A 57671-nucleotide genomic window follows, 5' to 3' on the forward strand; every position below is an offset into this window, starting at 1 on the left:
ACTCTGTTCTAGCCTGATTCCTCCTTCTACATAGGATGGTCTGCCACTTGAAAATACGGATCAGAAATCTCGAACTGGCCATCGAAGCGTGGATTGTGTTTGTGTTGTCGGATTCATCCTGCGGCTAAAGCCGCAGGTATTCTCCTTGCTTTGTATAATTAGTATCCTGTGTGACGAACAACAAGAGCAGCAGCTGTCACCGAATCACTCCATTCGTTCTTCGCAGACGTCTCTTCAGTGAAAGACTCGATAAACCCGGAGAACGACTGCAACGGAGGCACTACCCATGTCACAATACGATTCCGTGGATACACCTGATTCGCATCACGTCCACGAAGAGCAAACACGGGATAAAAAGCCGACCGACCGTGATTGCCCGTGCTGTCGAGTCTGTGGGCTAACCGCTGAGAGAGCCGAACGTTCTGAAGAGCCATCGGTTCGACACGAACCTCGGGAGGAAGAACACACGGAACACGCTCACGAGCCGCCAGACCACACACATGAAGATCACGCCGACCAAGATCATGGGACGCACGTCGATCACGCCGGTCACGAGGAGATGTTCAAGCAGCGCTTTTTCGTTTGCCTCGTGCTCTCGTTTCCGGTGCTGTACTACAGCCCGATGCTCCAGGAGTGGTTCGGCTACGCTGCCATAACGTTCCCCGGAAGCGAGTTCGTCGGGCCGGTTCTTGGTACTATCGTCTTCCTCTACGGTGGGATTCCGTTCCTGCGGATGGGAGCAGTCGAAGCCCAGAACCGTGAACCGGGAATGATGCTGTTGATCTCGCTCGCTATCACCGTCGCGTTCGTCTACAGCGTCGCCGCGGTCGCGTTCGGGATCGGTGAGCCGTTCTTCTGGGAACTCGTGACGCTGGTCGTCATCTTCTTACTCGGCCACTGGATCGAGATGCGTAGCGTCCGGCGTGCCTCGGGTGCGCTCGACGAGTTAGCCGAGTTGATGCCGGACACAGCCGAACGCATCGTTGAGGACGTTGAGGTCGAAGAAGTTCGCGTTGACGAACTCACGGAAGACGACCTCGTGCTCGTACGACCCGGGGCTAACGTTCCCGCCGATGGCGTCGTCGAGGAGGGCGAGTCGAACGTCGTCGAAGCGATGATCACCGGCGAGTCCCGACCGACCAAGAAGGAACCGGGCGACGAGGTGATCGGCGGGACGACCAACCGCGACGGGGAGTCTCCGCGTTCGCGTCACGGCGACGGGCGAGGAGACGACGCTGTCGGGCATCATGCGGCTGGTCGAGGAGGCCCAGCAGAGCCGCTCCCGGACACAAGTGCTCGCCGATCGGGCCGCGGGCTGGCTGTTCTACGCCGCGATTGCCGTCGCGGCTGTCACTGCCGTCGTGTGGACTGTCGCTGCCGAATTTGGGTTGACAGTCGTGGAACGGGTCGTCACTGTACTCGTGATCGCGTGCCCACATGCCCTGGGACTCGCCGTCCCGCTGGTTGTCGCCATCAACACGACGATGGCCGCGCAAAACGGCATGCTGATCCGCGATCGGATCGCCATGGAGGAGGCGCGCAACCTCGATACGATCGTCTTCGACAAGACGGGTACCCTCACGAAAGGTGAGCAGGGAGTCGTCGATGTCACCACGACCGACGACTGGAATGAGGACGAGTTATTGGCAGTGATGGCTGCTGCCGAAGGCGATTCCGAACACATGATTGCGGAGGCGATCCGTGAGGAGGCCGATGAGCGAGGGCTTTCCGTTCCAGGTGTGCGCGAATTCGAGGCGCTCGAAGGCCGCGGGGTCCGCGCGACCGTTGAAGTCGAAGCAGCGGCGACTCCCGGCGTGGACGGGAATAGCGTGCAAGACGGCGAGACGGTTCACGTCGGTGGACCCAACTTGCTACGCTACCTTGATATTGAACCGGACGCCAACCTCAAAGCGTTCGCGGACGAGGCCGGCGAACCCGGCCAGGGAGTCGTCTACCTGCTTCGAAACGGCGAAGCCGTGGGCGCAGTCGCACTCGCGGACGTGATCCAGGATGAAAGTTTCGAGGCGATCGACGCGCTCCACGAGATGGGTGTCGAGGTCGCAATGCTCACCGGCGATACGGAAGACATCGCCCGCGCCGTCTCCGAGGAGCTCGACAGTGACACGTACTTCGCCGAAGTCCTTCCGGAAGACAAGGACAAGAAAATCGTCGAACTCCAAGACCAGGGTAAGCGGCGAAGCTGACCTCCGTAGTGAACGTAGTGTTTTGCAGAAGTCGTCCTTGTTAACCTTCATCCAGACGCCCTGCCGGGAGTATTCCTCGACCACTCAAGCTTCAAGCGTCGCTTTGAGGTCTGAGAGCCGATTTGACCAGCCCGGTATCTCTACTGACTCAATACCACCGTGTGATTCGAACGCTGCCAGTACTGGTTCGGGCTCTGACTCAGCGACTGCCTCCAACGCCATGAACGTGTATCTGACGTAGTCCCTGATCTCATGTCTGGTCACAAAGTGAGAGCCATCTGGCACACCGTCGAACGCAACCAGAAGCGCCACAAGATCGGGAACCGCGTCGCGAACCGTCTGTGGATCTTCCTCAGCCGCGGCCTCGAGGGCTATCGCAGCCTGTCGACACGCCCAGAGATAGACGTTCGGGAGGGCAGCGCCGAGCGATCCGGCCACGGTGTCAGCGCGTTCAGGACGTTCCTCGAGCAATTTACCGAGTGTGCCAGCTGCGATCGAACTGGGGGCGACGTCGCCGTCGGCAGCGAGGTCTGACAGCCGGCCGAGATTCTCCTCGATAGTATCGGGTGTCTCCTCACCTAACTCACAGAGCATGTATCCAACGAGATCGGCCTGCTGACGATCATCCGCAGCCTCGGCAGCGTCGAGCAGCCTCTGCACGTGGGGTTCGAATACCACGGGATGACCGGATCCGATCGTTCTCGCGATATCGAGGTGGAGATCCATCGCCGACGGTTGCGGCGATAGTAATGACTCGATGACCGTGTCGACGAACGTTGCGAGCTTCGGTTCGATCGTCTCCGGTGTCAAGCTCGTTTCGGTGTCGATCAGGTCGACAATGTCCTCGGGATCGAAGCGACCAGGGATCTCGGCACCCCCCGAGACCTCGTCGGTAATTTTGCCGACCGTCGATCCATGCTCGACGATCGGGACGAGCGCCTCGAGAAACCGTTCGAAGAACTCCGGACCGTTCGGTGGCTCTTTTGAAATGTAGAACTTGACGAGGTCGAAGAGCTGGTCATCGGATAGGTTCTCGATCCGCTCGTCCGCCGGCTTGTCGGACAACGTCACTGCAACCAGGTCGTCGAGAACCGACCTGGCAGCGGCCAGTTCGGCATCGGCGACGGCCGCGAGGGTTCTCGTTGGGCCTCGATCCTCGTCAATTTCCGCCCAGTGACCGAAGATATCGTACAGCACTTCCGAAACGAATGCCGGATCCGCCGCCGCGACGGGTGGCAGGGCATACTTCCCGCCTTTCGACGAGCCATCGAGGGCTCCCTCGCGGTACGGATCGACGAAAATCTCGTAGTCGTCGGTCACGGCGTCGTGTCCTGCCTCGTAGAGCGCGGCCAGTGCTCGAGCAGCGCCCAGGTTCCCCTCGATCGACCGGAGCGTCTCCTCGAGCGCGGCTACGGTTTCGTCGGTGACGGAGGGTCCGATGTCGGCCACCGCTTCCACCAGGCCAGAAACCTGGTCATCCAGAGGGGCCGACCGTCCGCGTGCTGCCAACAGGTCCGACACGGCATCCACAATCACTTCCGGTCGGCGCTTTGCCAGGGCGTTCAGCGTCTGCACCGATGGACTGACGTGGTGGCGGTTCGACCGCTCGTGATCGAACTCCGGGCTAGCCGTCTCGACGGCGTAGGGGAGGAACTCCTCGATCGCCGTCGGGCTCCGGTCACAAATCCCGACCAGCAAGTCGTCGTCGATCGTTCTGTAGGCGGAACCGTCGAAGACCGATTCGTGCCAGTCGATCAGACAGTCCGCCACGAACTCCGGATAGTTCGCAGCCAGCGTGACGAGCGGATCCTCGCTGCGCTCAGTAAACGGCTGTGTTTCGGAGTATTCGGCTATCGCTTCGAAGTGTGGCTCAAAGGATCGATCGCTCTGGCGAACGTACCGAGCCAGCGTGTCGGCGCCCGTGCTTCGGTGGTCTGGACTTTGGACCTGGAGTAGTGTTGTGAGAACCGCTTCAGGCTTACCAGACCCTTCGCCGGCGGCCAGTGCAGCCGACACGAGCAGATCTGCGTCGTCGCGTAAGGAACGGCCCTGGGAAGCGAGCCGATCGACCACGCGCTCGGCGACGTCCGTTCGATCGAGGTGATCAGCGTGTATCAGCCACCCGAGCGTTCTCGCCACCCCGATTCGAATCTCGTCGTCATCGGCGTCGAGGTACCCGTCGAGGCGGTCGACGTGATCGACCAGCAGGTCCGGAGAATCCGCGGCCACGTCACAGAGGATACGGACCGCCGCGTATCGAGGCGCCGCCGCATCACGATTCGGCGCAAGTGCGTCGAGATCGTCTTCGAAGGTGTCGATGACCGTGTCGATTGCAGCGCTGGCATCCGGATGCTCCGTGATCAGTTCGACGGCGTGTGATTCGAGATGGAAGGCGACTCGTTTGCGGACGATTGGTGATGGATCGTGCAGGTGTTCGACCAGGGCCATCGCTATCCACGAGATGGGTTTCGGGGGGATACGTTCGTCGTCGGTCGAGGATGGCGGAAACGAGTCATCGTCGAGTACCTGGCCGACGATGCCATCGAGGAGTCCGGTCGAGACGATCACCTGGCGCACCCGAGGACTGTCGTCGTCGATCAGGTCGAGCAACTGGGCACTCACGGCCGATTTGTCCACGATGTCTTCTGGATCCGGTTTGATTGCCCCCGCAAGAATCGTACTGAGCACGAAGGCGACCCCGCTCCGGAGTTCGGGATCGTCGTGGTCGAGATACGACTGTAGGATTTCCACGCTCTGAGCGGTCGGGTCCATCATGGGCCACTCCGCCGGGTTGTCGAGAACCAACCGCGATATGTGGCCCATCATGGCGGGCTCGGCATCTGGGTCAGCCTCCGCGAGGCGGCCACACAGCTCGTCGATCGTTGGGTCCGAGTCAGATTGCACCATCGATACCGTAGTGAATTGCGTAGTAGTCGAAGTGTGACTCGACGAACCACCGAGAGATAGTCGACAGTTCGTCGACTGGCTCTCCGAGCTGATCGTTCTCAACTTCGTAGTAACTGCTCCTCGTCTGCCCCTCTCCACCTTCGATCGATTCGACGATAACGACTCGGTCGAGGTGGCCACAGATCGATTCTAACACCTTCTCAACAGGGATCGACGTCGTTACGTTGTCGTCGTAGATTACGACCGACGATCCCTGGTGTTGGCTCGTGAACCGATCCGGATAGCGTTCGTCGACCATGTTCTCCATCACAGCATCTGGATCGCCGTCATCGGCGATTTCAGCGACGATCCACCCCTGATCCTCGGCCATGCACGGCGATTGTTTCACGAATTACAAAAGTGTACGTATAGAGTACTCAGTGGTCATCTTGGATGAGCCGCGGATAGTCCTTCGAACCTCGTCTCCTTTGATAACCCTCGAGGAGAGGTCTTCTCGAAGCATCACTACGATGCTCGAGTTGGATGGCATACCGAGACACTCGGTCGGGAAGAACTTCGAACAGAGCTCGTGAACAGATTGTCACGATCTCGTCCAGAGCATCAGATCCGGATCTCGATGCAACGTGTCGACGAGACCCCGAAGTTCCGTGCGACGGTTGAGATGGAGATCCAGGCAAAGGTGGATTCGAACCACCCAGACGGGGTCGTCGACACGAGCGGCGATCGGATCTACGGCGTGACGCTGGCCCAGGAAGAGCGCATTCAGGCGAGAGAGGAAGAACTCGAGCGAATCAGTACACAGGCGGCATTCGGTCGACAAGAGGGACGGGCAGAGCGAACGAGAGCGGTGGTTGAACAGGAGCGGCGGAGTCAGCGGCCGGTCAAGGAAGTCGATCCTCGAGAGGAACTTGAGCGGGCGGAGTTGGGGCAGATCAACCGGCAGGCACAGCGGTTGGCAGAGGACGTCAACGGTGGGTACACACGATCGGTCATCGCGAATCGGATCGCGAGTCGGGTTCTCGAGGGTGAAGCGATGTTCGAGGCGGTGACAGATACGGAAGAAGAGATGCAGCATGAGGCAGGAACGATTGTGCCGATTGGGAGACTCGAGTCGATTAGGAGAGGCGAGGTCAGTGTGGAAGGGCGCGTGATCGAACTGTGGGAGCCCTCGTGTACGAGTATGCAACAGGTAGGGTTACTCGAAGATGAGACTGGGCGGACGAAGTTCACGATTTGGGCGGCAAGCAGACAAACGAAGGCAAAAGAAGGTGAGTTGGTGCGGTTCAGGGCGGCTGCGAAGAACTGGTACAATGGCCGATGTTCGATCGCGCTGACTCGATGGTCGGGGATCGTGTTCCCAGAGCGCGGTCAGTGGTGGGTGTAACTGAAAGAGGTCTCTTTTTTGTTGATACCCGATCACCCACTACCCGCCTCCCCACCCACCTCCACGTTCCGGGCTGCTCACGGCCGAGAGCCGATTCGCTGCCGGGCTTTCGCTGAATCTGCGAATTCTGGACGGTCAGTTTGCGTCGCCGTGGAGCAGTCGGGGTAACTCCATTTGCACGAACAGTGACGCAACGACCATCAAAAGCGGTCCAAGAAAGATACCATACCAGCCGAAAACGACCGGCCCGAGGATGTACGCGAAGATGACGAGGCCTGTCGGAAACATTCGGCCTGAGAGCGATGGTCGGATGTAGGTTCGGATGACACCGTCGAAGAGGACACCCATAACGACGTAAAACGCGACAGGAAACCACAATGAGATCAGATTGGTCTGAATGGCCAGTACCGCGAGATAGACAACGATAGCTGCATACACAATGTTCCGACCAATGAGTGGAATAACTGATGCAAGGCCGGTGATTATGGCTAGCAATAGTACTTGTGGGATTGCAACTCCAGCTGGCGCAATCGCGTTGAGAAGCGTGTAGATGATCGCAGCGAGTACCATGATTGCAAGAATTGTCAGCGTATAGCCAAAAAAGACAGAACTGAGTCCCTTGTCAATCGCTCGGGCGAACTCGTCAACACGGGCTCTCTCACCGATAATCTCGACCCGAAACCACTCCGCGAGTCGCTGCTCATCACGAACGAGGAAGAACACAAAAAGAAGCGTGATGAATATGTTGTATGCTGCTGTGACGAACGCACTCAGTACGTCACCACCCCACTCGATTACCGATCCGAAAGTTGGGTCGGTGGCAAGACCTTCCACAAAGGGGTAAACCTCCTCCTCAGTTGTTGGCACCGTGTCTGGGATTCCGTCAGGAAACAACGTTTCGGCGATTAGCTCGAAATCAGTTGCCTCGAGGGTTGCAAGTTGTACAATAGCGATGGACGCGAGGACGATGAGGATACCGACAAACGGCAGAATAACGAGTCCAAGAGTGATGACTGCAGCCGTGCTCTCTGAAAACCCGCGTTGGCGGAGGTGTCGTGCCACTGGCCGGGCCACAAAATAGAGAAACACACCGAAGACGATCCAGCCGAGATATCCACGAAGTGCGTACACCAGGATGAGTGCAAGAACGAGCCCGAAAACCCACCAGCTAAGTTGTGAGCGAAGTTGTTTATGACCAAAACCGTTGTCTGAATCCATGACTACGGAACGAACACCCCTTGAGAACAAGCCTCTTGGGGGAGACGGACACCCAGACTAAGGAGTACAACACTGGGAGGACCAGTCCATCGAAGACAGGCTATGCTTTTGATGGAGACCGTATTATAAAACACCTTGTTAACCGTCAGACTCGGTCAGAACTTCGACACCGACCGCACACCGGTTTTTTTGGGACCCGCTGGTGGGCAGCGGTCTTCTCGAGTTTGACTCGAGGGATCTGAAATGAACATGGCTACGAGCAGCACCAGTCGGGAAACGTTCCACGGTTCGGATACCCGGCACGACGAGATGTTCAGTATGATCGACACGTGGCTCGAGGACCTCGTCTGTAAGGTCGACGACGCCGTCTCGAGTAAGCAATTCAAAGAGTGACTCGACGTCCAGAGCGAGTTCCACGACTACTCTCCTCGAAATACCCTGTTGATCCAACGCCAGTGCCCACACGCGACTCGAGTTGCTGGCTACAGAACGTGGCAGAACGAGTTCGATCGATGCGTGAGCAAAGGCGAGAAGGCGATCTGGATCTGGGCACCGATCATCGCGAAGAAGTGCCCCAAGTGTGGGAACTCGTCGTCGTACCACGAACGGAGTGACTGCGAATACGACGAAACAGAACCCGACGAGTGGAACAAGGGGCTTGTCGGCTTTCGGCCAGCACCAGTCTTCGATATATCACAGACTAAGGGAGAGTCACTCCCGGAACTCGAGACCGTTCTTTCGCTGCCGCCTCTTCGAGAACTCGAGCAACGCGTCGATCGTCACTCTCTGGGAGTCGGAAGTAGCGCTGGCCGTCGTCTTTGCGGATGCGCTCGAGGCGGCCATCTACGACGTCGACCTCGCCTTCGTCGACGTGATCCTCGAGGAGGTGCGCCCCCTTCTCGAGTTCGCGTGCCTAGAGTTCGCCGACGCGGTCTTTGTTCGCGTTGAGTTTCTTCTCGTGAGCGTCCAGGCGTGCCTCGATGGGCGTTTGGGTTTCTTCGAGGGTCTCGACGCGTTCGCGAAGCGCCTCGAGTTCGTCGGCGAGTGTTTGGATCGTCTGTGCAGTCGGTGCGGGAGAGTCTAGGTTCGTGCTCATTGACATCTTCCTGCATATTCAGATGCAGGCGAATGTCAACTACTACGGTATTCCGTGTTCTCAACCAGAGGCGGTGGACGACCAGTAGGCCACTCTGGCAGGCACCGATAAAGCGCGAGTCGCTGGCCGCCAGTTCCGGAACAGTACGAAGCACGGCTGAGTTCGATCACTTCGCTCATCCGCTGGTATCTAGTTCCAAATCGCTGAAACGCCGTTATAGGCGAAGAGGGAAGCTACCGACTTCGCTGACTCAATCTCTTCGGCCCAGCAACGGGTTTCGTCGACAGTTTTCGAGTGGAATTGCAACCGCCTTATTCAATTCTGACGGTCGAAAAACGTCACGCCCCGGTGAGATAATAGGTACAATAGGTACACTATTTGCAATAGGTAGATGGATTCTGGGCCTAATCAGCGTCAATAGGTAGAATAGATGGAATAGATATAATAGGTACACTATTCAAAATAGGGAAAATAGCTAAACGAGGTAGAGTATCTCCAAAACCCCCAATAGACGACGATACTGCCACCAATGGCTTACCTAGAGCAGGCAAGATAGGCGGAGTAGAGTTAATCGGTTGGGCAGGCACAGCAGCACCAATAGGTACAATAGGTCCAACACCTACAATAGGTACTTGACCTATTACAGGCATTTCACCTATTGCAACTACCCCACCTATTGGGCCCTCAGTAGGTAACACTAAGAAGATAGAATTAGATGAGGTCAGTAATGGCTGAAATAGAAGGTGCCGGAACAATAGGCACCTACCGTACCGCACAAACGGGTGATTCTATCAATGCAAACAACAACTGAACCACGCGCCGTGAGCGTGGTCATCCTGAAAGGTGGTGTCGGCAAATCAACGACTTCGATGAACCTCGCGCGCCAGCTCGCAGAGCACGGCAAAACGCTCTACGCCGACCTCGATCCGAACGGGCACGCGACGAACGGCCTCGGCTTCGGAGACGCCTATCAAGGCGACATCAATCTCGGCGATGTCATCCTCGAGGGCGACGCGACGCCCCAGGATCTCATCCGATCGACCGAGCACGGGTTCGATCTGCTTCCGTCCTCGGATACGCTCGAGGACGTCGAAAAGGACCTCGCGGGCGCGATGCAGGGTTCGGCACGAATCAAATCGAAGATCGTCGATCCGCTGCTCGGGACCGAGTACGAGTACGTGGTCTTCGACTGTCCGGCGTATCCGGGGATGCTCAACAACAACGCACTGGTCGCGACAGGGAACGTCGTCATCCCGATCGAACCGGGCTCGAGTGCGATCGGCGGCTACAAGCGAACTATGGAGCGGCTGATCGAGCCGGCCCGGGAGTACATCGACGTCGACGTCCTCGCGGTCGTACCAAACAAGCTCTCGGATCGGATCGATCAACAGACCGAGGACCGAGAGTTGCTCGAGAACCTGAACAAGGCCACCTACGAAGTAAACTCCGGACAACCGCTGCAGGAAGCGGTGCCGAACTTCGCTCGGATCACGGCCGAGGAGTTCGACGCGATCGACGCCGGTGAGATGACGCCACCGAAACCGGGGATTCGCCACCGGTCTGCGCTTTCGCGGTCGCTCCAGCACAACCAACCGCTGCAGGATTACGATCCCGAAAGCGATCAGATCCCATACTACGAGGAACTCGCCGAGATCGTCGCGGCCGGAGGGATCGAGCGATGAGCAATCCGTTCGACGATCTCAAAGCGGACGACGGGGAGCCGGTAGAGTCAGAAGATAAGACTAACTCCAAAACCGAACCGGAATCGGGGTCGGAACCGGAACAGTCTGACGACGAACCGTCGGCGGAAGAGTCGGCCACCGAAAGTACGGACGGCGAATCGGGCACGAATTCTGCAGCGGATCGAGACGAGGCGGACGACCGATCCGAGACACCGCTGACGCCCGCAGAAGTCGGGCCAGCATTCGAGTACAGCGAAGTACAGCAGAAACCGTTCTACGCGCGCACCGAGACGGTAAACGAGTTCGAAAATCAGATTCGAACGACGATCGTCCCGACGCTCGCCGGAGCGGAGATTCTCGATGAAGAAACTCGAGAGATACACGACGCAGTGCTTCGACTCGCGAACGAGAATCCGGAACGGGTTGCCGAACTCGTGCTCGAGGAACGGCGACAGGCGGGAAATCAATAGATAGAGGCGTCGATCACTCGTTCCTATTGGAGCAACGCGACCGCTACTAGCCTATTTTGACCAGTTGGTGCCCCCCATGATGACAGTCGAATTGACAGAGAGCGCTCACAGCGTTTAACCTTCTCTGGCAATTCTGTATGAATGACTGATGGAACGCCTAACTCGCGAAGACGAGCGCGATGAACAGACGGCCGACGAGACAACTGAGCAAGAAGGCGTTCAGACCTGTCCCGAGTGTGACTCGAGTTCGCTGGTCAGAAGCGCCGACGAGAGCGAAGTGAGCTGTGAAGACTGTGGGTTGATCCTCGAGGAAGAGACCATCGACCGCGGGCCGGAATGGCGTGCGTTCGACCAGTCGGAACGAGACAGCAAATCTCGCGTGGGGGCCCCGACAACCCAGACGATGCACGACAAGGGGTTGACCACCACGATCGACTGGAAGAACAAAGACGCCTACGGCCGGTCTCTCTCCTCGGACAAACGGAGCCAGATGAACCGGCTGCGGAAGTGGCAGGAACGAATTCGAACGAAAGACGCCGGCGAGCGGAACCTCCAGTTCGCGCTCTCCGAAACCGATCGGATGGCGTCCGCGCTGGGCGTTCCGCGATCGGTCCGGGAAGTCGCGAGCGTCCTCTACCGGCGCGCGCTCGACGAGGACCTCATTCGCGGGCGCTCGATCGAGGGCGTCGCCACGAGTACCCTGTACGCCGCCTGCCGAATGGAGGGGATCCCGCGGTCGCTGGACGAAGTGGCCGCGGTCTCGCGGGTCGAACGGATGGAGATCGGGCGCACGTATCGGTATATCTCGCAAGAACTCAGCCTCGAGATGGAGCCGGTCGACCCGAAAAAGTACGTGCCCCGCTTCTGTTCCGAGCTGAGCCTCTCCGAAGAGGTACAGGCGAAGGCCAACGAGATCATCGATACCACCGCCGAGAAAGGAATGCTCTCCGGTAAGTCGCCGACCGGCTACGCCGCGGCGGCGATTTACGCAAGTGCGCTCCTGTGCAACGAGAAGAAGACCCAGCGAGAGGTCGCCGACGTCGCGCAGGTGACCGAAGTGACGATCCGGAACCGATACCAGGAACAGATCTCCGCGATGGGACTTCACAACTAGCCTTCACGCTAGTTCCATCGGCTCGTATCGCTGGACACGGTCTCGTTCGACCGGCTCGAGTACGTCCAGCGGACTGAACCCACTGATCCTGTTGGAGGACGGACCTACATCCGCGTTCTTTCGACTGAATTATCGAGCATTCGGTTACTGAAACGCCTCGACGCACGGCCCAAAACACGGAAAGCTCGACAGCACACCAAAATGGTATGTGGACAGGGTAATTCTTCGTTTTGTATTTTTGTGAGTGTATCTCGTTACGTTCTCCACCCCGTATTTTTTGACGTAGAAGAACTCGCAAACAGGTGATCACCGTCCGGTGAATCACAGTATTTGTCGTTGTTAGAGGTGCTATAACACGCTCAATTCCGGGTATTCCACATAACAGTTTCCGCGAATACATCCAGTTTTCTTAAATGAGATTTTCTATCGACATCGGAAGGCACAAACACCCAATATTCGAGAATAGGCGGGCATAAGTGACACTATATCTCGTTATTAACGTAATGTTTGAACTGCTGATGGCGAGATTTGATTTGCGGCGCTAGTTCCAGTTATTGACTGAGTGTTGGAGCTCGTTCGGCATAAACATCACTTAGAAAAATAGTATTCAGATGCGGTAGGTCGTCGGTATCGAGGAGATTCGAACCCCTTCGACTACGATCGTATTCCTGGTCGTTCGACACGTTCCACAGTGACCGAGTCGGTATCAGCGGTCGTGTTTAGTTTGGAGCCAATACCTCGCTAGTTCGCATACTGTCCCGTGTTTGCCGATGCGACCGGCGCGACAGTGGCGATCGACTCCTCCAAGAGGTCACCGGCGATGGCGAGTTCGCGGTCTTTGACGTCGAGCGGCGGAAGTAGTCGAAGCGACTTCTGCCCGCAGCCGAGCGTGAGCAGGCCGCGCTGGAGTGCCGCCTCCATCACGTCGTCGCGATTCTCCGCGGTGTCGAACTCGATCGCGGCCATGAGACCGAGCCCGCGCACGTCCTCGACGACGGCGTCGTACTCGTCTTGCACGGCGGTGAGTCGCTCGAGGAGAGCCCCGCCTTTTTGCTCCGCGTTGGCCATCAGGTCGTGGTCCTCGATCGCGGCAAGCGTCAGGGCCCCCTGCATGGACGCGATGATGTCCCCGGCACCCCACGTCGAAGAGATCCGGGCGGTTTCGTCAGGGAAGAGTTCCGAGCGACCGATCGTCGCGCCGACGCGGAGGGCCTTGGCCGACGTGATGATGTCGGGATCGAACGCGTAGTGGTCCGAAGCCCACATCTCCCCGGTCCGGCCAACGCCGCTCTGGATCTCGTCGGCGATCAACGGAATGTCGTACTCGGTACAGAGCTCGTCGACGGCGGCCATGAACTCGGCACTGGGAACCCGGTAGCCGCCCTCGCCCTGTACGGGCTCGAGAATCAGGAACGCGACCTGCTCCGCGGGGATGTGGCCGTGTTTGGGATGAAGTTTCTCACGGAGGCGTTCCACGCCGGCGAGGTCGTGGGGCACGTCGTGAATGCCACTGAGTTCGGGAAAGTCGCGGCGGTGGACCGACTTCGAGCGATTCAGCGAGAGGGCGCCGAGCGTTCGGCCGTGGAAGGCCCCCTCGAACGTCAGTCCGTACTTCGGCTGCTCGCAGTGGTCGTAACAGATCTTCATCGCGTTCTCGACGGCTTCCGCGCCGGAGTTCGAGAGGAACACGGTGTCCATGTCGTACTGACTGGTGATGTCGGTCAGCGTGTTCATGAGGTGGGCGGGCCCCGGCAGTTCGCTCTCCTCCGGCGGGCCGCCGGTGCTGATGTAGAAGTCCTGACCGGCGATTTTCAGGGGGTCGACGAGGTCGAACTCGCGGAGTTTGTCCATCAGTAACGGGTTGTTGTACCCGAGCGGTGCGGCGGCGACGTGGCTCGTGAAGTCGAGCAAGACGTTGCCGTCGGCGTCCGTACAGAAGGGGCCTTCCGCGTCCGCAGTGATGTCCCAGACGAAATCGTAGACGTACGTCGTCTTCGCTGCAGCCTGGTGGTGATACTCGATCAACTCGGACGCGACGGGCCCTGGAAGTTGCTCTACGGTCGGCTCTGCCGTCTCGCGGTCCATATGAGTTCCTGACCGTCACTGCACTTAAGCAATTGCCTTCGTGAATAGGGTCCCTCGGAGAGAGCCGAGACGGTGACACGGTCCCTACGAGCGGTCACTCACCGGCCTATCTGAGCGGTCTCGAGGGTCACTTCGATCAGATTCGCGGCCTCGATGACGCGTTTCGGCATCTCCGAACGAAATCGGTCGTCAGAGAGCCTGCTCGTGGGCGCCGTCACGCTCACTGCGCCGACGACGGTCTCGTGCGAGTCGATGACAGGGGCACCGACGGCGCGCATGCCGCGGATTTCCTCCTCGTCGTTGAGCGCGTACCCTCGGTCCCGAATCTCTGCGAGCGTCTCGCGAAGCGTGGGTGCGTCCGTGATCGTGTTTTTCGTCTGTCCTTCGAAGTCGTGTGCTTCGAGAATCGCGTCGCGCCGGTCCGACGGGAGGTGTGCGAGGATCGCCTTGCCGGCAGCGGTGTCGTGGAAGTACTGCGGCGTCTCGCGCATGCGGAGATGGTAGTCCTTCGCGACGGCGCGGTCTCCGTGGCTCTCGTAGAGCACCGCGATCCGGTTTCGCTCCTCGGCGATCAGGTGGACGTACTCGCCGGTTCGATCCGCGAGGTCGTCGATCACGTCGTGACCGGCCACGTACAGACCTGTTTCGTTCCGGACGTGCTCACCGAGGGCGATAAACCGAAAGCTGAGCCGATACTCCCCGTCGCGTTTCGTCACGAATCCGCTGTCGACGAGCGTCTGCAAATAGGTGTAGACGGTCCCTTTCGTCAGATCGATCTCGGCCGAGATTTCGGCGAGCGTCCCGCCTTGCAGCCGTTTGATGACATCGACGATGTCGGAAGCCGTTCCCACTGATTTGATCCGTCTCGGCTCGGCTTCCCCCTCGGGATCGGTGGTCATAGATGAGAATACGTCACGCTGAACTTAAACATTTGTAAATATCAAACGTGTTCCGAAAAGAGACCCCCCTAATCGAGCTCCGTTTCGAACCCGAATGGCCAGCGTATTGATCGAGCGACGGTTCCGAGTCGACGCCAAAACGGGTGCTTCGCTACATATTTGGGTCGTCGACGCTCGCTGCGATCAGTTTTATTCGAGCGAACGACTGACGACGGACGGTAACGTACAACTCTCCAGTGCTCAGTCGGCGGCCGGTGTTTGATAGTTACAAACACGCTACTGCCCAGCGGGGAAATTACATTCGTATGTCTGTAACGAATTGTGGAAAATCGTCCATCAGAATCACCGTCTGGCCGATGGTAATAGATGATCATACACGTTATACGGAATATCCGAAGAAGTGCCACCGTCTCATCCGACAAAATGTTAGAACGTCCAACCCGAGTTCGGCACCGGTCTCGCCGAATGGACATCACGAATCTTCGACCAAATCGGCGGTCACAGCACCGTATAACCAGTTTGACCGACCACAACCAGATACTCGAGACGGCGGTCGATGAGCGCAATACGGTGCACTACTACTGTCACCCGTTCTCATATATCAAAGCACGAGTGAGTGGATGTCACGTGGAGGGGGTCGATTCAGCGCTCACGACAGCAGCAGCGATCGGGGCTGATACGACTCGAAACGCGACGCGTCCACCGTGTTGCAGGGGAAAATAGACGGAAGACCGACGCGTTACCGAATCGCGACGCCGGGGCGCGCGCCGGTGTGCTCGCCGCTTCGGACGACGAACTCGCCGTTGACTAGCACGTGATGGATACCGTCGGGATAGACGGCCGGATCGACGAACGAACCGCCCTGCCCGACGGTCTCGGGATCGAACACGGTAAGATCCGCCCAGAGCCCCTCTTTGAGGACGCCGCGATCCTCGAGTCCCAGCCGGGCCGCCGGTTGCCCCGTCATCTTGTAGACAGCCGTTTCGAGCGAGACGACGCCGCGTTCGCGGACGTAGTGGCCGAGAACGCGGGGGAACGTCCCGTAACTTCGCGGGTGGGGGACGCCGTCGCCGAGGGGACCCGTCGGTCGCAGCGAGTTCCCGTCGCTGCCGATCATCGTGAGTTCGTGGGCCATGACCTCCTCGACATCCGAATCGCGCATGCAGAAGTGAATGTGTCTCGGCCGAACCCGGTCTTCGATTAGCAGGTCGATGACGATCTCGGCGGGAGACCGGGACTCGCCGTCCCGCTCGGCGAGTTCGGCGATCGTCTGCCCCTGAACGGCCTCGAGGTCGGACGTCCGAACGTTGGTAATGAGGATATCGTCCCACGAGTCGGTGTTGGCCTCGAGTTCATCCCGGATCTCCGCTCGCGTCTCCTCGTCCGTCAGTCGGTCGAGTATCGCGTCGGTTCCGCCCTCGCGGGCCCACGTCGGCAGGCGCGCGCCGAGGCTGGTCGACGACGCGGTGTAGGGGTACTGCTCACACTGGATCTCGACGCCGTCGCGGTCGCGGGCGCGTCGCATTCGCTCGAGGGTGTACTTGACTTTCCCCCAGTTGTCCCGGCCGACGGCCTTGTGATGGGAAACCTGCACCGGCACGTCCGCCCGGTCGCCGATCTCGATCGCCTCCTCGAGCGCCTCGAAGATCTCGTCGCCTTCGCTTCGCATGTGAGTTGCGTATAGCTTGTCGTGGTCCGCGACGACCTCCGCCAGCGCGACGAGTTCTTCGGTGTCCGCGAACGCGCCGGGGGTGTAGATCAGCCCCGTCGAGAGCCCGACCGCACCGTCCGAAAGCGCCTCGTCGACGATCGCTTTCATTTCCTCGAGTTCGTCGGCCGTCGGTTCGCGGTCTTCGTAGCCGAGGACGGGGATTCGTGCGTTTTCGTGCCCGATCAACGAGCCGACGTTGAGCGAGACGCCGCCAGCGTCCGCGCCCTCGAGGTGGTCGAGGTAGTCACCCATCGATTCCCAGGCGCTCGTGTCGACGACCTCCCCGACGCCCCGGTAGGCGAAGCCCTCGTCGACGTCCTCGGCGCCCTCCCCGTACCGCGGTGCGGCGCTCGTCCCGCAGTTGCCGACGATCTCGAGGGTCACGCCCTGTCTGACCTTGCTGTGGGCATCCCGATTCGCGGGGAGCGTGAAATCCGAGTGCGTGTGTATGTCGATAAAACCGGGTGCGACGACGGCGCCGTCGGCGTCGAGTTCGGTTCCGCCCGACCCCGTGACGTCCCCGACGGCGGCGATCCGGCCGTCGCTGATGGCAACGTCGCCGTCGAACCACGGTGCGCCCGTCCCGTCGATCACTCGAGCGTTCCGAACTACCGTATCGTATTCTATCATGCAGCGGTGAACTCCCCTCACCCGGTAAAAACCAGCACCTTGGAAGATAGGTCGGGACCGCCGACGACAGTTGACGGATCGTGACTCGCGCGCTTCGAAGTTGATGCCCCCACAAGAGTCCGATATCGACGCCGTTCCAAACGGACGATAGACGACCAGTTCACCGAGGCTTAGACGCGTGTACGGCGGGGCAGAGGTGCACTTTCGGTGAAAGGTCTTTGCCCATCCGTCCCGGTATCCGGTTCAGCGTGAACTCGCTGATATTGTTCTCGGATTCGTCGCGCACTTGTTGGAGATCGAGCCGATCAGCAACGCGACACTCGGCGAGGGGCAAGAACTCCAGATATAGATACACGCGAATTGCTTTATTACCGTCGAGATTCCGTGTGAGGTCAACATTCGTCCATAGATAGTGTGAAGTTTCCTGTTCTATTTCTGCTGTCAGTTGTCATCCTTTGCTACCCCGGTCTTTCATCCCATCAGCTATCTTAAATCCATAGCGTCACTGAAAACTCATAATGTAAAATAGTGAGGCGAGAAACATACTAATTGCACCAAAATACCATACTACCTCCCATGTGATTAACCATACGACAGAACCAGTATAAACATCACCGAATTCTGTATAAGGAACTACGGCAAACAACACTCCTGCTAGTACAAAGCCTGCTCCCGCAAGAATGTGAGTAACGCTGTCTAAGGCAGACAATACATCACTAATAATAACAATTCCAAATACAGCCATACTCAGTCCAAATATTATTTCACCTCTCACGTGATTGTCCATATATGGTTTATTAGTATTAAGATTGCGGTTCAGCTAAGAGACAGTGTTTATCGCAGAAGTTAGATGGTGTGATTTTGTGGCACCCTGTGACAAAAGTCAACCATCTCTTCGCCCATCGTGACCTCACCATCGGCCGTCGGACACGTTTCGAGGAAGAGCTGTAAGCCGTTGAGCAATGCCCTTTCTGCTCAACGGAAATCGACGCCCACTCTTCGACCCACGATTCGAGAGCGCGAGCGGCGGTCACGTCGGTGACGAGGACAGCCTGTGACGGCCACTGTCCGATTCGGCGGTTGTAGCGTCGGAGGACGCGGACACCTCGAGACGCATGTTCGGACACTGTCACATAACAAACCGTATCGCAGCAGCGTGGCCTGCTCAGCCACAAGCAGCCCCGACGATCGAGTGATACCGCTGTCGGAACCGGTACAACTGCACCTGCTCGTACACCGCGTTCGTGAGCAGACAGGCGAAGCGACCGCGCTCGAGGTCGATCCACAGCGACGTGCCTGTAAACCCCGTGTGGCCGATCGACCGATTGGACCACTGCGGCGCCGGAATCAGCTCCGTCGCGACGCGCCAGCCGTACCCCTGTGCGGCGGTGTCCGTTCCGCTTCGTCGAACCGGCAGGCAGTCGACGGTCGGTGCGGCGAGCAGTCGGCTCGAGTCAGAGGCGTCTGCATCTGCGAGCAACGTCTGGGCGTAGCGTGCGACGTCTCGAGCCGGCGCGAACAGGCCGGCGTTACCGCTCTCGCCGTTCATCGCGTTCGCGATCGGATCGTTGATTTCGTTTCGACACGCGCCGAAACCGCGCTCGTGCTCGTAGGTCTCGACGACCCCCGGATCGGGATCGTCGTACGGCCCGATCGATGATCCGTCCATCCCGGCGGGCTCGAAGACGTGTTCCTCGGCGAGGGCCGCGAGCGAGCGCCCGGAAACCTGTCGAAGCGCTTCGGCGAGGTGGACGTAGTTCAGACAGCTGTAAACGTAGCCGTCGCCGATCCGTCGGTCGAACAGCTGTCGGTCGTATAGATCCGCGAGCGCGTCGTCGACGCCGTCCCACTCGTCGGAGTAGGCGTACGGCTGCAAGCCGGACGTGTGAGTCACCAGCCGCCACAGCGGAATCTCGCCGCGGCGACGGCGCTCGAGGGCGGGGACGTGCTCGCCGAGTTCGTCCGTCAGCGTTAGCGCGCCGCGCTCGAGCAGTCGAAAGAGAATCGTCGTCGTGACGATCGGTTTGGTGAGCGAGGCGACGTCGAACGGCGTCTCGAGTCCGACGGGAGTCTCGTCGGTCGGCGACTGCTGCCCGACTGTCACCTCAACGGAATGGGCGTCGGCAGTGCCGGCGACGGCGACGGCCGCCGTGTAGTACTCGCGCTCGAGTCCCTCCTCGAGCAGGGAGCGAACGCGCGTCGTGGTCGGATCGTCGGCGTCACGCTTCATTTTGGCCCGGTGTGAATCGTCAACTGTCATCGCCGGCGGGAGAGTCGGGAACGACCGCAGGATCGGGGACGATACCGTGGCCTGGGCCGGAGAGATCGTGCGTCGGCCCCTTCGGAACGTCGGCGATGCCCCGTTCGAACGAGAGGTTGCCGTCGAGGTCGACGTACGAGAAGTCGCCGAGTCCGGCGACCAGGTGGGCGCTGGCGTGGAGGCCGAGGGCGCTCTCGAGCATGCAGCCGATCATCACCTCGAGGTTCGCGCCGCGAGCGATTTCGGCGATCGCCGCGCCGTCGGTCAGCCCCGATTTTGCGGCTTTGATGTTAATGACGTCGGCGGCCCCCTCCGCCGCGATTCGATGCGCGTCCGCGGGCGTGAAGACGGCCTCGTCGGCGGCAACCGGCACCCGGACGGTCTCCGTAACTCGCCTCAGTCCGTCGACGTCGTCCCGATGAACGGGCTGTTCGAGGAGTTCGAGGTCGAACCCGCGGTCCCCGGCCTCGTGGGCGAATCGGATCGCCTCCTTCGGCGTCCAGCCCTGGTTCGCGTCAACTTTGATCTCGGCGTCGGGCGCGGCGTCCCGAACCGCGGCGACGCGCTCGAGGTCCGAGTCGACGCTCCCGCCGACTTTGACCTTGATCTCGTCGAAGCCCGCCTCGAGGGCCGCGTTGGTCTCCGCGGCAGCGGTCTCTGGATCGACGATCGAGACCGTCAGATCGGTCCGAACGGGTTCTGGTTTGCCGCCGAAACACTCCGCGAGGGCGATCCCCCGCTCACGACAGTAGGCGTCGTACAGCGCCGTCTCAAGCGCGAATCGCGAGGAGACGGCACCCGGCAGCGCCGCATCGAGTTCGGCGACGAGGCCGCGACGGTCTCGCAGGTCTCGCCCTTCGAGGATGGATGCCCCGGCCTTTGCACACGCAACCGCGCTCTCGACGGTTTCGCCCGTGATCGGCTCGAGCGGTGCGCCTTCGCCCCAGCCGACGACGCCCGACTCTGTTTCGAGTTCGACGAGGACGTTCGTCGCCCGGTGTTTCGAGCCCAGCGAGATCTCGAAGCTGTCGGTTAGCGGCAACTCGAGTTCATAGACGTCGACGCGGTCGACGATCACGGCCGACCCTCCGGGAGCAGTCGCTTCGTCGCGGTCACCGATTCGTCGAGCGATTCGACGTATCGTTCGTCGTCCGGGTCGAGGCTGTTGACCGTCACTGCGTCAGCGCTCCCGTAGGCGTGGATGTACTCGCTCCCGCCGAGACTGATCGCAACGTGTCCGGGGAAAAAGAGGAGGTCCCCGGGCGCGAGCTCCTCGCGGTCGACGTCCCTCCCCATCGTTGACTGCTGGTCTGCATCCCTCGGCAGCGAGACGCCGGCGGCGGCGTAGGACACCCAGACCAGCCCGGAGCAGTCGATCCCCTCGGCCGTCATCCCGCCCCACTCGTAAGGTGTCTCGAGAAACTGCCGGGCGACGGAAACGACGTCGTCACCGGTTCCAACCGGTCTCCGCTCGCGAACGCACGACGCGGGAAGCGTCGCTCGAGCGCCGGACCTGAACGAGACCGAAATCTCGTCCTCGTCGGCGCGCGACTCGATCCGGCAGTCGACCCCGGCGGGAACGGTCTCCACCGAGAGTTCCGACTCGTCGACCGCGTCGGCCGGTGCGGCGGTGACGGCCGCGTCTGCGGTCCAGTCGTCCCGCGTGGATCCGGTAACGGACGTCAGTGCGCCGCCATCGACCCAACCGAGGTAGCCGCTGGGCGTCCGTATCCGCCGCCACCCATCGCACCCATCGTACGCAGTCACCGCGGCTCCGTACAGGAGCGCCGTGACCTGTTCGGCCTCCTCGTCCGGTTCTCCGCGGACCGAGAGCACGCGACGATCAGTCGTTCGCGGCTCATTAACGGCCTCGAGCACGGCGAGGTCGTCCTGAACCTCGTGTACACTCGCTCGCTCGACCGCGTCAACGACGGCCCGGCGCAGGCGGTCGGTCTGGACGGTGCCAGAAAGGGTGACCGGCCCGTTCGTCCCACGCTCCGGCGTATCAACGTCGACCTCGAGACAGGTCACGCGCTCGTCGGGCGCGTACGCCGTTTTCGCTCGCTGCACGGCGAGGCGCTCACTGGAGGTCATCCGGCACCTCCGCGTTGGCGACGACATCCTCCGCGCGTTCGGGCCGGCGAATCACGTCGATGTCGCCGTTCGACCGCGCGAGCAACACCGGCGGCTTCGGCTGGGCGTTCGTGTGCGAAGCGCTGCCCAGCGAGTACGCCCCGATTCGGTCGACCGCGAGCAGATCGCCGCGCTCGAGCGGTGGCAGCGAAACGTCCTCGGAGATGACGTCGCCGGAGTAACAGAGCGGTCCCGCAACGTGGTAGCGTTCGCTGCGTTCGCCGTCCGCGAGGGCGTAGATCGGGTACGGCCAGTACGACGACACCGCGTTCGTGCCGGCGTCGAGCACCGCGAAGTTCGTGTGCGGCGTCTCCTTGACGACGCCGACGGTCGACACCAGGGTGCCGGCGTTGCCGACGAGCCGTCGACCCGGCTCGAGAAAGAGCGTCGGCAGCGACAGATCGAACTCGGCGGCGGTCTCGCGAACCGTCGTCGCGATCTCCGCGATGATCTCCTCGGTGTCGGGAACCGGGCCTTCGTAGGGAACGGGAAAGCCGCCGCCCAGATCGAGCACGTCGATTTCGACATCGAGTTCGTCCCGAATGTCGGCCGCAAACGACAGCATCTCGCGGGCGGCGACGGCGTACGGTTCGACGCCGCGGATCTGGCTGCCGATATGGAGCTGGACGCCGGCGAGTTCGACCGCGGGCGCCGACGCGGCCCGCTCGGCGACCGCCATCGCCCGACCGGAGTCGGTGTCGAGACCGAACTTCGTCTCCCGCGTCGCCGTCGCCACCTCGGGGTGAGTCGGCACCTCCATCGCGGGGTTTCCGCGAACGAGCACCTTCGGCCGCGCTCCCGTCGACTCGGCGGCCTCGATCAATCGCTCGAGCTCCGTCGCGTTGTCGACGAGGAGGTACTCGACGCCGAGCGAGAGCGCGCGCTCGACATCCTCTGGGCGGCGGTTCATGCCGGTCAACAGCAGTTCCTCGGGCTCGTAGCCGGCGGTTAGCGCCGCCGATACCTCGCCTCGGGCGTACGCCTCGGCGTGACAACCCTCGTCGCGAAGCACCGAGAGGATCCCGGGGTTGTAGTTCGCCTTCACGGCGAAGTGGACGACTGAGTCCGGATACTGCTCGTCGAGCGCCCCACGAAGCGTTCGGTAGTTCTCCCTGATATCGTCCTCGAAGAAGACGTACGCCGGCGTTCCGTGCGAAGAGATGAGTTCGGATTCGATTCCGGAGAGCCGCTCTCTCCGTTCCTGTAGTTCCATTACTCCGAGTAGGGGCGGGTATCGGGGAAAACACACCCCCTCGCATACTAGGCGCTCGTTTCTCGCCGACGCCGCCGGAAGGGGTGTCCATGAGACGACGCACGCGCTCGAGCCCGACACCGCGGGTGAGTGATCGATGACGGACTCGCGACCCGAACCCAAGACATGGGCCGAACTTCGATCGACCGCCGAACAAATCGATGAAGGTCTTGACGGGCGATTGGGGGTCGTCGTCTGTGACGTTGGAACGGATTCTGACTCCGGCCTTACGGACGATTCGAACGGCGAACCGCTCCTCTCGATCCGCTCGCGCGACCGTTTCGGCGCCGCGAGCATCGTCAAACTCCCAATTCTCTACGCGCTGTACCGCACGTACGACGGTCGACTCGAGGCCCTCGACCGTCCTCACCAGATCGCCCCCGAGAACCGCGTCGGCGGCTCCGGACTGTTTCACCTGCTGGCGGACCCCACGCCCACCGTCGAGGATCTGGCGACGGCGATGATTTCGGTGAGCGACAACGCCGCGACCAATGAACTGATCGACCACCTCGGCTTCGACGACATCGCCGCTGCGGCGGCCGATCTCGGACTCGAAGGAACCCACCTCGGCCGAAAGATGATGCAGACGCCGGCGGTCGATCCCTCGCTGTCGGGGTTCGAGACCGACGCGTCCCCGATCGAATCGAACGGCCACCGGTACGTGAACTGGGTGACGCCGCTGGACTGTGTGGTCTTGCTTTCGGACATCCACCGCGAGCGAACGCTCTCGAGTGCGGCGTACGAGCAACTCTCGAGACCGCTCGCCCACCAGCACGACGGCTCGATGGTCCCCCGGTATCTCCCGCCCGACGCCGAGATCCGCCACAAAACCGGGAACCTGCCGTCGGTAGCCGCCGACACAGGACTACTGACGGTCGACGGGCGGACGGTCGCCTACGCGATCTGCTGTGACGGACTCGAGCGCCGCGGCGAGGGGGTCGACGCCATCGCAAAACTGGGCGCGGGCGTGTATCGGATTCTCGAGCGGCGGACGGAAACGTGACTACGAGAGCGCACCGAATCCGTCCGGCTGCCGCCGATGGCGAGTGGCCTGCTCGTAGGCGTAGGCGAGTTCGAGAAGCCGATCCTCGGCGAACTGTCGTCCCAGCAGCTCCATCCCCACGGGGAGCCCGTCGTCTGTGAATCCGGCCGGGACGACGATCGATGGGAGTCCCGTGTTGGCCGCCAACTCGCAGTTCAGCTCCGCGAACGGCTGGTGGTCGGGAATCCGCACGGGTGGAATCGTCGACGGCGGGTACAACAGCGCGTCGAGATCCTGCGCTGCCATCCGATCGAGCGTGTCGGTCCTGAGCTCCCGCCGGCGCTCGAGTCGGGCGAGGTAGCCCACGTTCTGATCCAGCGTCTCGATGTCGAGATCGAACATGATACCGTCTTCCAGCCGGGACTGGACCGGCGGGGCGATCACGCCGGCCTCGAGGATCTCCGCGAAGCTTTCGTAGGGAGCGTCGTCTCCCAGCCCGGCCAGGTAGCGATCGATGTCTCGTTCGAACTCGTAGCCGATAACGCGAGCCGACGCGAGGTGGTTCGTGTCGATGATTTCGACGGGATCGACGATCGTCGCCCCTGCCGACTCCAACTCGTCGATCGCCGTCTCGAGCACGTCCGTGACCGCGTCCGCGGCGGTCTGCGGGGCGCTTTCCTCGTTCTGCAGGCCGAACAGCTCCCGAACGACGCCGATTCGGGCGTCCTCGAGCCCGCGCTCGTCCAGGTGTGAGACGTACCCCGAATCGGGGACGTTGTCCACGCCCGCAGCCGTGGTGGGATCGTTCGGATCGTAGCCGGCCATCACGTCCAGTAGCCGCGCCGCATCCGCGACGGTCCGGGTGATGGGACCGGCCGTGTCCTGCGTCGCGCTCAGGGGGACGATGCCCGCCGCGCTGACGAGCCCCCTGGTGGGTCGGACGCCAACGAGATTGTTGAACGCGGGCGGCGAGCGGACCGACGAACAGGTGTCGCTTCCCGTCCCGATCGCGCCCAAATTCGCGGCGATCGCCGCCGCCGTGCCGCCGCTCGAGCCCGAGGGCCGTCGATCCAGCGCGTACGCGTTTCGCGTCTCGCCGCCGAGCGAGCTGATCGTGTCCACGCCGAAAGAGAACTCCTGGAGGTTCGCTTTCGCGAGGACGATGCCGCCAGCCTCCCGGAGCTGTTCGACGACGAACGCGTCCCGCTGTGGGATCGATTCGGCGAGCGCTACCGACCCGGCCGTCGTCGGCATATCGTGCGTGTCGTGGTTGTCCTTCAGAACGATCGGAACTCCATGAAGCGGGCCAACGAAGCCGTCGGTTTCGAACTGCGAGTCCAGCCGTCTCGCTCGCTCTCCCGCGTTCGGATTGACGGTCAAGATCGCGTTCAACTCGTCGTCGTAAGCCTCGATTCGCTCGAGATACCGTTCGACGAGCGACTCGGCGGTGAGTGATCCTCGATCGAAAGCTGCGTGGAGCTCCTCGACGGTCGCTTCGACGACGTCAATCGACTTGTCGGATGTTGTCGGAGACATGTGGTGTGTGCCGATACCGACGCGATCACCTAATAGCTCGCCACAATTGACAGTCTGCCAACTAGTATTGAAACTTCGGACCGGGAGCTGCATTACCCCAGTGTGGTTTCTCAAAGGTTGCTAACTGCGTGGATCAGACTAGTAACTCCAGCCGTTTCAGCTATACAACCGTCCATAAATATTTATACGATGTATGCCAACAGAAGTCATAGTTCGGTATCTCTATGAAAAAACGGATCGATCTGACGCTGTGGCACGAGGCGTGTTGGATGCTATCGGTCACCCGCGAGTATCCGTCGGCCACGCTCGTCATCACCGACATGTGTTCGGACGGCACCGACATCCTGGCCACGCTCGTCGTCACTGGCGAGGACGGCCTCGACCTCGAGGCGGTCGCCGAAACGATCGCCGCGTATCCGGACGTTCGGGCGACGGATCTCCTCGAAGCGGGCGCTCGACACCTCCGCATTCACGCTCGGTTCGATGCGACGAGTTCGGTGTACGACACGATCGTTCAGTCGTCGCTGACACCCATCGGCGAGATCCGGATCGCCGACAACAGGGAACACTGGACGCTGCTCGCCGACGGCGAGGCCATCGGATCCGCCATCACCGACCTCGAGGCGGTCGCCGACGTCGACATCCGCCGCGTGGTCGACTACGAACCCGACGCCTCGACGAACTACACCCTCATCGACGAGATCAGGGACGAACTCTCCGGCCGACAGACGGAGTACCTCCTCTCGGCGCTCGAGGAGGGCTACTACGGCTGGCCGCGCGACGTCGCGGCAAAAGACCTCGCCGAGAAACACGATGTCTCCGGTCCGACGGCGCTCGAGCACCTCCGAAAGGGCGAAGCGGTGGTCCTCGAGCGCGTGCTCAGCAGCGTCAGAGAGGAAGAACGGAACGAACTCGCGGTTCCGGAGTCGAAGTGATATCGTCGCACGTTTTTAAGCGCGGGCGGATGTCAATATTGGCCCCATAGCGTCTCGAGACGCTCCTCGATGCGATCGAGGACGAGACGGCTCACGCCGCGGTGGTCGTCCGGCCATCGAGCGTTCTCCGCGTCGATACGGCTAGCGGCCGGCGGCGGATGGAAGTGGTCTCGCGAGTTGTGGGCGTTCGGATGCCGGTCCCATCGACATTTCCACGCACCGTCCGGCCGTTCCTCCTGGTAGTGAAAGTTGAAGTCGTCGTTGCGGTACCAACGAACCTCGAAGCGAGCGGACGCCTCATTCGGGAAGTAGTCGTCGGACAGTTCGACACGGAGGTGTCGTTTCCCGTCCTCGACGATAGTCGCCGATTCGAACATCCGACGCCCGGCGAACCGGGACCGCATCCGCTCTAACACCGACCGGTCTATCGGTGCGGGGCTCGCACCGTCGTCCGTCGGCACCATCAGCTATGCGACGGAGCCGTCGAACCGGCGGCCTTTCTCCGGGCACGTTCGTGAAGGCGACGCTCCTCGAGGACGGTAGCCCAGTCGCCGAGTTCCACGTACACGTCGTCGACTCGCTCCGCGTCGAACTCGAGGACATTGACCTCAGCGGGCGAGTCGACGGCGTATTCGTCGCGATACGCCTCGATCTGACCGGTCAACTCCGACACGCGGGCCTGCAACTCGTCGACAGTGTTCTCCCGCGCTAGCTCGTTCACCCGCCGCCACTCGAAGTAGTCGTCGTTGCGCTCGTACCTGACCGGGCGGCCCTCGTGCCGAATGACGATACCGAGGTCGGCGTAGAAAGACAGGTGTGTCCGTGCCGACGCTTCCGAGCAGTCCGCCCGCTCGGCGAGTTCGGCGGCCGTCATCGGCTTTCGAGCGTGCAACACCGCACCGTACACGCGCTGCTTCGTGTCCTCGTCTTCGAAGGGTCTATCGAACGGGGGCGGGCCATCCCGGCGGGCCTCGTCTGTCATACTCCCACTAACGAGACTAGCACATATATTTCTTCCCTCGGGGAAAATATATCTTCCACGGTCACGGGTACCCGCCGTACGCTCCACCTTCATGTACGTTCAACCCCGATTCGATCCGTACTGCTCGCTGGGGTTCGCATTCGTGGTCACGAGTACAAAATAGCCAAGCTAGCTTCCGGTCGCGTTCCGCCGTTCTCGAAAGTGGACGGTCAGTCTCGCATGGGGGCTGCTACTCGAGATCAGTCGCCGCGACAATTTCTCCGACCAGTTCGTCGATCCGATCCGTCGCCGTCGCCTCGAGGTCGCCGGTGAGATTCGAGAGGAGACAGGAGAAAACGACTGCAGGCTCGCCGCCCGGATCCTCGACGTAACCTGACAGGGTCCGAACGCCGGTCAGCGTCCCCGTCTTCGCTCTGACCGGCGCCGAGATGTCAGTAAGTCGGTTCTCGACAGTTCCCTCGACGCCAGCGAGCGGCAGTGACTGGCGGTACTGCTCGCTCCAGGGTTGCTCGAGGACCCACTCGAGGACGGCGCTCACGCTCGCGGCGGACAGAAGGTTGTATCGCGATAGCCCCGAACCGTCGCGGAGTCGGACGGCGTCAGCGCCGCGGTCAGCGAGAAACGCGTCCGCGTGCTCCTCCCAGATTCCCCACGACCCCTTCCCCTCGAGTTCGAGTGCGACCGTCCGGGCGAGCTGTTCGGCGACGAAGTTGTCCGAACTGACGAGCATATCCCGCACCAGCGTCGACAGCGGTGCCGACTCGACGGTCGCACACGGGAGCCCGTCCGTTTCGACGGGGTCGTTTTCGATTCGCGTCCAGCCGTCGATATCGATCTCGTTCGCCTCGAGGGCGTCCTGCAGGAGCGAACTGGCGTGCATCATCGGGTCGTCGACGGGACTGGCTTCGACCGCCGTCTCGCCCGGCGGTATTTCTCCTTCGACACGGATGATCTCCGAGGCGCGTTTCTTGTATACCTCGAGTCGTTCGCTCGGGCCCGTCTCGACATCGGATTCGATCCGCACGATTTCGGAGGTCGGCGACGCGTCCACCGTCACCGAATCGGTGCGGTGGCTGACGGTGATGTCGACCGTGTTTCGCTCGACCGCCAGCGGCGTGCTCTTGGCGCCGTAGGCGAACTGGCCGTCGTCCCACGTCCAGCCCGGGCCGAGCGACTCGCGATCGAACGCCGAGGTGTCGACGACGAGTTCGCCGGCGACGGTATCGATCCCCGACCCGGCGACCCCATCGGCGAGCGTCATCAGATCCGCCTGCGAGAGATCCGGCGCGCCGCGTCCCGTCAGGACGAGGTCGCCGAGCAGATGGCCGTCTTTGATCTCGCCGACCGCGTGAAGCGTCGTCTCGAACCGGTAAGCCGGACCGAGTTCGGCAAACGCTCGCGCCGCCGTAACGAGTTTCGCGTTCGAGGCCGGCAACAGCGGCACCTCGGGATTAATCGCGACGATCGGCTCGTCCGTCCGTAGATCGACGGCGTAGACGCTCGCACTGATCCGGTCCAGCGCCGGCAGCACCGACTCGACGCGGGTCCGCGTATGGGTCCGTCCTTCAAGGCTCACGAGTCTCACCCCGCTCGTCGATCTCGAGGTGACAGGCGGCGACGCGATCGGGAGCCGTCGACTCGAGTGCCGGCGCAGCCGACTGGCAGATCGACTCGTGGGCTTCGAGCGTCTCTCGAGCGGTCGCCCACTCGCCCTCGAGTGCGCGTTCGGCCGCCCGTTCGGCGTCCCCGCGCGCTGCGGACGGGATGCCGTCGGAATCGCCGAAGTAGGCGTCGACGACGGCGTTCGGCTCGTCCGCGTCGGCGTCGATCGTTCGCTCGCGGACATCGGCGAGAAGCTGATCGTAGGCCTCGTACCCATCTCTGCTGAAGCCGTCCGGGAGGATGAAATCGGGACAGCGGGTGTGGAAGCGACAGCCCCGGGGCGGATCCGAGGCGCTCGGGACGGTGCCGCCGAGCACCGACTGGACGCCCGGCTGATCCGGATCGGGGTTCGGAACGGAGCGCAACAGCGAGCTCGTGTAGGGGTGGTGCTGGTCGGTGAACAGCTCCTCCGTCGGCGAGAGTTCGACGAACTCGCCGAGGTACATCACGGCGACCCGGTCGGCGATGTACCTGACGACGCTCAGGTCGTGCGAGATGAGCAGGTACGTCAGGCCGTACTCCTCCTGGAGGTCGTCCATCAGGTTGAGGATCTGGGCCTGCACGCTGACGTCCAGCCCGCTGACCGGCTCGTCCGCGATGACGAGATCGGGGTTGATCGACAGCGAGCGCGCGAGGTTGATCCGCTGGCGCTGGCCGCCCGAAAACTCGTGGGGATACCGGTTGTAGTACTCTCGCTTGAGCCCGACCTGCTCGAGCAACTCGAGCGAGCGCTCCTGTCGCCGGGATTTCTCCCAGCCGGCCCCCTCGAGCGGGTCCTCGATAATGTGGCCGATCTTCCGGCGGCCGTTCAGGCTTGATTGGGGGTCCTGAAACACCATCTGGGTGCGCTTTCGGAACTCGGACTCCTCGATCTCGTCCGTCCGTTCGCCGTCGAAGCGAACCTCACCGGCGGTCGGCTCCTCGAGGCCGACGATCGTTCGGGCGAGCGTGGATTTGCCGCAGCCGGATTCACCGACGACACCGAGGGTTTCCCCGGGTTCGATCGAGAAGCTCACGCCGTCGACGGCTTTCACGCTCGACTCGTCGAAGCGGACGGGAAAGCCGTCCGAGTCGCGGTCGAACCGCACCGAGGCGAAGAGCCCCGAGTGGACGGGAAAGTGTTTCTGCAGGTCGGTGACCTCGAGCAGCGGCTCTCGGCCGTCGACGCGGTCGGTTCGGTCGTCAGTGTCGCGCTGGTCGATCGTACTCATGCGTGGCTCCGTGCTGGCTCAATCATCCGCAGGTCGTCTCTCGTCCGAATCATCTGCAGGTCGTCTCTCGTCCGAATCATCCGCTGGGTTCGTCCTCTCTCAGTCATCCGCAGTACCCCCCGACTCCGCGGGGTCGGTATCCGTATCCGACTCGTGTAACGCCGGCTCCGCTCGCGAGACGGTCTCGTCGTAGAGGAGACAGGCGACCTCGTGCGAATCGTCCTCGCCGACGTCGTACGTCGGCGGCGTCGCCTTCGAGCAGTCGTCGAAGGCGGCCGGACACCGCGTGCGGAACCGACAGCCCGAGGGCGGCGATACCGCACTCGGCATCGTTCCGCCGATCGGATCGATCTCGTCTAACGTCTCGTCGGGCGTCACCACCGAGTTAAGCAGCGACTGCGTGTAGGGGTGTTTCGGGTTTCGGTACAGTTCGTCGTACGGCGCACACTCGACCATGTTACCGAGGTACATCACGCCGACGCGATCACACACCTCCCGGACGACGCCGAGGTCGTGCGTGACGTACACCATGCTCGTCTCGTACTTTTCCTGGATGTCGTCGAACAGGTCGAGAATGCCGGCCTGGATCGTGACGTCGAGCGCCGTGGTCGGCTCGTCGGCGATGATGAGCCGCGGGTCGCAGGCCAGCGCCATCGCGATCATCGCTCGCTGTTGCATCCCGCCGGAGTACTGGTGTGGGTACTCGTCGATCCGCTGTTCGGGATCAGGAATGCCGACGTCGTCGAGCAGTTCGATCGCCCGCGTTCGGGCCTCCTTCGGCGAACGATCCGTGTTCTCGACGATAACCTCCTCGATCTGGCTCCCGACGGTGAAGACGGGGTTGAGCGCCGACATGGCGTCCTGGAAGATGATCGAAATTTCGTTGCCGCGAATCTCCCGTCTGAGTTCGCGCTCGGAGAGGTCGGTCAGTTCGCGGCCGTCAAAGCGGATACTTCCGTCGACGACCCGTCCGGGGTCGCGAATCAGGCCCATGATACTCTTGACCGCGACGCTCTTTCCGGCACCCGACTCGCCGACGATGCCGAGCGATTCGCCGGAGTCTACTTCGAAGCTGACCCCGTCGACGGCCTGGACGATCCCGTCGGCCGTAAAGAAGTACGTCCGGAGGTCTTCGACCTCGAGGAGGCTCACGAGCGATCACCTCCCTCGGGCGCGCTCGAGCCGCCGTCCGTGCTGGCCGGCTGTCGACCACCGTCCTCGAACTCGCCGAACCCGTACTCGTGGTCGGGTTCCGTCGAGAGATCGTCGAGATCGAAGTCGTCGATCCCGACGTCTTCGACGGTCATCTTCGGGTCCATTACGTCTCGTAGTCCGTCGCCGAGCATGTTGAATCCCATGACTGTGAGGAAGATCATTATTCCGGGGAACAGCGCGACCCACCAGGCGACGAGCAGCGCCGTTCGGCCGTCCGCAAGCATCCGGCCCCAGTCGGCCGTCGGCGGCTGGACGCCGAAGCCGAGGAACGACAGCGCGGCCGCGCCGATGATGACGGTCCCCATCGAGAGGGTCCCCTGTACCACCACCGGGGCGAGCCCGTTCGGAACAATCTCGCGAAAGAGGATCGTCCGTCGCGGGAGCCCGGCGAGCTTCGCCGCCTCGACGTACTGTCGGTCGCGCAGGGAGAGCACTTCGGAGCGCATCACCCGTGCGTACGCCGGGATGCCGACGATGCCGTAGGCGATGAAGAGGTTGTAGATACTCGGGCCGAAGATCGCCATGAAGATCATCGCGAGGACGAGGCCGGGGATCGCGTACAGAACCTCGACCGTTCGCATCAGCCCGTCGTCGACGTAGCCGCCGAAGTAGGCGGAGACGGCACCGATGATGATCCCGCCGACAAAGCTGATCCCGACCGCGAGGATACCGATGGCGAGCGCCGTTCGACTCCCGTAGACGAGCCGGGACAGGATATCGCGTCCGTACCGATCGGTTCCGAGCGGGTGCTCCCTCGAGGGACCCTCGTACCGCATCGTCTGGTCCATCGCGTACGGATCCGCGTGGACCCAGGTGATAATCTGCCGATTGAAGAGGAAGCTATCGATCGTCGTGAACACCGCCATCAGCACGAGCACGGCGATGATACCGAGACCGGCGAGCGAGGTCGGACTGTGCTTGAGTTTCAGGAGCGTCGTGACGAACCCGCTTCTGGCGTCGAACTCCGCTCCTTTCACGCGACTGCCGTCCTGGCTCATCTGCCCTCACCTCGAGCGGGCGTCGGGTAGCGAACGATCGAACTCGTGGTGGGTGTGTCAGTCATATTTGATTCGTGGGTCGATGTAGGCGTAGGCGATGTCGGTGAGCACGACGCCGATCAGGAACAACGTCGAGAAGAACAGCGTCACGCCGACCGCGACGGAGTAGTCCTGGTCGATGATCGAGTCGAAGAACAGCCGTCCCAGTCCAGGGATGGCGAAGATCTCTTCGACGATGACGCTCCCGCCGAGCAGCGTCGACAGCTGAAGCCCGACGATCGTGATCAGCGGCAGCAGGGCGTTTCGGAACGAGTGACGGACCATGACCTTGCGCTCCGGAATGCCGTAGGCGCGTGCGGTCTCGACGTGTTCCGAGCGCAGCTCTTCGATCATGCTCGAGCGCGTCATCCGCATGAGCAAGGCCGTCTGTGCCGTCGCAAGCGTCAGTACGGGCATGACGAGCAGCGTTGCGGACTCGATCGGGTTGACGAACGGCGACGTGTACCCCGACGCGGGGAGGAGTCCGAGGTGGTACGTCATGACGTAGATCAGCATCAGCGCCAGCCAGAAGTTCGGCGTCGAAATGCCGGCCAGGCCGGCGAATCGAGAAACGTGGTCGCCGGCTTCGTTGTGACGGGCGGCGCCGTAGATGCCGAGCCCGATGGCGACCGGCAGCGCCACGACGTAGGACAGCCCCATCACGACGAGCGTTGGCTCCATGCGCTCCCAGATGAGGTCGGTCACCGGTCGGTTGTAGACGAACGACTGACCGAGGTCGCCCTGTGCGAGCCGCCAGAGGTGTTCAAAGTACTGTTCGTAAAGCGGCCGATCGAAGCCGTGGCTCTCGATCAGGTCGTCCGCCAGCTCCTGTCCGGGCTCCGTCCCGAGATAGAGGCGGACGGGATCGCCCGGCAGTGCGTGCATCATGACGAACGTCAGCGTCACGATGCCGAACAGGACCGGAACGAGCTGGGCGAACCGTCGGAGTGTGTATCTAAACAATCCCATCTATGGTCGAAATAGTCGTATAGTGCGTGTCTCCGTCCGCCGTTAGTTGTCGATCGTTGCCGACTGCCACTCGTTGAAGAGTTCCTGATCGCCGAACTCGCTCGGCTCGTAGCCATCGACGTCCGTGTGGACGCCGGTTACGCTCTCGGCGGAGTAGATGCCGAGAACCGGATACAGCGGCAACAGGAGCTCTGCGGCCTCGACGTAGTAATCGTAGCGCTCGTCGCGGTCGGTCGTCATTCGCGCCTCACGAACGATCTCGTCGAGTCGCTCGAGATCCTCGAGCGTGTCATCGTCGCCCCGCTCCCGAGCCCCCTCGTAGAGGTAGCCGATCGAGGAGTGACCGACGACATCGTCGCTCATCCCGCCATCGTCGTTCACGATATCCCGGAACATGTGGTAGTAGTAGCCGTCCGGGTCGTCGTTGCCGCCCCAGCCGTACGTGGTGATATCGAAATCACCGACGTCGAGGGAGTCAAGCCACTCGCCGTCGGAGACCTCGCTGACCGTGGCGTCGATACCGGCCTGTTCGAACTCGTTCTGCAAGACGGTAGCCCGTCCCGTCATCGCTTCACCCGCTCTCGTGGTGATATCGACCTCAAAATCGGTGCCGATCCCCGCCTCCTCGAACAGTTCGAGCGCGCGCTCGTGGTCCTGCTCGGGGTAGTACGCTTCCTCCCACTCGTCGGCGGGGAAGTCCCAACCGTTGACGACGCCCGGCGGCATGTGCCCCCAGTTCCGGCTCCCGAGGTCGCCCACGGCACCCGTCAGCAGATCGTCGTAGTCGACGAGGTAGTTGAGCCCTTCGCGAGCCCTGACGTCTTCGAACGGGCCCTCGAGACAGTTGACGATGAACCCCTGGAAGTCGAAGTTGTCGAGCTGGTAGACATCGATATCGTCGTCGCTCTCAGCCTGATCGACCAGCGCTTCCGTCACACCAGACTGGTGGATCGTGCCGTCAGCCAGTTCCACGTAGCCGACCTCCGTCTCGGGGATGATGCGGTACTCGAGGGCATCGAGGTCGGGTTCGCCCATGAAGTAGTCGCTGTTCGCCTCGAGTTCGACGCTGGCCGACGGATCGTGGTTGGCGAGTTCGAACGGGCCGCTCCCAACCGGGTTCTGTCCGAACTCCTCTTGGCCCATCTCTTCGGCCGCGTCCTTCGAGACGATCGCCGCGTTCATCCCCGCGAGCGTCCGCTCCATGAGCGCCGACTGATACTCGAGGTGGAGCGTGACTTCGTACTCGCCGGTCGCCTCGGCCTCGTCCAAGAACTCGACGTTCGAGAGGTTCGGCGAGTCGTTGTCCGGGTCCCGGACCCAGTTGAGCGAGTAGGCGACGTCCTCCGCGGTCAGCTGCGAGCCGTCGTGGAAGGTGACGTCGTCTCGAATATCGGCGACGAACGTCGTCTCGTCGACCTCCTCGAGTTCGCCGTCCGCGAGGTGCGGAATCGTGCCGCTGCCGTCCGGCTCCATCATGAGCAGCGAGTCGAACAGGTAGTGGGCAGCGGTGCTGTACCACGCCATCTGATTCATTCGCGGATCGAACGTCTCCACTTCGTCGGACGTCGCGATCCGGAAGGTCCCCCCGCCGTCGCCGTCGGGATCCGCGCCGATGCAACCGGCGAACAGACCGGCAGTGCCGGCAGCCGCCATTGATTTGACGAACCGCCGCCGATTCATGTCTGGTGTGCTGAGTTTATTGCGCATTGCGAACAGTCCTCACGTGTACCTCGACCTCTCTTCACTAGGGGAAAATAGCCGTTCCCTATCATACTAGAGGAGAACGGTGAACGAGAACTACGCGTGTTCGATCCTGACCGTCTGCGCCGTGTAAACACCACGTTCACGCCAGTCGTTGACCGCAAGATACACAATTAGTTCGCGGTCGCCCGGGACGGGCGACCAGCGGTCCCGGCCGTTCGCCCGCTCGCGAACCTGCCCATCCCAGTGGCCCGTGAACGTGCGACGCTCCCGCGGTCCGAACGCGAGCTGTGAGCTCGCCTCCGGCGGGTCGAATCGTCCGACGCCCGCTTCGGGGAGGTCGTCGATCGTCCACCCCCAGGGTCGGCTCGTCGGGAGGTCGAGCACGACGCTCGTCGGCAACCGATTCCTGACGTGAAATCGGAACGGGGTCTGTCGACCGACGACGATTCGGTCGGGAGCCTCGAGCGAACAGGTGAGCGCCCGATACGCGAGTCCCGTCGGAACGAGCGACCCGAGAAACCCGACGCGCGTCTCGTCGTCGGTCGTCCGATCGAGTTCCGTGCGGGCATCTCGTCGCTCGTCTCTGGGTGACATCGTCTCGGTTCGATCGACGCAAGGGGACGGTTTGGTGCTTTCGATGGGTGTTCCCTCGCGTGACGTGTACGCGATGTCGTCGCTCATCATTCGAACGAGGTCGTGTGACGTGTACGCGGTGTCGTCGCTCGTCGTTCGAGGGATCACGTGCCGCTGCCCCAAGAACTACCACCGTCGACCGAGCAGGCCACCCATGGACATCGACCGAACCGAACTGGACAGGCTCGTTGCTGCTCGGGGTGGCCCCGGCGGAGAGTATCGCGTCGCTCGCGTGTTCGAGGAGCTAATCGAGCCCCACGTCGACGAGATCTCGTGGGACGCGATGGGGAACGTGGTCGCAACGAGTTACGGCGGTGGGGAGAATGGGGACGACGGCGGCGAGAAGAACGGGGACGGCAACGAGGGGAGCGAGGAGATCATGCTCGCCGCTCACACCGACGAACTCGCGTTCCTGATCGACGGCATCACCGACGACGGGCTCTGTTCGTTCTCGATGCTCGGGGGCCACTACCGGGGCTACCTGCTCGGCCAGCACGTCCGCGTCGGCCCGGACGCCGTGCCGGGCGTCATCGGGGCGAAGCCGCGACACTTCATGAACGGCGAAGAGAAGGAGGCGCTTCCCGAGACCCTCCACATCGATCTCGGCGCGCGGAGCCGAGACGAGGTCGCGGATTTGAACGTTGAACCAGGTGATCAGGCGACCTGGGACCGCGAACTGACGGATCTCGCGAACGGCCGACTCACAGGTCGGGCGCTCGACGACCGGATCGCCCTCGCGATTCTCGTCGCCGTCGCCCGCGTCGCCGATCCCGACAGAACGGTCCACTACGTCGCGACCGTCCAGGAGGAAGTCGGTCTCCGGGGCGCGCGCGCCGCGGTGCACGAGGTCGATCCCGACGTCGCCATCGCCCTCGAGATCTTTCCGACCGACGACTACCCCACCGACGGCGAGCGAGCGGTCGACGTCGAACTCGGCTCCGGACCCGTCGTCGAACTCGGCGACGGCACCTCGGAGTACCTCTTCGGCGGTGTCCTTGTCGACAGACAGACCCTCGAGTGGCTCAAGCGAGCCGGCGAGACCGCAGACGTTCCCCTCCAGCACGACCTCATGATCGGCGGAACGACCGACGCCACGGAGTTTCAGAGCGCCGGGCGCGGCCGACACGCCGGCGCGATCGCCGTCCCCTGTCGGTACACCCACTCGCCCGTGGAGCTGATCGACCTCGCCGACGCGGAGGAGACCGCCGACGTACTCGCGGCCGCACTCGAGTCCCCGTTCCCCGACCGAACGGACGTTCGCGGTCGTCGGTAAACCGGTTCTCGACAGTTCACACCGCTGGAAGCGATCGATACCGTCTCGAGGAGAGCGGCGAGAAAGCGGTGACGGCTACGGCGCAGCAGCGACTACGGAGCAGCCCCAACTACTGACAGCCACAACACCGGATCAAAAAGAAAAACGCGGTCCCTCAGCTGTCGTCCGGGACTACGAGTCGGTCGTTGTGATGTCAGCCGACAGCCCCTGGGCCATCTCGATCTCCTTCGAGTTGTTCAGCGTCCAGGCGGTGCGTTCGGTGACGGCCTCGATAGACTCGCGGGCGCTCGGGTAGCCGTTACCGGACTTCTTCGCGCCGCCGAAGGGCAACTGGACCTCCGCGCCGATACACGGGAGGTTCGCGTACGCGAGGCCGATCTCAGCTCTGTCGCGGAATCGGTTGAGTTGCCGATAATCCTCCGACACGATCGCTCCGGAGAGCCCGTAGGGCGTGTCGTTGTGGATCTCGAGTGCACGGTCGATGTCGCCCGAGTACTCGAGGAGGGCGACGTGCGGGCCGAAACACTCCTCTTTCAGACAGCGAAGGTCGGTGTCGTACTCGATTTCGTAGACGAACGGGCCGACCCAGTGGCCCTCCTCGTGACCGTCGGGAATTTCGCTCGCATCAAGTTCGAACCGATCGACCAGCACTTCCCCGCCTTCCTGCTGGGCCAGCTCGTTGTGCTCGCGGATCTTCTCGACGTGACCCGCCTCGATAGCGGGACCCATGAAGGTGTCTTCCTCGAGCGGGTCACCCACCGCGACGTCCGCCGCGATCTCGACGAAGCGCGCTTTGAACTCGTCGTAGACATCCTCGTGGACGATGAGTCGCTCGGAGGAGACGCAGCGCTGGCCGGTCGTTTTGAAACTCGACATCACGGCCGCGTGGACGGCGATGTCCAGATCGGCCGCTTCGGTGACGATGATGCCGTTCTTGCCACCCATCTCGCAGGCCGCCAGTTTGCCGGGTTCGCCGCCGACTTTGCCCGCGATTTCGTGGCCGACCTCTGCCGAGCCCGTAAACTGGACCGTGTCCACACGGCCGTCCTCGACGATGGCGGCACCGGCGTCGCCGTAGCCCTGGACCAGGTTGAAGACGCCCTCGGGAATCCCGGCATCGTCCATCATCTCGGCAACGATCTGGGCGGTCCACGGCGTCTGTTCGGCGGGTTTCCAGACGATTGTGTTGCCCTCGACCAGCGCGATGGCCATCTGCCAGAACGGAACCGCGACGGGGAAGTTCCACGGCGTGATACAGCCGACGACGCCGCGGGGCTTGCGGCGCATGTAGGCGTCCTTCGAGGCGACTTCGCTCGGGACGACATCGCCGTGAGGGTGGCGGGCGTTCGCGGCGGCCCACTCGACCATATGCCAGGCTTCGGTCACCTCAGCCTTGCCTTCGGAGATCTCCTTCCCGCACTCTTTCGAGACGATCGCGCCGAGTTCCTCGTGGCGATCCCGCAGTTCGTGGTAGATCTCCCAGAGGTACTCCGCGCGGTCGATATAGGACAGGTCGCGCCACTCCTCGAAGGCGTCCTCAGCCGCCTCGAGGGCGGCGTCGACGTCGTCGGCCGTCCCGCGCCGGAACGTCTCGAGCGTCTCGCCCGTCGCGGGATTTTCGCTCGAGAACGTTTCGGACCCGTTCCCGTCGATCCACTCACCGTCGATGTAGTGGAGACAGTCTCCACTGGTAGCCGATTGGCTCACACCGTCCACTCCTGTCGATAGAGTATAATGGTTCCTCTTTCGGGACCGACCGAACGTCACAGTGACCGAAAATAGTTCGCGACAGAGAGAACCGTTTGGGATACGTGACTCGGCGAGTTCTCGCGTCCTGTGTATGCCCTAGTTCCCACCGTGGTTCAGAAATGACACAGTCAATTTCTTGAGCGTTACCCCCACTGAATCGGCATAGCGAAGCCTTAAAGAAGTGAAATTCGTCAAAAGTCCTCGTTTGTCGAATACTACGTTCGCCACAGAATAGATCCAGATACAGTAATATTATACGCTTCTCCCACGTTTGATGGGACACCCAGGTTTGTTTGATGAACCGCTTCGAGATCAGTCGTCCGAGAAGCGAAGATTTTCGAACAGTCCCGAGACACTCGGCCTGCTCCGCCTGTAGATTCCCACAACGCACCGAAACACACAAGTCATTATCGCGATAATCATTATTCAGAGTATGACCTTCTACGACCGGGACGACGAACTCGCGGCACTGGAGACGGCCGGTGACTCACCCGGTCACGATTTCTACGTCGTCTACGGGCGACGTCGCGTCGGAAAGACGGAACTTCTCAAAGAATTCTGCGCCGATCGCCCACATATCTATTTCCTCGCGGCTCAGGAAGCTGAACACCGTCAACGGGAGAAGTTCGTCGAGCAAATCGCCGACAGTTTCGGCGACCGCGTCCCGCGCATCGACGGCTGGGATGACGCCTTCGAGTATCTCGGAGACCGGCTCGATTCGGAACACCGCATCGTCGTCATCGACGAGTTTCCCTATCTGGTCGAAGCGAACGACTCGGTGCCGTCGTACGTCCAGGCGTTCGTCGACGAACAGCTCCGAAACACCGACTCCATGCTCGTGCTCTGTGGCTCGAGTGTGAGCACGATGGAATCCGAGGTGCTCGGCCACGAAAGTCCGTTGTACGGCCGTCGAACGGGCCAGATCGATCTCCAGCCGTTCTCGTTTCGACAGGCACGAGATGTCATTTCGTACGACATCAAAGAGGCAATACGGTCGTACTCGGTCACCGGTGGGACGCCGATGTACCTCACGCTCTTCGATTACGATCAGTCGCTCGCTGAGAACATCCAGAGACGGATCCTCTCGCCGACGGCCGTCCTCTACAACGAGCCGGAGTTCCTGTTGCGCACCGAGTTGCGAAATCCCGCGCGATACATGAGCATCCTCGAGGCGGTTGCACTGGGCCACACGACGCCGAACGAGATTTCGGGGGCTACGGGGATCGACCCGGGGCCGCTGTCGAAGTATCTGCAGACCCTCCGTCGACTCCGGCTCATCGATCGCGAGGTTCCGGTCACCGCATCCGGAAAGAAGTCCAAACGGTCCCAGTATCGCGTCGCCGACGAGTTCCTGCGCTTCTGGTTCCGATACGTCGAGCCGAACCGCTCCAGTATCGAAGAAGCACCGAGCATCGTTTTCGACGGAACTATCAAACCCGATCTCCCCTCCCACGTCGCAACCACGTTCGAGGACATCTGCCAGGAGGGAATCTGGGAAGCGATCCGACGCGGTGACATCGATCCGTACTCCGAAGTCGGCCGATGGTGGTACGGCGAAGAGGAAGTCGATATCGTCGGCCTCGCGCCCGACGACGATCGAATCCTGCTCGCGGAGTGTAAGTGGACCGCCGAACCCGTCGGATGCTCGCTCGTCGAGAGCCTTCGAACGAAGGCCGAAAGCGTCCGGTGGGGGTCGGGGACGCGGGAAGAACAGTTCGCCCTCTTCTCGAAAAGCGGGTTCGTCGATGGACTCGACGACGAAGTCGGCGATAACTGGTCGCTCGTTACGCTCGAGGATCTCGAGGCGTTCCTTGCAGCCCCGTAGAGACTGCCGTTTCGAGGAGCGCTCACACGCGCTCAACTCGGCAGACGTCCCGTTCGCTCGAGGACGACGAGACCGAGAGTCGTCGCCCCGAGGAAGAGCGCGGCACCGATGAACACCGCGTCGTAGGAGTAGCCGCCTTCGATGAAGACGCCCAGAACGAACGAGCCGAGCGCCTGCGTGAGCATCCACATGGAACTGAACACGGCGTAGGCGCTCCCCCGCGTCGAGTCCGGGAGCGTATCGAGGAGGAACGTATCCGTCGCCGGAAACAGCGCGTGGATGACAAAGCCGATGACCCCCGACATCACGATCAGTCCGAAGAGCCCGTTCACGGTCGTCAACACGAGCAAGGTCCCGGCGAACGTCCCGACGATGCCGAGCAGGTACGGAACGCGCGGCAGCCTATCAGCCAGGTCGCCGCCGAAGTAAAACGCGGGAATGCCGGCTGCGAAGACGATCGTCAACATCAGTCCGGAGGCTCGAGGCGAGAGCCCCTTCGACTGCATGTACAGCTCGTAGAAGTTGAACACGCCCTGCCAGATGAACGACGCGATGCCGACGATCGCCAGTGCGGTCACGATGATCCGCCACTCCGACAGCGCGCCGGCGACGAAGTTTCGATCCTCGATCCCCGCCCGCGGCAGTTCGGTCCGTGTCGCGGCGAGTCCCGTGTATCCCGTCACCACCGCCGCACCGACGGCGATCGCCCACAGCGAGAGTCGCCAGTCGACGAGGAGCGTAAGCACCACGAGCGGAGCGGCGATCACTGCGGCGATCTGACTGGCGGCGCCGTGAATACCGATCACGTGCCCGACGCGGTCCGGGTACAGCTCGCTCAAAAATGGGTTCGCCGAGACGAAGTAGACGCCGGAGGCGATGCCCATCAGGAAGGCACCGACCATGAGGTGGCGAACCGATGTCGCGGTCGCGGCGAACCCGGCAGAGACCGTGAGAATCGCTCCGGACCCGATCACGACGGAGTGTCTGGGAACCTTCGTCAGGAGCCACCCGGTCGGTAAGCGGGGGGCCGCACTCCCGACCCACGCGAGCGTAACGAGGAGTCCGGCGGTCGCCTCACCGATCGTGAACTCCGCGATGATGACGTCCAGCAGCGGTGCGAAGATGATTCTAGCGAGATTGAGGAGAAAGACCAGCCCACAGAGGGAGGCGAACAGTCGAGATCGAGACACGGTCACTCTTCCCAACAGGAGGTCTCAAGGCTTCCGAAATCGAATCGGTACGGATCGGGTATCCCCGACGGACTGCCTGTCAGTAGCCGAGCTCGAGCAGCCGGTTGCCGGCGAGGGCGGCGAACGTGATCGAGAACAGAACGGCGAGTATCAGAAACGACGTACCCCACCCGAACAGGTCCGCGAACAGCCCCGCGCCGACCGAGCCGGCCGAGCCCACGACGGTGTAGACCGTCCGCACGAGTCCGAAGCCCGAACCGCGTTCGGCGTGGCCGAGTTCGTCGAGAAATCGTGGATCGAGTGCCGCAAAGAAACTCGAGCCAAACCCAGCGAGAATCACGGAGGCACCGATCACGACTGTACTCGCGCCCGCGACCAGCCCGAACAGGCCGATCGCCCCGCCGAGCATCGACGCCCCAATCGCGAGGTCGCGGCCGTACCGATCGGAAAACTCGCCCAACACGAACTGCCCCACGGTTCTCACGACGAAAAACGCCGAGAAGGCCACACCGGCCTGGGTCGCCGAGTAGCGGTGGTGGTCCACGAGAAACGTCGGCAGAAACGTGAGCAGTCCCTGCACGATGAACGTCCCCAGCATGGCGATCACGAGCGTGAACGCGATCGATGGTCTCGAGACGAGTTCGACTACGGCGTCGAGTTCGAACCGCTCGCGCATCGGCTGTTCCGGCCGTCGCGGCTCGGTCGACCTAACCCGCCAGGCGAACAGCGCGAACACCGGCAGTCCGACGAGGAGCGCGAGCGCCACCGCCGGTCGCCAGCCGAACCGAACGCCGATCCACGCCGCCACGACGGGGGCGACCAGCCCGGCAAGCGGGCCACCCATCGAGTGGATGCCGACGGCTCGTCCCAGTTCGTCGTACGTCCGCGACAGCAGCGTCACCGCAACGGTGTAGTGCAGCCCTGCGACCAGTCCGAGGAGAATGGCGAAGACGACGAACGCGGCGAACACGGGTGCGAACGCGAGCAACAGACTGGCAGCCGCCGTGCCGCCGACGGCCACGAGTATGACCCGCTTTTCGCCGAATCGGTCACCGAGGACGCCGCTGGGGAACTGCGAGAGCCCGTAGGCGAGCCACATGCCCGACAGCGCGAACCCGATTTGCGTATTAGTGACGTCGAAGTCGTCGGCGATGAACGGGATGACCGGGCTGATCGCCATTCGTGCGAAGTAGGTGACAAAGAACGCGAGGAGACACAACGCGAGAACCGTCGTCCGATAGTGCCAGCGCATTCAAGCTCTACTGATCGGGTAGCCAATAGGTGCGGATATACGTGATGAAAGCGGCCGGAAGCGGACCGTTCGCTCTGGGAAGAGAACGGGGTATCGTCAGTGTCGGCGTCGAACCGCTCTCTCACCCGCTTCACCGCAAAGACTATAATGGGACCCAATATTGTTTTTGGTACAAATGTATGACCCTAAGTTTGGTCTAAGAGCAATAAATAGTGCCCATAGTGAGAGGGTGAGCAATAGTGACTGACGGTGCGAATCAGACGATAGAGATGCGAACGGCGATCGATCGCGCCGTTGACGACGGTGATTCGGTCTATCTCGCAGGGTTTACACACCTGATCCCCTTCGCGGCGGGTCACGAAATCGTCCGTCAGGGATACACCGATCTCCACCTGATCCGAGCGACGCCCGACCTGATCTACGATCAGCTGATCGCCGCTGGGTGTGCGTCCGAAGTGACGTTCTCGTGGGCCGGAAACCCCGGCGTGGGGAGCTTACGAGCCTTCCGACGGGCGGTCGAAGCAGACATCCCAAGACCGATCGAGATCAACGAGTACACCCACTTCGGCCTGACGGCACGGCTCGCGGCGGGTGCACGCGGGCTCCCGTACATGCCGGTCCGAACGTTTGCTGGATCGGACCTTCCGGAGTATACGGACGATGTCCGTACGGTCGAGAATCCGTTCGGCGACGACGAACTGTACGCCGTCCCCCCGCTATGTCCGGACGTCGCCGTCGTTCGGGCCCAGCGCAGCGACGCGGACGGCAACGCACACGTGTGGGGAATACAAGGCGAAATTCCCGAGGTCGCACTCGCCGCCGATACCGTGGTGCTGAGTGTCGAAGAAATCGTCGAAGAACAGGTCATTCGGAGCGATCCGAACCGGACCGTCGTGCCCGGATCGGCAGTCGACTACGTCGTCGAGGAGCCGTACGGCTCTCATCCGTCGTACGCACAGGGGTACTACGACCGGGACAACGAGGCCTATCTGGAGTGGAACGAGGTCTCGGAGTCGCAGGCTCGAATCGAAGCGTGGCTCGAGGAGTGGGTGCACGGCGTCGACGATCGGACGGCCTACGTCGAGAAACTCGACAGCAGCCGACTGCTCGATCTGCAACCGAACACCGAGTACGCGACACCGATCGACATGGGGCGATACTGATGACGGAAGACCGAACAACCGACGAGACCGACGGCGGCGCGGACGAGCGAGCCGGCGAATCCGACCTCGAGTACACCGCGACGGAACTCATGGTCACGACCGCGGCCAGAGAACTCCGCGACGACGAGTCTGTGCTCGTCGGCGTCGGCGTGCCGAACCTCGCCTGCAACCTGGCGAAACGAACGCATGCCCCGGACCTCCGGATGATCTACGAGTCGGGGACGATCGACTCCGACCCGTCCTCGCTACCGCTATCGATCGGCGATCCAGTCCTCGCGACCGGTGCCGTCGGCGTCGTACCAATGTTCGAGGGATTCAGCAAGTACCTGCAGGCCGGCCGGATCGACGTCGGATTCCTCGGCGGCGCACAGATCGACCGGCGAGGCAATATCAACTCGACGGTCATCGGCGACTACGAGGATCCGACGGTTCGACTGCCGGGCAGCGGCGGTGCCTGCGAAATCGCCAGTAACGCCCACCGAACGCTGGTCATCACGCCTCACCAGAAGCGACGGTTCCCCGAGGAGGTCGACTTCGTCACCAGTCCCGGCTACGTCGGCGGGCGGGAGGGCCGCGAAGAACTCGGCCTCCGCGGCGGGCCGGAAGCGATCATTACCGATCTGGCGGTTATGCGGTTCGACGAGGCCGGCGAGCTGTACGTCGATACTCTCCACCCGGACGTGTCGCGTGAAGACGTACAGGAGGCCACGGGTTGGGACCTCGCGTTTGCAGACGACGTCGGAACGACATCGATACCCACGGCGGAGGAGCTTCGACTCCTCCGCGAGGACCTAGATCCGGAAGGCGTCTACCTCGAGTAACGCGGCTCTCTTTCTCGACCGGCCTCCTCGTGGACGTTTCCATCACCCGCCATCGGCCAATTGACGTCTCGTGAGGAATCGCTCGAAAACGAGTCTCCGTGACGACGTCCCGACGACGGGTCAGTTCGAGGCGGCGTGCGGCGCGACCGATTCGGCGACGGCCTCGACCGCATCGGTCACCGCATCCGCGACGGTCTTGACCGACGATTCGCTGATCGTCAGCGGCGGCGAGAGCATGAGGTGATCGCCCTTCAGCCCGTCGACCGATCCCGATCCCGGATAGGTGTAGACGCCGCGCTCGAGCGCACGATCGTAGACGCGGCCGTTGACGTTCAGGTCGGGATCGAACGGCTCGCCGGTGTCTCGGTCGGCGACGAACTCGATCCCGATCATTGCACCGATCTGCCGGAAGTCGCCGACGATCGGGTTGTCGGCTAGGGGCTCGAGCTCCGCAGCCAGCAACTCGCCGCGTTTCCGTCCCGTTTGTAACACCGAATCCGTGTACTGGTCGATGACGTGGGCAGCGATCGCCGCCGAGAGCGGGTTTCCGCCGAAGGTGTGGCCGTGCGAGAACGACCGGCCGGTGGCGTTTTCGAACTCGTCGGCGATGTCGTCTCGAACCATCGTCGCGCTGATCGGAGCGTAGCCGCCCGACAACCCCTTGCCGAGGGTCATCATGTCCGGAACGACGTCGAAGTGCTCCATCGCGAACATCGTCCCCGTTCGGCCGAACCCGGTCATCACCTCGTCCGCAATGAAGAGGACATCGTACTCGTCACAGATGCGACGGACCTCTTCGAAATAAGCGGGATGCGGGTGAGCCGCAGGGATGCTCGCCCCCGAGACGGGCTCCGCGATGAACGCCGCGACCGTCTCCGGCCCTTCCTGCTTGATCGTCGTTTCCAGTTCCGCAGCGGCGGCGAGCGCCTGCTCCTCGGGCGTTCCCTCGTACTCCCAGCGGTAGGGGTACGCCGGCGGAAGGTGGGGCCAGCCGTGGAGCAGTGGTTCGTACTGGACACGACGGGACGTGTTGCCTGTCGCGGACAGCGCGCCGAGCGTCGCGCCGTGATACGATTGCCAGCGGCCGATGATCGTGCTCTTGTGCGGGTTCCCCGTCTCCAGGTGGTACGCTCTGGCGAGTTTGAACGCCATCTCGTTCGCTTCGCTCCCGGAGTTTACGAAGAACGCGGCGTTCAGGTCGCCGGGTGATACCGCCGCGAGCCGTTCTGCTAGCGTTTCCGGGGCCTCGTGAGAGAAGTGCGAGAGGCTGAGATAGGACAGTTCCGAGAGCTGCGCGTCAGCGACGCTCTCGACACCCTCTACGGAGTGGCCGAGGTTGACGACCGCGGCACCTGCCGCAGCGTCGACGAGTTCGCGTCCGTCTTCAGTAACGAGGAATTCGTCGTGAGCGGAGCGGATCCGGGGAAAATCCGGCTTCATTCCGCCGCCCCACTTATAAAACAGGTTCGATGTGTTGGCCATATACGACTCTAGATGGGGTATGCTAAAATAAGTGTTGCTAAAGGGGCCGAAATCAACTCTATCTCTAATTTATCGGTTTTTAATTTGGAATGGGCACAACTATAGAGCGCAGTCGAGGGGCGGCACGCGTGATATCCTCTCGAGTTGTCGCGAGAAAAGCTCGACCGTTCGCATCGTACGGGCCAATCCTCGTGATTTGGTCCCGCCGTGCGTGTCGTCGATTGCGCCTCAGTCGCCGAAAAATGCTATCCCGTCGAGACTCGCCGATCTGAGAACTGATCGGTTTCAGACTAGTTCCGCCAGTCCGATACCGGCGAGATGTTCGTCGGTCGGCCGGCCCTGTTCGTCCCAGCCGCGACGTTCGTAGTACTCCTCGAGCATCTCGGCCAGTTCGACGACCTCCCCCGCGTTGGACCCCTCCTCGTGTGCCCGTTCGGTGAACATCGACGGGAGCGTATCATCTTCCCGAGAGATGCCCTCGCGGACGTTGAACAGCCGCTTCATCGTGAAGATGCGGTCACCCAGCTCGAGGACGTCGTCTCGGTCCAGTTCGAGACCGGTCGCGAGCCCGAGAAGGTCGGCCAGCTGTGCGACGCTGATCTCCTCCGTCCCCGGCGGATAGGAGAACTTGCAGCCACACATCGAGTCGTAGACGTTGAAGAGGTTCTGCAATACGATCTCGAGTTCCGCCTTCCCCTCGGTCGCGTGGCGCGGATAGTCGTCCGAGTAGATCTCGAGGTCCGGAACGTCGTAGCCGTAGATGTCGACGTAGCCGGTGAACGCGCGCATGTGACACGCGCCGCGGTTCGACGTGGCGTAGGTGAGTCCCATCGTCTTCTGGGCGCGTGGCTCGTGCATCGGTAGCTCGAGTCCCTTGACGTGGAGGGCGTGTTCCTCGCCGTCGATCGCCGCTGCGGCTCGGACGACGCCGTCGGCGAGCACGTCGCCGAAGCCGTCTCGGTCCGCGATTCGGTGGACGAGTTCGACGATCTCCTCCTCGTTCCCCCAGTCGAGATCCATCTCGGTCTCGTCTTCATCGACGAGGCCGCGATCCTGTGCCGCGATGGCGAACGCGACGACGTGGCCGGCGCTGATCGTGTCCAACCCGTAGCGATTACAGAGTTCGTTCGCCCGGGCGATGCTCTCGAAATCGTCGTTCATGCTGAGGCTGCCGAACGACGCAAGGGTCTCGTACTCGGGGCCGCCCTGATCCGAAAGCGTGCCGAACCGCTCGCTCTCCATCGAGACGACGCGCCCGCAGGCGATGGGACACTGCCCACAGGCGTAGACGTTCGTCAGGTAGTCCTCGGACATCCGGGGACCGCTGATGTCCCACGCGCCGTCGAACTCGCCCTTCTCGAAGTACTTCGTCGGGAGGTTGTCGAACACCTCCGATTCTTCTTCGATTGCGGCTGCAGTCCCGTGGTCGCGACGGGTCTTCGTACTCGGCGTCTGGGTGACCGTCTGTGTGAGCTCGAGCGTTAGCTCCTTGTAGCCCTCCACGTCGTCGATGTGGTGGTGGGGGTCACCCGTTCCGATCACGCTGATCGCCTTGAGCTTCTTCGCACCCATCACCGCACCCATTCCGGTCCGCCCGGCGGCGCGTTTGACGTCGTTCATCACTGCGGCAAACCGGACCTGATTCTCACCCGCGCGGCCGATCGTGCTGACGACGGCGTCGTCGCCGACGTCCTTCTGGATCCGGTCGGTCGTTTCGGGAACGTCGAGCCCCCACAGGCCGCTCGCGTCGCGGAGTTCGAACTCGCCGTCCTCGACGTGTACGTACACCGGCTCGTCGGCTTCGCCTTCCACGATCACGAGGTCGACGCCGGCTCTTCGCAGCGCCGTTCCCCAGTCGCCGCCGCTGGTCGCCTCGCCGAGAATCCCCGTCAGCGGGCTGAGCGCGCTCACGGAGTGTCGACCGCTGGTCGGGGCGCGCGTGCCGGTGATCGGACCGGTCGCAAACACGAGCTTGTTCTCCGGGCCCAGCGGATCGATTCCGGGCTCGAGTTCGTCGTAGAGGATCCGAGCGGCAAGTCCGGTGCCGCCCAGATAGGTCTCGATGAGATCCTCGTCTAGCTGTTCGGTGTCGATGGTCCGGTCGGAGAGGTTCACACGAAGCGTCGTTCCAAACATTGACATGAGGCGTCTTGGCGAAAAGAGGCTGTAGCTCCACTTAACACTTATGTAGCTATGGAGACTAATTAGTGGTTGGAACGATTTAATGGCGAAATGTTAGGCCTGTAGTGGAAGATATAGTTCTAAAATAGTACCGCCCACAACGTCATCGACAGCCGCCGCTCATCGCTGCCGTGACCTGAACGGTGTCATCATCCCCGAGAACCGTGTCGATACCGTCCAGCGTCGCGAGCTTTCGCCCGTTTACGAGGACGTTGACCTCGGAGCGAAACTCGTCGCCGTCCCGCAGCGCCGGCTCGAGCTCCGGGTACTCAACGAAGAGTTCCGAGAGCACCGCATCGACGGTGTCGCCGCTCGCAGTGAGTGTTTTTTCGCCGACCGTATCGCGGACAGGTCCGTAGAGTACCACGTCGATCATCGGTTTCGATTATTGTGCGACGTACAAATATTTTCGCCGTGTATTTGAATCCGTCCAACGAGGTGGAGTTCAGTACCGCCATCGACGAGACGTTCATCGCCGTCACGTTCTTCGACATGTAGAATCGTGTTCCCGTCAAAGTATAGATTCAAAAATAAGATTTTTTACCAGTGTGATCCGTGTGTGTTGTACTGCACCAAAACTGATAAACAGTTATGGGTAATCTTCGGAAACGAGGGTTTCAGAGAATGGTTGACTACTACGACGGATCTATCGAGAAGAACCACCGCGAAGCGATCGAACAAGCGACGACGGACCGAACCTTCGCTAACTGGATCGACGGCGAGGCGGTCACTGCGTCGACTGACGAGACGTTCGAGACGATCGATCCCGCCGTCTCCGTTCCGATCACGGCCGTCCCGCGAAGCGGTGCAAGCGACGTCGACCGGGCGGTTTCCGCGGCCCGGGGCGCGATGGACGGCGAGTGGGGCGAAACGACGGCCGCCGAGCGGTCCCGGATGATCCGAGAGTGGGTCCAAACGCTTCGCGACCACGCCGACGAACTGGCGTTGCTGGAGAGTCTCGACGTCGGGAAACCACTCGCCCACGCGGCCGGAGAGATCGAGAAGGCACTCGAGTTCCTCGAGTACTACGCGTCGGTCGGTCGCGCACAGGAGGGGACGCAGGTCCCCGTCTCGGAGAATTCCCACGTCTACACTCGCCGGGAACCGTACGGCGTCGTCGGCGCGGTCGTGCCGTGGAACTTCCCGCTCGTGCTCGCGTCGTGGAAACTCGGGCCGGCGCTCGCCGCCGGAAACGCGGTCGTCCTCAAGCCGGCCGAGGACAGCCCGCTCACGGCGACCCGCGTCGCACAACTGTCGAAAGACATCTTCCCCGACGGCGTGCTCAACGTCGTCCACGGCTACGGCGAAGAGAGCGGTGCGCCGCTGACGGCCCACGAGGACGTGGACAAGCTCTCCTTTACCGGCGAAGACGTAACCGGCGAAGCGGTGATGGAAAGTGCTGCCAGCAACATCACGCCAGTCACGCTCGAACTCGGCGGCAAATCGCCGTTCGTCGTCTTCCCCGACGCCGACCTCGAGCAGGCCGTCGAAACCGTCGCCGGCGGTATCTTCTACAACACCGGCCAGTCCTGTGACGCGCCCTCTCGAGTGCTCGTCCACGAGGACGTCCACGAGGAGTTCGTCGACCGATTGGTCGAGGCGGCCGAGTCCTACGAGATCGGCGACCCGCTCGTCGAGGGGACGACGCTTGGGCCGCTCGCCTCGCAGGCCCAGTATGATAAAGTGACGGGCTACGTCGAGACTGGACGGGACGAGGGGGCGACGCTCGTGGCCGGCGGGGACCAGCCCGGAGGCGACCTCGAGGACGGCTGGTTCGTCGAACCGACAGTTTTCGACGACGTGGACAACGACATGCGGATCGCCCGCGAGGAAATCTTCGGCCCCGTCGAGACGATCAACACCTTTTCGACGTACGAGGAGGCGATCGAGATCGCCAACGACACCGAGTTCGGGCTCGCGGCCGGTATCGCGACCACGGACACCGACCTCGCCCACCGGGCAGCCGCGGACCTCGAGGCCGGCAGCGTCTGGGTTAACACCTACGGCTCGACGGTCACCGGCGGCCCGTTCGGCGGCTACAAGCGCTCGGGTATCGGCCGCGAGTGCGGTCAAGATGCTCTCGAGTACTACACGCAGACCAAGACGGTGAACGTCGAACTCGGCGATCCGTCGCTGTAACGTCGTCGCCGACCATTGTCGGTCCGCCGCTGTAGTGTCGAAGTGATCGTTGTCGGACCGTCGCTGCCTCGCTGGCGTCCTCCCCGTTCCTGTTTCCGGCTCGAAAAATCGAATCGAGTACAGGCTGCTACGATAGCCACGCAGCGGCCGTATCGGCGACGAGTCTGGCGACCATCACGACGTCGTCCGTCTCGACGTATTCGCCAGTACTGTGGACGTTGTCGCCGTCGGGGCCGACGATAACCGTCGGAATCTCGGCCGTGTGGCCGAGGTGGTTGAAGTCGCCGATGCTCGAGAAGTAGTCGATCGACGGCTCGACGCCGGTCAGCCGTTCGCTCTGGTCGGACAGCATCCGGACGAGCGGGTGGTCCTCGTCGGTTACGTACGGGCCGAATCGCAGGTTCTCGTACGGCGTCTCCCTGAGTTCGACCTCGACCGACGACTCGAGATTGAGGTCGTCGACGACATCCAGTGCCTGCTCGAGCACGACTTCGGCGCTCTCGCCGGGAACGATGTGACGGTTGACCGCGAGCGTACAGCGGTCCGGGACGGAGAGCGGGTCGTCGCCGCCCCGGATCTCCAGGGGACAGATCGATCCCGAGCCGAGCGCCGGATGGCTGTCACACGCCATCTCGTCGAGCGCGGTCGCGATCCGTGCCGCGTCGACCACGGCGTTCGTCCCGTCCTCGGGATGCGAGGCGTGAGCCGCGTTACCGCGTACGGTTATCTCGTATCGGAACCCGCCTCGAGCCCCCAGGAGAAGCGCCGGATTCTCCAGGCCGTGTCGGGCGATCGCCGGACCAGGTTCGGCGACGATCGCGCCGTCGACATCGTCGGTGATGCCGTCGCGCAGGAGCTGATACGTTCCCAACCCGAACGGGCCCTCCTCGCCGACGACCGCCGTCAGGACGATGTCGCCCGCGAGGTCGCCATCGAGTTCGGCGAGCGCCTCGAACGCGACGAGCAGCGAGACGAGTCCTCCTTTCATGTCACAGGCACCCTGTCCGTAGAGGCGGCCGTCCTCGATGCGGCCCGAGAGCGGATCTTCGTCCCAACCGTCGACGATGCGGACGGTGTCCATGTGGCCGTTCAACAGGAGCGTCGGCGCGTCGGGATCCGTTCCCTCGAGTCGCGCGACGACGTTGTTCCCGTCGAAGCCGGTGATTTCCGGCTCGCTCACGGCGTGGTACTCCGGCTCGAGGTCGCGGTCCGCGAGCCAGTCGTACACTGCTCGGGCCATCGCCGCTTCCTCGAAGAACGGACTCCGAATGCGGACGAGTTTCTGGAGCAACTCGATCGTCGCCTCGGGATCGATCCGATCGCTGGGCTGATCGGTCGCGTCAGTCACGCCCTCGTCGTCCGATTGGCTCATTGTTCGGTGGTGACGACGGCGTCGGCCACTGCATCGGCGAACAGTTCGACGGCGGTCGACGCCTGCTCGAGGGTGATCGTCAGCGGCGGGGCGAACCGGATCGTGCTCTGGCCGCAGGGAAGGACCATCAGTCCGCGCTTCCACGCGGCGTGCATGATCTCGTCTGCGAGCTCGCCGAGTGCCTCGCCGGTTTCGGGGTCAGTGAACTCGACGCCGATCATGAGCCCGCGACCGCGGACGTCGCTGATTTCGTCGACATCCGCGCCGAGATCGGCCAGTATCTCTCTGAGGTGTGTCCCGACCGTTCGCGCGTTCTCGAGCAGCCCGTCTTCTTCGATGACGTCGATGACGGCGTTCGCCGCGGCCGCAGCGACCGGGTTCCCGTGGAACGTACTCGCGTGCGTGCCGCTTCCCCACGTCATCACGTCAGACCGGGCGACCATCGCGGACATCGGCAGTCCGTTGGCGATCCCCTTCCCCATGAGCGTGATGTCGGGTTCGACGTTCCAGTGGTCCATCGCAAACCACTCGCCGGTTCGACCAAATCCGGTCTGGATCTCGTCCGCGATGAGCACCATACCGTGTTCGTCGGCGAACTCGCGGAGCCGCTGGTGAAATCCCTCCGGCGGAACCACGTAGCCGCCTTCGCCCTGAATCGGTTCGACGACGATTCCGGCGACCTCGTCGGCCGGAACTCGAGTCCGGAGTAAATCCTCGAGGGCGTCGAAGGTGGTCTCGAGGGCCGCTTCGGGACTCTCGGCGCGGGACGGGTCGGGGTAGGGAACGTGATCGACCCCGGGAACTAGCGGCCCGAAGCCCCGTTTGTACTTGGTCTTGCTCGCGGTCAGCGAGAGCGAGCCCATCGTCCGCCCGTGGAACGCGCCGTCGAACGCGATGAACCGGTGGCGGCCGGTGTGGTGTCGGGCGAGTTTGATTCCCGCTTCGACCGCTTCGGTGCCGCTGTTCCCGAAGAAGAGTCGTTTCGGCGAGTCTCCCGGTGCGAGGTCGACGAGCCGTTCGGCCAACCGGACCGGTTCCGGCGAGTAGTAGTCACAGAACGCCGGGTGGACGAGCGTATCGAGTTGGTCTTTCGCCGCCTCGACGACCCGTTCGTGGTTGTGCCCGACGTTCGTCACCGCGATACCGCTCGCGAAGTCCCAGAAGGTGTTCCCGTCGACATCCGTGACGGTAACACCAGCCGCGCGTTCGATCGCGAGCGGATAGGCGCGTGGCGAACTCGGTGAGATAACGTCGTCGTCAGCCTCGACGAGCCGCTTCGTTTCCGGACCGGGAAGCGCCGTTTCGATGGTCGGTTCGTGTACAGAAACTGTTCGATCGTCGTCCATGCGAGCCTCTCTCTGGCGCGCTCTAATTAAGCTGTCTATTGAATATGGCCCTTCTAGTTATAGAGAGAACTACTTCAATACCATATTCTTGTGTAGTCTCCGAAAATGTTAAGCCCCCTCATGAGAAGAATGGTGCAGAGTACCAATGGCCAAACCGACACGACGACGATTCCTTCGACAAACTGGCGGCCTCTCGGCGGTCGGCATCGCCGGGCTTGCGGGCTGTCTCGGATCGGACAACGGTTCCGACGCGCTCCAGTTTTACTCGTGGGGCGGATCGACACAGGAGGCACTGACCGAACACGTCATCGAGCCGTTCGAGGACGAGTACGACGTCGACGTCGAACAATCCAGTTTCGACGACCAGGACAACATGCTGGCGAACGTCCGCTCGAGTCCGGAGGGGTCCTACGACATCATCATGCCCTCGGTCGAACGGGCCTACGAATCCGTCGAGCAGGACCTCGTCGAACCGATCCGAACGGAGAACATCGACACGTGGGACAACCTTCTGCCGGTGTTCGAGGAGTTCGACGCCGACCCCGGCGAGGACACGCACCTCGCACCGCTGTACTACGGCACTATCGGCATGGTAGTCAACACCGACCACGTCGACGCCGAGGACCCGTCGTGGGAACTCGCCTGGGATACAGACCTCGAGGGACAGGTCACCATGCAGGACTTCGCGATGGTTCGGGTCATCACGACCGCACTGTATCTGGGGCTCGATCCGAACTCCCTCGAGCACGAAGGCTCCTACGAGGACGGGATCGAGATGGTGTACGACGAGATGGCTGCCCAACACGAACTGATCGATTCCTACTGGTCTAGCGGTCAGGAGCAGGTGACGATGTACTCCAACGAGAGCGCCTACATCGGCGACGGCTGGGGTGGTCGCATCCTCGCGCTCCAGGACGACGGCTACGACAACCTCGAGTACGTGATCCCGGAAGAAGGGGCGAAAGGCTGGACCGACATGCTGGCGATCGCAAAGGGATCGCAGAACCGCGATATGGCGGAACAGTTCATCGAGTTCGCGTATCAGGACGAGATTATCCGCGAGCTCTCGCCAGAACTCGGTTATCCGCCGGCGACGTCGGTCGAATCGGACGAGATCGAAGCGCTTCCCGACTTCGATCCCTCTGGCGGCGAACAGCTGTTCTTCGAAGACCAAGTGTTCGTCGACGAACACGAAGCGGAATGGACAGACACGTTCGACCGGATCAAGATGGACCAGTACTGATTCAAATGCGCGCTATTTGCACGGTAAGGCGTCGCGGTCTCGTATCAGTGGACGACCAGCCGACAGAACGGTAAGTTATGGGATACCTCGAAGTCGAACACGTCACGAAACGGTTTGGAGACGTCGTCGCCGTCGACGACGTGAGTTTTACGGCCGAAGAAGGCGAATTCGTCTCCTTGCTCGGTCCGTCAGGCTGTGGCAAGACGACCACTCTTCGCATGATCGCTGGCCTCGAAACGCCGAGCGAGGGTGACGTCCGCATTCAGGGCGAGGCCGTGACCGATCAACCACCCTACGAACGCGACATTGGGATGGTCTTCCAGCACTACGCGCTCTTTCCGCACAAGACGGTCGGCGAGAACGTCGGGTTCCCGCTAAAGATGCGCGGCGTCGGCAGCGCAGAGCGACGCGAGCGCGTCGCGGAGGCGCTGGAAATGGTCCGGCTTCCGGACACGATGGATCGCGATCCCGACGAACTCTCCGGTGGCCAGCAACAGCGGGTCGCGCTCGCCCGTGCGCTGGTGTTCGAGCCGGATCTCTTGCTGATGGACGAACCGCTCTCAGCGCTCGATCGGGTACTCCGCCAGCAGATGCGGATCGAGGTCGAACGCATCCAGGAGGAGATCGGAATCACGACGATCTACGTCACGCACGACCAGATGGAGGCGTTCTCGATGTCGGATACGGTCGTCGTCCTCGACGAGGGACGGCTGTCACAGCAGGGAGCGCCGCTCGATATCTACGAGAACCCGACCTCGGAGTTCGTCGGCGACTTCATCGGTCAGTCCTCGAAGCTCACTGGGACGGTGACGGCCGAGAGCGGAACGCCGACCGTCCAGACGGACGCCGGGCTGTCGCTGGTCCTCTCCGAGTCGGCCGATACCGAGCCGGGTGCGGACGAGACCGTCTTCCTTCGGGCCGAGAAGCTCGGTATCCACGCCGAACAGCCAGAGCAGGACAACGCGTTCCAGGCGACGATCAAAGTCATCAACTATCTCGGCGAGAAGACGGTCTTTCACTGCGAACTGGCGGACGGAACCGACGTCACCGTCTCCGAGCAGGGGTTCACGGCGGTCGATCGCTACGAGACGGGTGACACCGTCTACGTGACTGCACCACCCGACGTTCTCGTGACTGCCGGCTCGAGCGATCGAGGAAACCGGACCGTGATGGAGGGCTCGCCGTGAACGACGAATACAGCGATCGATGGCTCGCGGCCCGAAACCGACTCCTTCAGTCGGATGCGCTCGTCGACGGCATCAGATGGATCAAGGACCGTCGCCGGCTACTGGCAACGACGCAAGCGGGCATCGGCGTGGTCTGGATGGTCGTGTTCTTGCTCGCGCCGCTGCTGTACATCCTCGCGATTTCGTTCTGGGTGCGCGGCCCCGCTGGGGTCATCGTCCAGGAGTTTACCTGGGCGAACTACCACTCCATCCTAATACAGGACGTCTCCCTCTCCAGCCTCGAGTTCGACAATCTCTACCTGTTGATCCTCTGGCAGTCGCTCAAATTCGGTTTCGTGACGACAGTCGTCACGCTAGTGCTCGGTTACGTGCCGGGGTACGTCCTTGGTCGGACCTCGAGTCGCTGGCTTCCGATACTGCTCTTGCTCGTGATCTTGCCGTTCTGGGTCCCGCTGATCATCCGGTACTACGCCTGGGTCCTCGTGCTCGGTGACAATGGGGTCATCACGACAACTCTCGGCTGGATCGGAATCGAACGGAGCGGCTTCCTGTACAACGAGGTAGCCGTTATCTCCGGAATGGTTCAGGTGATGTTGCCGTTTATGATCCTACCGATCTATAACAGCGTCGCGAAGATAGACGGCTCGCTCGTCGAGAGCGCCAAAACGATGGGTGCTGGCCCGCTCCGAGCGTTCTACGAGGTCTCGTTTCCGCTCTCACTGCCGGGAATTAGTGCCGGCTGTATCCTCGTGTTCATCCTGTCGGTCGGGAGTTTCCTCGCGCCGGCGTTGCTCGGCGGCTCGGGCGATCTCATGATCGCGAACCTCATCGAACAGACCTTCGGACAGAACCAGAACTGGCCCGTGGCGAGCGCGATGGCAATCGTCTACCTGCTCGTCCTGTTCGGACTGCTCACGATCTTCAATCGGATCGTCAGTCTGGACGCCGTCTTCGGGGAGGGGAACTGATGACAGCAGATATCCGGTGGCGACTGCTCGTGGCGACGACGGCGCTCGTCTACTTTTTCCTGTTGCTGCCGCTGCTGATCGTCGTCATGATCTCGTTCAACCCATCGCAGTTCGCCTCCTTCCCGCCGACGGGATTCAGCCTGGAGTGGTATCACGACTTCTTTACGGACGATCAGATGCTGTCCTCGCTGTGGAACAGTTTCGTCGTCGCGACCGGGAGCTCGATCGTCGCGGGCGTCGTCGGGTTGGTCTCGGCGATCGGCTTCGTCAGATACGACTTCCGGTGGAAGAACGCCCTCTCGAGCGTACTCTTCTTGCCGATGCTGATCAGTCCGGTCGTCATCGGTGTCGCGCTCACCGCGTTTCTCTCCGAAATCGGGATGCAGCGCAACTACCTGTTCTTGATCATCGGTCACTCGACGCTGGTCTTACCGTACGTATTCGTCACGGTTCGCGCCCAGCTCTACGGGTTCGACCGATCGGTCGAGGAGGCGGCGCTCTCGCTCGGCGCCAACGAGGTCGAAACCTTCTTCGAGGTGACGTTACCGGCGATCGCACCGGGTCTCGTT

General features: G+C 62.1%; 44 protein-coding genes and 3 pseudogenes (1 of these 47 running past the window's edge). 17 read left to right on the plus strand and 30 right to left on the minus strand.

Going from position 1 to position 57671, the window contains the following annotated elements; all coding sequences use genetic code 11:
* Window positions 1-286: 286 nt before the first annotated feature.
* Window positions 287-2192: pseudogene (locus tag NATTI_RS0122000) on the plus strand (heavy metal translocating P-type ATPase); the annotation flags it as partial.
* A gap of 96 nt (window positions 2193-2288) precedes the next feature.
* Here NATTI_RS0122000 and NATTI_RS0122005 read toward each other — a convergent pair.
* Together NATTI_RS0122005 and NATTI_RS0122010 are read right to left on the minus strand one after the other, a co-directional pair.
* The gene (locus NATTI_RS0122005; protein WP_006091124.1) at window positions 2289-5111 is read right to left on the minus strand and encodes a hypothetical protein; all 2823 of its coding nucleotides are present in this window, start codon (window positions 5109-5111) and stop codon (window positions 2289-2291) included.
* A complete protein-coding gene (locus NATTI_RS0122010) occupies window positions 5098-5481 on the minus strand; it encodes a hypothetical protein (RefSeq protein WP_006091125.1) in 384 nt (127 codons plus the stop codon). Before NATTI_RS0122010 ends, NATTI_RS0122005 begins: the two co-directional genes overlap by 14 nt.
* A 246-nt stretch (window positions 5482-5727) precedes the next feature.
* Here NATTI_RS0122010 and NATTI_RS0122020 point away from each other — a divergent pair, with 246 nt between their 5' ends.
* Window positions 5728-6495: a hypothetical protein gene (locus NATTI_RS0122020; RefSeq protein WP_006091127.1), complete on the plus strand. Its 768-nt coding sequence runs from the start codon at window positions 5728-5730 to the stop codon at window positions 6493-6495.
* Between the two features lie 135 nt (window positions 6496-6630).
* Here the strand turns inward: NATTI_RS0122020 and NATTI_RS0122025 are convergent, their stop codons facing one another.
* On the minus strand, window positions 6631-7713 hold the full coding sequence (locus NATTI_RS0122025) for an AI-2E family transporter (protein WP_006091128.1): 1083 nt from the start codon (window positions 7711-7713) through the stop codon (window positions 6631-6633).
* A 249-nt stretch (window positions 7714-7962) separates the two neighbouring features.
* On the opposite strand from NATTI_RS0122025, the pseudogene NATTI_RS27180 reads away from it, so the two are divergent.
* Window positions 7963-8445: pseudogene (locus NATTI_RS27180) on the plus strand (ArdC-like ssDNA-binding domain-containing protein); the annotation flags it as partial.
* Window positions 8446-8488: 43 nt separating this feature from the next.
* Here NATTI_RS27180 and NATTI_RS25785 read toward each other — a convergent pair.
* Window positions 8489-8809, minus strand: a pseudogene (locus NATTI_RS25785) (hypothetical protein); the annotation flags it as partial.
* A 794-nt stretch (window positions 8810-9603) separates the two neighbouring features.
* On the opposite strand from NATTI_RS25785, the gene NATTI_RS0122045 reads away from it, so the two are divergent.
* From NATTI_RS0122045 to NATTI_RS0122055, 3 genes are all read left to right on the plus strand, one after another.
* Window positions 9604-10491 (plus strand): ParA family protein, encoded by an 888-nt coding sequence (locus NATTI_RS0122045; RefSeq protein WP_027119263.1) that lies wholly within the window; start codon window positions 9604-9606, stop codon window positions 10489-10491.
* Window positions 10488-10961 (plus strand): hypothetical protein, encoded by a 474-nt coding sequence (locus tag NATTI_RS0122050; protein WP_006091133.1) that lies wholly within the window; start codon window positions 10488-10490, stop codon window positions 10959-10961. The genes NATTI_RS0122045 and NATTI_RS0122050 overlap by 4 nt, the downstream gene beginning before the upstream one ends.
* Window positions 10962-11109: 148 nt before the next feature.
* The gene (locus tag NATTI_RS0122055; RefSeq protein ID WP_006091134.1) at window positions 11110-12075 is read left to right on the plus strand and encodes a transcription initiation factor IIB; all 966 of its coding nucleotides are present in this window, start codon (window positions 11110-11112) and stop codon (window positions 12073-12075) included.
* 741 nt (window positions 12076-12816) lie between these two features.
* Here NATTI_RS0122055 and NATTI_RS0122060 read toward each other — a convergent pair.
* From NATTI_RS0122060 to lysA, 8 genes are all read right to left on the minus strand, one after another.
* Complete coding sequence (locus NATTI_RS0122060; RefSeq protein WP_006091135.1) at window positions 12817-14160, minus strand: class-III pyridoxal-phosphate-dependent aminotransferase; 1344 nt, start codon at window positions 14158-14160, stop codon at window positions 12817-12819.
* 98 nt (window positions 14161-14258) lie between these two features.
* Entirely contained in the window at window positions 14259-15059 is an 801-nt protein-coding gene (locus tag NATTI_RS0122065; RefSeq protein ID WP_006091136.1) for an IclR family transcriptional regulator, read from the minus strand.
* Window positions 15060-15798: 739 nt separating this feature from the next.
* Window positions 15799-17400 (minus strand): N-acyl-D-amino-acid deacylase family protein, encoded by a 1602-nt coding sequence (locus NATTI_RS0122075; protein WP_027119264.1) that lies wholly within the window; start codon window positions 17398-17400, stop codon window positions 15799-15801.
* Between the two features lie 502 nt (window positions 17401-17902).
* Complete coding sequence (locus NATTI_RS26270; RefSeq protein ID WP_211215158.1) at window positions 17903-18175, minus strand: hypothetical protein; 273 nt, start codon at window positions 18173-18175, stop codon at window positions 17903-17905.
* Window positions 18176-18565: 390 nt separating this feature from the next.
* The gene (locus NATTI_RS0122085; protein WP_006091138.1) at window positions 18566-19630 is read right to left on the minus strand and encodes a serine hydrolase domain-containing protein; all 1065 of its coding nucleotides are present in this window, start codon (window positions 19628-19630) and stop codon (window positions 18566-18568) included.
* Window positions 19631-19649: 19 nt separating this feature from the next.
* Entirely contained in the window at window positions 19650-20738 is a 1089-nt protein-coding gene (locus NATTI_RS0122090; protein WP_006091139.1) for a dipeptide epimerase, read from the minus strand.
* Window positions 20735-21754 carry an NlpC/P60 family protein gene (locus NATTI_RS0122095; protein WP_006091140.1) on the minus strand — a complete coding sequence of 340 codons (1020 nt, stop codon included), beginning with the start codon at window positions 21752-21754 and terminating at the stop codon, window positions 20735-20737. The genes NATTI_RS0122090 and NATTI_RS0122095 overlap by 4 nt, the downstream gene beginning before the upstream one ends.
* Window positions 21741-23006, minus strand: a complete 1266-nt coding sequence (gene lysA / locus NATTI_RS0122100) for a diaminopimelate decarboxylase (protein ID WP_006091141.1) — start codon at window positions 23004-23006, stop codon at window positions 21741-21743. Before lysA ends, NATTI_RS0122095 begins: the two co-directional genes overlap by 14 nt.
* A gap of 136 nt (window positions 23007-23142) precedes the next feature.
* Here lysA and NATTI_RS0122105 point away from each other — a divergent pair, with 136 nt between their 5' ends.
* Window positions 23143-24048 carry a serine hydrolase gene (locus NATTI_RS0122105; protein ID WP_006091142.1) on the plus strand — a complete coding sequence of 302 codons (906 nt, stop codon included), beginning with the start codon at window positions 23143-23145 and terminating at the stop codon, window positions 24046-24048.
* On the opposite strand, the gene NATTI_RS0122110 is transcribed toward NATTI_RS0122105, so the two are convergent.
* Window positions 24049-25563: an amidase gene (locus NATTI_RS0122110; protein WP_006091143.1), complete on the minus strand. Its 1515-nt coding sequence runs from the start codon at window positions 25561-25563 to the stop codon at window positions 24049-24051.
* Window positions 25564-25787: 224 nt separating this feature from the next.
* On the opposite strand from NATTI_RS0122110, the gene NATTI_RS0122115 reads away from it, so the two are divergent.
* A complete protein-coding gene (locus NATTI_RS0122115) occupies window positions 25788-26498 on the plus strand; it encodes a helix-turn-helix domain-containing protein (protein WP_006091144.1) in 711 nt (236 codons plus the stop codon).
* Window positions 26499-26530: 32 nt separating this feature from the next.
* On the opposite strand, the gene NATTI_RS0122120 is transcribed toward NATTI_RS0122115, so the two are convergent.
* The 9 genes from NATTI_RS0122120 to NATTI_RS0122160 all read right to left on the minus strand — a co-directional run bounded on the left by NATTI_RS0122120 (window position 26531) and on the right by NATTI_RS0122160 (window position 35959).
* On the minus strand, window positions 26531-26875 hold the full coding sequence (locus NATTI_RS0122120; protein WP_027119265.1) for a hypothetical protein: 345 nt from the start codon (window positions 26873-26875) through the stop codon (window positions 26531-26533).
* Window positions 26876-26961: 86 nt separating this feature from the next.
* Entirely contained in the window at window positions 26962-27480 is a 519-nt protein-coding gene (locus NATTI_RS0122125) for a DUF7342 family protein (RefSeq protein ID WP_006091146.1), read from the minus strand.
* A gap of 229 nt (window positions 27481-27709) precedes the next feature.
* Window positions 27710-29056: a D-alanyl-D-alanine carboxypeptidase/D-alanyl-D-alanine endopeptidase gene (gene dacB, locus NATTI_RS0122130; protein WP_019992167.1), complete on the minus strand. Its 1347-nt coding sequence runs from the start codon at window positions 29054-29056 to the stop codon at window positions 27710-27712.
* Window positions 29046-30353, minus strand: a complete 1308-nt coding sequence (locus NATTI_RS0122135) for an ABC transporter ATP-binding protein (protein WP_006091148.1) — start codon at window positions 30351-30353, stop codon at window positions 29046-29048. The genes dacB and NATTI_RS0122135 overlap by 11 nt, the downstream gene beginning before the upstream one ends.
* A 99-nt stretch (window positions 30354-30452) precedes the next feature.
* Window positions 30453-31505 (minus strand): ABC transporter ATP-binding protein, encoded by a 1053-nt coding sequence (locus NATTI_RS0122140; RefSeq protein ID WP_006091149.1) that lies wholly within the window; start codon window positions 31503-31505, stop codon window positions 30453-30455.
* On the minus strand, window positions 31502-32566 hold the full coding sequence (locus NATTI_RS0122145; RefSeq protein ID WP_006091150.1) for an ABC transporter permease: 1065 nt from the start codon (window positions 32564-32566) through the stop codon (window positions 31502-31504). The genes NATTI_RS0122140 and NATTI_RS0122145 overlap by 4 nt, the downstream gene beginning before the upstream one ends.
* A gap of 57 nt (window positions 32567-32623) precedes the next feature.
* The gene (locus tag NATTI_RS0122150) at window positions 32624-33574 is read right to left on the minus strand and encodes an ABC transporter permease (protein ID WP_006091151.1); all 951 of its coding nucleotides are present in this window, start codon (window positions 33572-33574) and stop codon (window positions 32624-32626) included.
* A 42-nt stretch (window positions 33575-33616) separates the two neighbouring features.
* A complete protein-coding gene (locus NATTI_RS0122155) occupies window positions 33617-35281 on the minus strand; it encodes an ABC transporter substrate-binding protein (RefSeq protein WP_027119266.1) in 1665 nt (554 codons plus the stop codon).
* A 90-nt stretch (window positions 35282-35371) separates the two neighbouring features.
* A complete protein-coding gene (locus NATTI_RS0122160; protein ID WP_152423966.1) occupies window positions 35372-35959 on the minus strand; it encodes a hypothetical protein in 588 nt (195 codons plus the stop codon).
* A gap of 106 nt (window positions 35960-36065) precedes the next feature.
* On the opposite strand from NATTI_RS0122160, the gene NATTI_RS0122165 reads away from it, so the two are divergent.
* Window positions 36066-37184 carry a M42 family metallopeptidase gene (locus NATTI_RS0122165; protein ID WP_006091154.1) on the plus strand — a complete coding sequence of 373 codons (1119 nt, stop codon included), beginning with the start codon at window positions 36066-36068 and terminating at the stop codon, window positions 37182-37184.
* Between the two features lie 171 nt (window positions 37185-37355).
* On the opposite strand, the gene NATTI_RS0122170 is transcribed toward NATTI_RS0122165, so the two are convergent.
* Window positions 37356-38891, minus strand: coding sequence for an aldehyde dehydrogenase family protein (locus tag NATTI_RS0122170; RefSeq protein ID WP_006091155.1), 1536 nt, complete (start codon window positions 38889-38891; stop codon window positions 37356-37358).
* A 475-nt stretch (window positions 38892-39366) separates the two neighbouring features.
* Here NATTI_RS0122170 and NATTI_RS0122175 point away from each other — a divergent pair, with 475 nt between their 5' ends.
* Entirely contained in the window at window positions 39367-40758 is a 1392-nt protein-coding gene (locus tag NATTI_RS0122175) for an ATP-binding protein (RefSeq protein WP_006091156.1), read from the plus strand.
* Window positions 40759-40790: 32 nt separating this feature from the next.
* Here the strand turns inward: NATTI_RS0122175 and NATTI_RS0122180 are convergent, their stop codons facing one another.
* Window positions 40791-41948 (minus strand): MFS transporter, encoded by a 1158-nt coding sequence (locus NATTI_RS0122180; RefSeq protein ID WP_027119267.1) that lies wholly within the window; start codon window positions 41946-41948, stop codon window positions 40791-40793.
* Between the two features lie 79 nt (window positions 41949-42027).
* Window positions 42028-43200, minus strand: coding sequence for an MFS transporter (locus NATTI_RS0122185; RefSeq protein WP_006091158.1), 1173 nt, complete (start codon window positions 43198-43200; stop codon window positions 42028-42030).
* Window positions 43201-43439: 239 nt separating this feature from the next.
* Between NATTI_RS0122185 and NATTI_RS0122190 the strand changes: the two genes are divergently transcribed.
* On the plus strand, window positions 43440-44363 hold the full coding sequence (locus NATTI_RS0122190) for a CoA transferase subunit A (RefSeq protein WP_275040242.1): 924 nt from the start codon (window positions 43440-43442) through the stop codon (window positions 44361-44363).
* Complete coding sequence (locus NATTI_RS0122195; RefSeq protein WP_006091160.1) at window positions 44363-45184, plus strand: CoA-transferase subunit beta; 822 nt, start codon at window positions 44363-44365, stop codon at window positions 45182-45184. The genes NATTI_RS0122190 and NATTI_RS0122195 overlap by 1 nt, the downstream gene beginning before the upstream one ends.
* 120 nt (window positions 45185-45304) lie before the next feature.
* Here the strand turns inward: NATTI_RS0122195 and NATTI_RS0122200 are convergent, their stop codons facing one another.
* The 3 genes from NATTI_RS0122200 to NATTI_RS0122210 form a co-directional block, all read right to left on the minus strand.
* Entirely contained in the window at window positions 45305-46666 is a 1362-nt protein-coding gene (locus NATTI_RS0122200) for an aminotransferase family protein (RefSeq protein WP_006091161.1), read from the minus strand.
* 285 nt (window positions 46667-46951) lie between these two features.
* Window positions 46952-48781 (minus strand): aldehyde ferredoxin oxidoreductase family protein, encoded by a 1830-nt coding sequence (locus tag NATTI_RS0122205; RefSeq protein WP_019992171.1) that lies wholly within the window; start codon window positions 48779-48781, stop codon window positions 46952-46954.
* Window positions 48782-48950: 169 nt separating this feature from the next.
* Window positions 48951-49223: a ubiquitin-like small modifier protein 1 gene (locus NATTI_RS0122210; RefSeq protein WP_006091163.1), complete on the minus strand. Its 273-nt coding sequence runs from the start codon at window positions 49221-49223 to the stop codon at window positions 48951-48953.
* 248 nt (window positions 49224-49471) lie between these two features.
* Between NATTI_RS0122210 and NATTI_RS0122220 the strand changes: the two genes are divergently transcribed.
* Window positions 49472-50986, plus strand: a complete 1515-nt coding sequence (locus tag NATTI_RS0122220) for an aldehyde dehydrogenase family protein (protein WP_006091164.1) — start codon at window positions 49472-49474, stop codon at window positions 50984-50986.
* 127 nt (window positions 50987-51113) lie between these two features.
* Here NATTI_RS0122220 and NATTI_RS0122225 read toward each other — a convergent pair whose 3' ends face one another.
* Together NATTI_RS0122225 and NATTI_RS0122230 are read right to left on the minus strand one after the other, a co-directional pair.
* Window positions 51114-52358 carry a M20 family metallopeptidase gene (locus tag NATTI_RS0122225; RefSeq protein ID WP_006091165.1) on the minus strand — a complete coding sequence of 415 codons (1245 nt, stop codon included), beginning with the start codon at window positions 52356-52358 and terminating at the stop codon, window positions 51114-51116.
* A complete protein-coding gene (locus NATTI_RS0122230) occupies window positions 52355-53704 on the minus strand; it encodes an acetyl ornithine aminotransferase family protein (RefSeq protein WP_006091166.1) in 1350 nt (449 codons plus the stop codon). Before NATTI_RS0122230 ends, NATTI_RS0122225 begins: the two co-directional genes overlap by 4 nt.
* Window positions 53705-53849: 145 nt before the next feature.
* Here NATTI_RS0122230 and NATTI_RS0122235 point away from each other — a divergent pair, with 145 nt between their 5' ends.
* From NATTI_RS0122235 to NATTI_RS0122250, 4 genes are all read left to right on the plus strand, one after another.
* On the plus strand, window positions 53850-54947 hold the full coding sequence (locus tag NATTI_RS0122235) for an ABC transporter substrate-binding protein (protein WP_006091167.1): 1098 nt from the start codon (window positions 53850-53852) through the stop codon (window positions 54945-54947).
* 77 nt (window positions 54948-55024) lie between these two features.
* A complete protein-coding gene (locus NATTI_RS0122240; RefSeq protein WP_006091168.1) occupies window positions 55025-56134 on the plus strand; it encodes an ABC transporter ATP-binding protein in 1110 nt (369 codons plus the stop codon).
* Entirely contained in the window at window positions 56131-57102 is a 972-nt protein-coding gene (locus NATTI_RS0122245; protein WP_006091169.1) for an ABC transporter permease, read from the plus strand. The genes NATTI_RS0122240 and NATTI_RS0122245 overlap by 4 nt, the downstream gene beginning before the upstream one ends.
* Window positions 57102-57671, plus strand: the 5' portion of a protein-coding gene (locus NATTI_RS0122250) for an ABC transporter permease (RefSeq protein WP_006091170.1). It continues 228 nt past the right edge of the window; 570 of the gene's 798 nt are visible here — the first part of the coding sequence; its start codon is at window positions 57102-57104; the stop codon falls past the right edge of the window. Before NATTI_RS0122245 ends, NATTI_RS0122250 begins: the two co-directional genes overlap by 1 nt.

The sequence above is a fragment of the Natronorubrum tibetense GA33 genome, assembly GCF_000383975.1.
Lineage (GTDB): Archaea > Halobacteriota > Halobacteria > Halobacteriales > Natrialbaceae > Natronorubrum > Natronorubrum tibetense.

What these genes read in the sequence shown, in the direction of transcription:
- NATTI_RS0122120 (WP_027119265.1), bottom strand. Translation starts at nt 26,875, where the DNA reads ATGTTCGAATCGGCGACTATCGTCGAGGACGGGAAACGACACCTCCGT.
- NATTI_RS0122240 (WP_006091168.1), top strand. Translation starts at nt 55,025, where the DNA reads ATGGGATACCTCGAAGTCGAACACGTCACGAAACGGTTTGGAGACGTC.
- NATTI_RS0122185 (WP_006091158.1), bottom strand. Translation starts at nt 43,200, where the DNA reads ATGCGCTGGCACTATCGGACGACGGTTCTCGCGTTGTGTCTCCTCGCG.
- NATTI_RS0122075 (WP_027119264.1), bottom strand. Translation starts at nt 17,400, where the DNA reads ATGATAGAATACGATACGGTAGTTCGGAACGCTCGAGTGATCGACGGG.
- NATTI_RS0122150 (WP_006091151.1), bottom strand. Translation starts at nt 33,574, where the DNA reads ATGGGATTGTTTAGATACACACTCCGACGGTTCGCCCAGCTCGTTCCG.
- NATTI_RS0122085 (WP_006091138.1), bottom strand. Translation starts at nt 19,630, where the DNA reads ATGAAGCGTGACGCCGACGATCCGACCACGACGCGCGTTCGCTCCCTG.
- NATTI_RS0122235 (WP_006091167.1), top strand. Translation starts at nt 53,850, where the DNA reads ATGGCCAAACCGACACGACGACGATTCCTTCGACAAACTGGCGGCCTC.
- NATTI_RS0122135 (WP_006091148.1), bottom strand. Translation starts at nt 30,353, where the DNA reads ATGAGTACGATCGACCAGCGCGACACTGACGACCGAACCGACCGCGTC.
- NATTI_RS0122145 (WP_006091150.1), bottom strand. Translation starts at nt 32,566, where the DNA reads ATGAGCCAGGACGGCAGTCGCGTGAAAGGAGCGGAGTTCGACGCCAGA.
- NATTI_RS0122220 (WP_006091164.1), top strand. Translation starts at nt 49,472, where the DNA reads ATGGTTGACTACTACGACGGATCTATCGAGAAGAACCACCGCGAAGCG.
- NATTI_RS0122160 (WP_152423966.1), bottom strand. Translation starts at nt 35,959, where the DNA reads ATGAGCGACGACATCGCGTACACGTCACGCGAGGGAACACCCATCGAA.
- NATTI_RS0122045 (WP_027119263.1), top strand. Translation starts at nt 9,604, where the DNA reads ATGCAAACAACAACTGAACCACGCGCCGTGAGCGTGGTCATCCTGAAA.
- lysA (WP_006091141.1), bottom strand. Translation starts at nt 23,006, where the DNA reads ATGGAACTACAGGAACGGAGAGAGCGGCTCTCCGGAATCGAATCCGAA.
- NATTI_RS0122055 (WP_006091134.1), top strand. Translation starts at nt 11,110, where the DNA reads ATGGAACGCCTAACTCGCGAAGACGAGCGCGATGAACAGACGGCCGAC.
- NATTI_RS0122025 (WP_006091128.1), bottom strand. Translation starts at nt 7,713, where the DNA reads ATGGATTCAGACAACGGTTTTGGTCATAAACAACTTCGCTCACAACTT.
- NATTI_RS0122110 (WP_006091143.1), bottom strand. Translation starts at nt 25,563, where the DNA reads ATGTCTCCGACAACATCCGACAAGTCGATTGACGTCGTCGAAGCGACC.
- NATTI_RS0122095 (WP_006091140.1), bottom strand. Translation starts at nt 21,754, where the DNA reads ATGACCTCCAGTGAGCGCCTCGCCGTGCAGCGAGCGAAAACGGCGTAC.
- NATTI_RS0122225 (WP_006091165.1), bottom strand. Translation starts at nt 52,358, where the DNA reads ATGAGCCAATCGGACGACGAGGGCGTGACTGACGCGACCGATCAGCCC.
- NATTI_RS0122010 (WP_006091125.1), bottom strand. Translation starts at nt 5,481, where the DNA reads ATGGCCGAGGATCAGGGGTGGATCGTCGCTGAAATCGCCGATGACGGC.
- NATTI_RS0122115 (WP_006091144.1), top strand. Translation starts at nt 25,788, where the DNA reads ATGAAAAAACGGATCGATCTGACGCTGTGGCACGAGGCGTGTTGGATG.
- NATTI_RS0122165 (WP_006091154.1), top strand. Translation starts at nt 36,066, where the DNA reads ATGGACATCGACCGAACCGAACTGGACAGGCTCGTTGCTGCTCGGGGT.
- NATTI_RS0122210 (WP_006091163.1), bottom strand. Translation starts at nt 49,223, where the DNA reads ATGATCGACGTGGTACTCTACGGACCTGTCCGCGATACGGTCGGCGAA.
- NATTI_RS0122020 (WP_006091127.1), top strand. Translation starts at nt 5,728, where the DNA reads ATGCAACGTGTCGACGAGACCCCGAAGTTCCGTGCGACGGTTGAGATG.
- NATTI_RS0122050 (WP_006091133.1), top strand. Translation starts at nt 10,488, where the DNA reads ATGAGCAATCCGTTCGACGATCTCAAAGCGGACGACGGGGAGCCGGTA.
- NATTI_RS0122230 (WP_006091166.1), bottom strand. Translation starts at nt 53,704, where the DNA reads ATGGACGACGATCGAACAGTTTCTGTACACGAACCGACCATCGAAACG.
- NATTI_RS0122195 (WP_006091160.1), top strand. Translation starts at nt 44,363, where the DNA reads ATGACGGAAGACCGAACAACCGACGAGACCGACGGCGGCGCGGACGAG.
- NATTI_RS0122065 (WP_006091136.1), bottom strand. Translation starts at nt 15,059, where the DNA reads ATGACCACCGATCCCGAGGGGGAAGCCGAGCCGAGACGGATCAAATCA.
- NATTI_RS0122200 (WP_006091161.1), bottom strand. Translation starts at nt 46,666, where the DNA reads ATGGCCAACACATCGAACCTGTTTTATAAGTGGGGCGGCGGAATGAAG.
- NATTI_RS0122060 (WP_006091135.1), bottom strand. Translation starts at nt 14,160, where the DNA reads ATGGACCGCGAGACGGCAGAGCCGACCGTAGAGCAACTTCCAGGGCCC.
- NATTI_RS0122155 (WP_027119266.1), bottom strand. Translation starts at nt 35,281, where the DNA reads ATGCGCAATAAACTCAGCACACCAGACATGAATCGGCGGCGGTTCGTC.
- NATTI_RS0122125 (WP_006091146.1), bottom strand. Translation starts at nt 27,480, where the DNA reads ATGACAGACGAGGCCCGCCGGGATGGCCCGCCCCCGTTCGATAGACCC.
- NATTI_RS0122005 (WP_006091124.1), bottom strand. Translation starts at nt 5,111, where the DNA reads ATGGTGCAATCTGACTCGGACCCAACGATCGACGAGCTGTGTGGCCGC.
- NATTI_RS0122175 (WP_006091156.1), top strand. Translation starts at nt 39,367, where the DNA reads ATGACCTTCTACGACCGGGACGACGAACTCGCGGCACTGGAGACGGCC.
- NATTI_RS0122105 (WP_006091142.1), top strand. Translation starts at nt 23,143, where the DNA reads ATGACGGACTCGCGACCCGAACCCAAGACATGGGCCGAACTTCGATCG.